The following is a 57,094-nucleotide window of genomic DNA, read 5'->3' on the forward strand; positions in this document are numbered from 1 at the left end:
TGACCGGTGCCGCCTTCTTGGCGGGAGCAGCCTTCTTGGCCGGAGCCTTGGTGGCGGCGGCCTTCTTGGCCGGAGCGGCCTTCTTCGCGGGGGCAGCCTTCTTGGCGGCGCCACGCTTGGCCGGAGCGGCGGTGGCACCGCGCTTCACGGCGGGGCCATCAGCCGAAAGACGCTGTGCGCCAGCGACAACGGCCTTGAACTGCGCGCCCGGACGGAATGCCGGAACCGACGTCGGCTTCACCTTGACGGTTTCGCCGGTGCGCGGGTTGCGCGCGACGCGTGCGGCGCGGCGACGCTGCTCGAAGACGCCGAAGCCGGTGATGGTGACGCTCTCACCCTTGTGCACGGCGCGCACGATGGTGTCCACGATGTGCTCGACGGCCGCGGTGGCCTGACGACGATCGGTGCCCAACTTTTCTGTCAGGGCATCGATGAGTTCTGCTTTGTTCATCCAAAACCTCCGATTCAGTGGCCCTGGCTGGACCGACTACTGGACACGGTAAACCCAGTACCCGCCGATTTCCAAGAGCCACGCCCAATTTCGGGCGTTGCTATGACGGATTTCGGCAATCTGGTTGGCCCACTTGGGAGGTGTTGGCGGGTTTTTTGAACCTGGTTGCGGGGGCAGGGATTCGAGCTGCGCCCGAGTGCCGAAATGGCTCCGCAGGCCCTCGGACAGGACCTGCGGAGCGACTCGGTCAGGCCGGCAGAGTCCGGGGTTTGTAGCTCGGCCGGCTCGCCTCGAATGCTTCGATCTCCGAGAGTTTCCGCAGCGTAAGGCCTATATCGTCAAGACCTTCGAGCAGCCGCCATGCGGTGTAATCGTCAATCTTGAAGGGCAGCACGACCGTTCCCGCGGTCAAATTCCGATCTTGAAGATTCACAGTGATTTCCAGCCCTGGATTCTGCTCGATGAGCTTCCAGAGCAGTTCGACATCGTCCTGCGCGACCTCCGCGGCGAGCAATCCGGCCTTGCCAGAATTACCGCGAAAAATATCTGCGAAGCGCGACGAAATGACGACCCGGAATCCGTAATCCATCAACGCCCACACCGCATGTTCGCGCGACGAGCCGGTGCCGAAGTCGGGGCCGGCGACCAGAACTGAGCCCCGGTCGAACGGCGGCAGGTTGAGGATGAACGACGGATCGGTGCGCCACCCGGCGAACAGTCCGTCCTCGAAACCCGTTCGGGTGACCCGCTTCAGGTACACCGCGGGGATGATCTGGTCGGTGTCGACATTCGACCGGCGCAGCGGAACGCCGATTCCGGTGTGGGTGTGGAAAGCCTCCATTACAGTGCGCTCCTAGCTCAGATCAGCGGGTGAGGACAGGGTTCCGCGCACCGCGGTGGCGGCGGCGACGGCGGGTGACACCAGGTGGGTGCGGCCGCCCTTGCCTTGGCGGCCTTCGAAATTCCGGTTGGATGTCGACGCGCTGCGCTCACCCGGAGCCAGCTGATCGGGGTTCATGCCCAGACACATCGAGCAGCCTGCCTGCCGCCATTCGGCGCCGGCGGCGGTGAAAACCTCTCCCAAACCCTCGGTTTCGGCCTGCGCACGCACTGCCATCGACCCGGGCACCACCAGCATCCGCACCCCGTCGGCGACCTTGCGGCCACGCAGTACGTCGGCCACCACGCGTAGATCTTCGATCCGGCCGTTGGTGCAGGAACCGACGAACACGGTGTCCACGGCGATGTCCCGCATCGGCATGTTGGCCTGAAGGTCCATGTAGGCCAACGCTTTTTCCGCGGCCTGCCGCTCGCCCTCATCGAACATTTGTTCTGGGTCAGGAACATTCGCCGACAGCGGCACGCCCTGTCCGGGGTTGGTGCCCCACGTGACGAACGGGCTCAAGGAGGCTGCGTCGAGGTGCACCTCGGTGTCGAATTCGGCACCCTCGTCAGTACGTAACGCTGTCCACGCCGCCACAGCCGCGTCCCAATCCGCGCCCGTCGGCGCGTGCGGACGGCCCTTGAGGAACTCGAACGTCGTCTCGTCGGGAGCCACCATGCCGGCGCGGGCGCCGGCTTCGATGCTCATGTTGCAGATCGTCATCCGGCCTTCCATCGACAGCGATTCGATGGCGCTGCCGCGGTATTCGATGACGTGGCCCTGACCGCCACCGGTGCCGATCTTGGCGATCACCGCAAGGATGATGTCCTTGGCGCTGACACCCGGCGGCAGCTCGCCGTCGACGTTGACCGCCATGGTCTTGAACGGCTTGAGCGCCAGCGTCTGCGTGGCCAGCACATGCTCGACCTCGGACGTGCCGATGCCCATTGCGATGGCACCGAAGGCGCCGTGCGTCGAAGTGTGGCTGTCACCACACACCACCGTCATGCCGGGCTGGGTCAGACCCAGCTGCGGGCCGATGATGTGCACGATGCCCTGCTGCGCGTCACCCATCGAGTGCAGACGGATGCCGAATTCCGCGCAGTTGCGCCGCAGCGTCTCAACCTGGGTGCGTGACACGGGATCCGCGATCGGCTTGTCGATGTCGATGGTCGGGACATTGTGGTCCTCGGTCGCGATCGTGAGATCCGGACGATGCACGGGCCGGCCGGCGAGGCGCAGACCGTCGAACGCCTGCGGGCTGGTGACCTCATGCACGAGATGCAGATCTATATAGATGAGATCGGGCTCGCGGGCGGCGTCAACACCTTTACCCTCGACCACCACATGGTCCGCCCAGACCTTCTCCGCCATGGTGCGTGGCTTGTTCGTCATGACTGTGCAGTTCCTTCCGCGATACCCGGGGAGGCTGACCTACCGTCTCACGATGCGGGACGCTAGTATCTCCCTGTGAGACAGGATAGCGGCATCGGCGTCCTCGACAAAGCGGTGGGTGTGCTGCATTCAGTGGCTGAGTCACCGTGTGGACTGGCCGAACTGTGCACCCGCACCGGGCTGCCCCGGGCGACGGCCCACCGGCTGGCCGCGGGCCTCGAGGTCCACCGACTTCTGGCCCGCGACAACGAAGGACGGTGGCGGCTCGGCCCGGCACTGACCGAGCTGGCAGGGCAGGTCAACGACCCGCTGCTCAGCGCGGCGGGCGCGGTGCTCCCCCGGCTGCGCGAGATCACCGGCGAGAGCGTGCAGCTCTATCGCAGGGAAGGCCTGGCCCGGGTGTGCGTCATGGCCCTCGAACCGCCGTCCGGCCTGCGCGACACCGTGCCCGTCGGCAGTCGGCTACCGATGACCGCCGGCTCCGGCGCCAAAGTGCTGCTGGCATACAGCGATCCCGCAACCCAGCAGGCGGTGCTGCCGACCGCGAAATTCACCGATCGGGTGCTGGCCGAAGTCCGCCGGCGCGGCTGGGCACAGAGCGCCGCCGAACGCGAACCCGGCGTGGCCAGCGTCTCGGCACCCGTACGGGACAGCCGCGGTGCGGTGATCGCGGCAGTGTCGGTGTCCGGGCCGATCGACCGGATGGGCCGCCGCCCCGGCGTCCGCTGGGCCAGCGATCTGCTGGCCGCGGCCGAAGCGCTCACCCGCCGGCTCTGACGCAAACCAGCAAACCTTTGAATCCGCTGCATACGGCGACGACGACGGTCCTGATCACCTAAGTTCCTTAATGGACCCGGCAGGGCTGGGACGTACCGCTGTTGGAAAGTAGGTTTCATCGTGTCGCAGCCACCACAGTGGCTGGCAACCGCACGGATGCTGCGCCGCACGGGCTTCGGAACCACCGGAGCCCAGGTCGACGCTGTGGTCAAACAGGACTGGTCGGCCTACCTCGACTGGGTGCTGAGCCTCGATCCGAACGCAGACCCGGGCGCCGTGGCGACCCCGATGCCGAAATCGCCCATCCCGCAGTACCCGCCGTCAGGCGCATCGGCCACCGAGATCGCCGCCTTCGGCCAGGAGCTCGTGGCGCGCATGCAGGTGCTGTCCGGCTGGTGGCTGCGCCGCATGGCCGCGGTGCAGCAGCCCATCCACGAGAAGCTGACGCTGTTGTGGCACAACCACTTTGCCACCTCTGCAGAGAAGGTCAACGCCGCGCAGCTGATGGGTGAGCAGAACGAGAAGCTGCGGACCCTCAAACTCGGCGACTTCGGCAGCCTCGCCTGGGCCATGCTGACGGACGGTGCGATGCTGCACTGGCTGGACGGTGACGTCAACACCGCGGCGGCCCCCAACGAGAACCTGTCCCGGGAGTTCATGGAGCTCTTCACCATGGGACATGCCAACGGCTACACCGAGATCGACGTGAAAGAGGGCGCCAAGGCCCTCACCGGACGGCACCTGCGGCCCGACGGCAGCACCGCCGTCTACGCCGAACATCACGACGAGTCGGTCAAGACCGTGCTCGGTGTCACCGGCGACCTCACCGATACCGACTTCTGCAACATCGTGCTGCGTCAGCCCGCCTCAGCCGCTTTCGTCGCCGGAACCCTGTGGCGCCTACTGGCTTCGGACCAGCCGGCCTCCCCCGACACCGTGACCCGCCTGGTCGCCGCCTACGGCCCGAACCGGGATCTCAAGGCACTCACCAAGGCAGTGGTGCTCGATCCCGAGTTCACCAAGGCCGCGGGCACTGTCGTCAGCACTCCGGTCGAATGGTTGATGGGCATCGTGCGGTCGCTGGCGGTACCGCTCGACGACGACCACGTCCTCGCCGACCTCGACCAGGTGCTCCGGGTGATGGGTCAGCGCCCCTTCTATCCGCCGGACGTCGGCGGCTGGCCGCGCGGACAGCTCTGGTTGTCGACGAATAGTGCGGCAGCACGGGTCTGGGCCGCGAACCGGCTCCTGGCGCTCAGCGACATCAGCGCGGTCGAAAAGATGGCATCCAGTGAACGGATCGACGGCGTGGGGTACCTGTTCGGCATCGGCGCCTGGTCGGATCGCTCGGCGGCCGCCCTCAAACCATTGGTCTCCGATCCACACCGGCTGGTGGCAGCGGCCGTCATCACCCCCGAATACGTGACGTCCTAAAGAGATCCGATGCCCGAGTTCAATCGCCGCAAGTTCTTGATCGCCAGCGCCGGGGTCGGCGCGGCCGGTCTGCTCGGCGGAGTCGCCGCGGTGACCCTGCCCGATCTGCTCCACGAAGCCCAAGACCGCCCGCTGCAGGCCAACCAGGGCATCCTGGTGATCGTCACGCTGTACGGCGGCAATGACGGCCTCAACACGGTTATCCCATACGCGGACAACGCCTATCACGATGCCCGCCCCGAGCTCGCCTACCAGCCGGAGGAAGTGCTCCGGCTCGACCCCGCGTTCGGGCTCAACCCCGCGCTCACCGGGATGTCGAAGCTGTGGCAGTCCAACAAGCTCGCGATCGTGCGCGGTGTCGGCTACCCGAAGCCGGACCGCAGCCATTTCCGCTCCATGGACATCTGGCAGACCGCCAATCCCGTCGACGCCGTCACCAGCGGCTGGATCGGCCGCTGGCTGGACACCACCGGCGACGATCCGATCCGGGCCGTCAACATCGGCACCGTCCTGCCGCCGCTGGCCGTCGGCCAAAAGCACGTCGCGGCATCGCTTTCCGACTTCGTCCCGGCCATCCCGCCCGACGTCGCGCGGACCTTGGCCGCGCTGAGCACCGACGACCCGAACGACACCACCGCCATGAGCCAGGTGTGCGAGTCCTATCGGGCCAATCACTCCACCAACACCCGCTTCGCACCGGTGATCAACGGCCGCCTGCAGACCATCGGCCAGGCCGACAACCAGTTGGCCAACGACCTCGAACTGGTGGCCCGCTGCATCCGGGCCGGCGTGCCCACGCAGGTGTACATGACGCAGCTGCTGGGTTTCGATACACATGCCGACGAACGCGCCCCTCAGCAGGCGTTGCTCAAGACTCTCGACGACGCCCTGACGCCCTTCTTCCACAAGCTGCAGGGCACGCCCTACGGCCGCAACGTCGTGGTGTTGATGTACTCAGAATTCGGGCGGCGGGTCGCCGCCAATGCCTCACAGGGCACCGACCACGGCACCTCGGGGCCGGTGTTCATCGCGGGCACTCCCGTCACGGGCGGGTTCTACGGCGACGAGCCGAGCCTGACCGACCTGACCGACGGCGACCTCAAGACGACCGTCGACTTCCGTGACGTTTATCACGAACTGCTGTCCCGCACCCTCGGCGCGGACCCGGAGCCGTCGGTCGGCCGCGGACGGCGGGACATCGGATTCCTGACCGGCGGTAGGTAATACCCCGGACAAGACAAAACGCCGGACCTGTTGTCAGGTCCGGCGTTCGTACGTACCCCCGATGGGATTCGAACCCACGCTACCGCCGTGAGAGGGCGGCGTCCTAGGCCGCTAGACGACGGGGGCTAGAACTTCCGGAGCGTCAGCTTAGCCTAAGTGAGCTTGCTGACCTAATCGCTCCGGCAGCTGGGGTACCAGGACTCGAACCTAGAATGAGGGAATCAGAATCCCTAGTGTTGCCAATTACACCATACCCCATTTGATGCCTATCACCGCAGGTCACAGGCATCTTCGGACCGAATCGCCGAGCGGATGTTCGCCGCTTTTGCTTTCCGGGCCGACGAGCAGACTACCAAATAGTTGGCGCTGAATTAAATCGCCCGCTCACAGCCCGTTCCGGGCCGCCTGCAGCCGCGCCAGACTGCGGTCACGGCCCAGCAGTTCCATCGACTCGAACAGTGGTGGGCTGATGGCCGCGCCTGTGACCGCCACGCGGATGGGGCCGAACGCCTTGCGCGGCTTGAGTTCCAGGCCGTCGAGCAGCGCGGTCTTGAGCGCGGCTTCGATGTTGGCGGTGTTCCATTCGGTGACGGCGTCCAAGGCGCTCAGCGTGGCGTCCAGGACCTCCGCAGCCTCGGGCTTGAGTTCCTTGGCCGCCGACTTCTCGTCGATCGCGTAGGCGTCGTCGTTGAAGAACTTCACGAGTTCCCATGCGTCGCCGAGCACGACGATGCGGGTCTGGATCAACTCGGCCGCCGCGGCGAAACCCTTGTCGTCCAACGCGGTGTCGTGACCATGCGCGTCGAGGTACGCCTTGAGCCGCGCACTGAAGTCCTCCGGGGCCAGCCGGCGGATGTGCTCGGCGTTGATGGCGTCGGCCTTCTTCTGGTCGAATCGCGCCGGGTTCGAGTTGACGTTGGCCACATCGAAGGCGGCCACCATCTCGTCGAGGCTGAAGATGTCGTTGTCGTCGGCGATGCCCCAGCCCAACAGCGCCAGGTAGTTCAGCAGGCCCTCGGGAATGAAGCCACGATCGCGGTGCAGGAACAGGTTGGACTGCGGGTCGCGCTTGGACAGCTTCTTGTTGCCGTCACCGAGAACGCTTGGCAGATGGGCGAACTGGGGCACCGCATCAGCGACGCCGATCCGGATCAGCGCCTGGTACAGCGCGATCTGCCGCGGCGTCGACGGCAGCAGATCCTCGCCACGCAGCACGTGGGTGATCTTCATCAATGCGTCGTCGACAGGATTGACCAAGGTGTACAACGGATCTCCGCTCGCGCGGGTGATCGCGAAGTCCGGGACCACACCGGCGGCGAAGGTCGTCTCACCACGCACCAGGTCGGTCCAGGTGATGTCCTCGTCGGGCATCTTCAGACGCAGCACCGGCTTTCGGCCGTCCGCCTCGAAAGCGGCCTTCTGCTCGGCGGTCAGGTCCCGGTCGTAGTTGTCGTAGCCCAGCTTCGGGTTGCGGCCGGCCGCGAGGTGCCGGGCCTCGACCTCCTCGGGCGTCGAGTAGGCCTCGTAAACCTCACCCGCGGCAAGCAGTTTCGCGATGACGTCCCGGTAGAGGTCGCTGCGCTGCGATTGCCGGTACGGCTCGTACGGGCCGCCGACCTCGGGACCCTCATCCCAGTTCAGCCCAAGCCAGCGCAGCGCGTCGAGGATGGCGTTGTAGCTCTCCTCGCTGTCGCGCGCGGCGTCGGTGTCCTCGATCCGGAACACGAAGTCGCCGCCGGTGTGTCGCGCGTACGCCCAGTTGAAGAGCGCGGTGCGGACCAGGCCGACGTGCGGGGTGCCGGTCGGCGACGGACAGAAGCGGACCCTGACAGGTGTAGTCACGTTATTTCCCTTTGCGTACAACAGGATTGGAGAGCGTGCCGATGCCGTCGACGGTGATGCTGACGGTGTCGCCGTCCTCGATCGGGCCGACGCCCTCGGGCGTTCCGGTGAGGATGATGTCGCCGGGCAGCAGCGTCATGACGGCCGAGACCCATTCGATGATGGCGCCGACGTCATGCAGCAGCAGCGCGGTGTTGCTGTCCTGACGCTTCTGCCCGTTCACCTCGGTCCGGATGTCCAGATCCGCCGGATCGACGGCCGTCTCGATCCACGGGCCGATCGGGCAGAACGTGTCGTGCCCCTTGGCCCGCATCCACTGGCCGTCCTTCTGCTGCTGGTCACGCGCCGAGACGTCGTTGGCGATGGTGTAGCCGAGGATGAAGTCCTTGGCCTTGGCGGCCGGGACGTCCTTGCAGGGGCGCTCGATGACGACCGCCAGTTCACCCTCGTGGTGCACCGGGTTGGCGTCGGCGGGCAGCTGGATCGGGATGTTCGGCCCGATGATCGCGGTGTTGGGCTTGAGGAAGATCACCGGATCCTCGGGCGGCTCGCTGCCCATCTCGCGGGCGTGTGCCGCGTAGTTCTTGCCCATGCAGACCACCTTGCTGGCCAGGATCGGCGCCAGCAGCCGGACGTCGGCCAACGGCCACGACCGCCCGGTGAAGGTGGGGTTGCGGGACAGGTACTGCTCAGCGATTTCTTTGCAGACCGCATCGGAGTTCGGGTCGCCCTCGATCACCACAAAAGCGACGCCGTCTGGACTGGCAATTCGACCTAGGCGCATCCGCCCAGCCTAATGAGGCCCGCTGGTCAGCCCGCGAACTGGGCTTGCAGGAACGGCGTGGAGTCCGCCATCGAGGTCAGCACGGTGCTGGAGTGGTCGTCCTCCGGGTAGATCTCGAGCGTCACGTCCTGGCCGTTGGCCTTGAGCTGATCAGCGAACTTCAGCGTCGACGACGGCGGCACGTCACGGTCCTTGAGGCCCACCCCGAGGAAGATCGGCCGGTCGTAGCCGGCGACCGGCGTGCCCATGAAGTCGGCCAGTGCCCCGCGCATGCCAGGTAGCGAGGCCAGCGGCGCGGAGAAGAACTGCGGCGGCGTCATACCGGTCACGGCCGCGCTCAGCGGTGCGGTGCACAGCGTTTCGGCCTTGTCGGCAGCGGCCAGACCAGCGGGGTTGAGCACGCTGTTGACGTCCGGACGGACCTCCCGGAACCCGGCGAGGATGTAGGCGGTGTAGGCCGACGCGATGGGCCCGAGCCCGGGCGGCAGCACCATGTCGGGACCGGCCGTGATGACGACGTCATCGATGTTCGCCGGCGTGCCGGTCGCCACGACGCCGCGGTAGTCCAGGCCCGTCCCCTTACTGAATTCGGTGGCCCACCGCGCGCTCGCCACCGCCGCCGCGCCGCCCTGCGACTGGCCCACCAGCGCCCACTTCGGGGACAGCGGCAGGTCCAGGTGATGCGCGGCGATCACCGAGTCGATGATGGCGTGCGCCGTGGCGACACTGTTGAGGTAGCTCATCAGGCCCGGGGTGCCGAGACCCGTGTAGTCGGAACCGACCACGACGTACCCCTGGTCAAGCCAATGGGACAGGTACTCGTTGTCACGCGCACTGCGGGGCTGCGCCGAGGGCGTGCAGTCGTCGCCGAGGCCGACGGTGCCATGCGCCCAGGCGATGACGGGCCACCCACCCTGCGGCGCTTGGCCTTTCGGGACAAATACCGCTCCGGTACTGACTGCCGGCGAATTGTGTTGGTCGGTGGTCGAATACAGGATTCGGTAGGCGCGTGCCGCACCGGCGACCGACAGCTCGGGATCGAGCGGCACGCTCTGGATGAGCGCACCCGGGGGCGGCACCGGAGCCGCGAATGCTCGGGCGTCCAAACCTGACCAACGTGGCGGGGCCGCCGACGCCGTGGGCATCGGTGCCGCGATGAGTACCACTGCGGCCGCCATGACCGCCATCAATCGTGAAAGGTTCGCTCGCAGAGCCATGTCCAGACCCTAGTCGGTCTCATATTTTGAGATATTGATTCATATTTTGAGAAGCACGGTGGCACCATGAAGCCATGGCCACCAACGTCTCAGCCGCCCGCCGCTGGTCGATGCTGGTGATCGCGCTCGGCTCGACGATGTGCGCCAACGTCTTCATCAACGGCGCCGCGTTCCTGATCCCGACGCTGCACGGCGAACGCGGGCTGGACCTGTCAGGCGCCGGACTGGTGTCTGCCATGCCGAGCTTCGGCATGGTGCTGACGTTGATCGCGTGGGGCTGGGTCGTCGACCGGGTCGGCGAGCGGTTTGTGCTCACGGTCGGCGCGCTGTTGACCTCGTTGGCGGCGTTCGCAGCGGCGTGGGCCGATTCCTTGGTGGCGGTCGGCGCGTTCCTATTGCTGGGTGGCATGGCGGCCGCCAGCTCCAACTCTGCGAGCGGTCGATTGGTCGTCGGCTGGTTCCCACCGGAGCAGCGCGGCCTGGTGATGGGCATCCGCCAGACTGCGCAACCGCTGGGAGTTGGGTTGGGCGCCTTGGTGATTCCGCGACTGGCCGAGTCGTCAGGTGTGTCCGCCGCGCTGTTGTTCCCGGCCATCGCGTGTCTGGTCGCGGCCGTGGTGACGGCCGTGGGCGTCATCGATCCGCCTCGTCCGCACCGATCCTCCGCCCCCGCAACCGATCTGGCCAACCCGTACCGCGGATCGTCGGTGTTGGCCCGTATCCACGCGGTGTCGGTCCTGCTGGTGGTTCCCCAATGTCTGGTCTGGACCTTCGCACTGGTGTGGCTGATGACGGCGCACGGCTGGTCAGCCGGCGCGGCGGGCTTAATGGTGACCGTGGCCCAATTGTGCGGGGCCGCAGGGCGAATCGCTGCGGGCCGGTGGTCGGACGTGGTCGGCTCACGGCTGGGACCGGTGCGGATCATCGCCGTCTTTGCCGGAATTTCGATGGGCCTACTGGCATTGACCGACTATTTGCACTGGCCGGTGGCGGTTTTCGTGATGGTGGTGGCGTCGGTGGTCACAGTGACCGATAACGGGTTGTCCTTCACCGCGATTGCCGAAATCGCCGGGCCGTTCTGGAGCGGACGCGCACTGGGTGTGCAGAACACGTCGCAGTTGTTGACCACCGGCATCGTGCCGCCGGCGTTCGGGGCCCTGATTGGTGTCTTCGGTTTCCCGGCCGCGTTCGCGGTGTGCGCGCTGTTCCCCCTGCTGGCCGTGCCACTTGTTCCGGTCGCAGCAGATCCGTTGCGCAACAAGCCAGTTCCTAACGCCGACTCCTACGCCGAGCGTGGGGCCTGACGAGACGACACGCCGACGGGAACCTCGGTATCCCACACTCTCGGTATAGATCCGGCGAATCTGGGCGCTGCCCGCGTGCCGCGAAAAAGTGTCCGGACGTGGACACCATTCGCTATAGGGTGGATTTGGCACCAATTCGGCGAAAGTAGACCAGCAACGTATGCCTGCGCATCTCGAACCCGACGAATGGGGCGACGACCACAGCGACCTCGACGCACTCGGCTATGCCGCGGACGACGAGCCGGATGACCCCGACACCGAACTCGACACACTGGACTACGGTCCCGGCCACCAACCCGAGAACCCGGACACCGACCTCGACGCTCTTGCCGCCGATCCCCCGGACGTCGACGACGACACGGTCACACCCGTGACGGCCGCCAGCAACCCGGCCAACACCATCACCGTCACCGCGTATCTCACCGGCGTGATCGCGCGCGTCGACCTCGACAGCCGCGTCACGACGCTGACCGAGTCACAACTCGCCCAGCAGATTCAGGCGGTCGCCGAGGTCGCGGTGAAGCGCGCCTCCGCGGTCGTGCACATCGCGATGGTCAAGGTCCTCATGGACACCGGGATGGATTTTCTGCAGGCGCGGGACTTCGCCGAGAACATGCTGCCGTTCACCACGCCCGCGCAGGCCGACGCCGCCGCAGCCGAACTCGCCACCCGCTTCGCCGACAGTGACCCCGACCATGCCTGACGCCGACGGACGGACACCCCCGAAGCGGCGGGTCCAAAAATCCGTGCTCGGTGCCGCCGTTGCCGTCTGCTTGATCTGGGCCGTCTACAGCGCATGGGCAGGCCGCTATGTGACCGCCGTTGTGGCACTGGGTCTAGCGGCGTGGTGGTTCAACGCGCTAAGAACCCCATTCGCCATGGCCACCGCTGCTGCGGGATGCACCTACGATGCGAACGGCACCGTACTACGTCCCGACCAGCGACTTGAGCGTGCCGGACGGATGACATACGTCTTGGGGATCCCGGCGTGCGCGGCGATGGGGCTCCTCGGTATCTACGACATGGTGCAGCAAGGTATTTCGCCGCTGCACATATCGGACGGTGACAGTCCGGTCGAGGGCATCGCGCGCCTGTACAAGCTCGTCTTCGGGGTGTGCGCATTCGTCTTGATTCCCTTCTGGCTCAGCCAGCGCAAGAACGGGATGGGCTGGATCCGCCTGAACGCTGACGGATATCAGTTTCTCGACGGTCTGAAGAGGGGCAGCGGACACTGGAGCGACCTCGCGGCGGTGACCGACCAATTGGACGGAGTAGAGGGGCGCTTCACCCCGCTGGCGTTCCGGTCGACCGACGGCAAGGTGACGTCAATCCAGTCCTCGGCCATGTATGCCGGGCCCGACGGCCGTCCGCTGTATGAACTGGTGCGGTACTACTGGCAGCATCCCGAATCTCGGGGCGAACTCACCAACGGGCAAGCGCTCGAACGATTTACCCGGTATCGCGGCGATGCCGCGTCATCGAAGGGAACAAGCTGATGGGGACGATGGTCGACCTCTACAACTCCGCGAACTATTGGTACAGCGGCTACCAGCACGTCACCGGAATGGGCGAGAGTCCAGCCTGGTCGGCGGGCGGCATCGCCGCGGACTTCGTCGGATTCATGCAGCCCATCGGCCAGGCAACCGCACGCGCCCTCGGGGCCACGAAACAGGCAGCGGCGCTGGAGACTCCGATCATCGAAGCGGCCCTCACTGCGATGAACGTCATGAACAATCTGTGCGGGTTCGGCGGGCCCGACAAGGGCGAACAGTTCGCGCATGGATCCGATGCCTTCAATGCGGTGAAAGACGAGCTGGGGTCCTGCCGTCCGCCGGAAAGCTGGCAGGGCAGCAGTTCGGAAGCCTACGAGGACCGCAACTTCGAGCATCAGCAGCGAGCGGCGACATTGGCAGAGATCGACCGCACGGTGCATGACGTCCTCAAGAACGAAGCCGAGCAGGTCGACTCGACCCGGACCACCATCGACCACAAGCAAACCTGGCTCACGGCGTGTATCCCGCCCGCAGTCGCCGCCATGGCCATCGAACTGCCGCCCGGCGCCGGAATAGCGCTATCCATGACGATCCAGACCGCCGGCGTCGCAGCGACGCTGCCCTTCTGCCTGGAAGCATTCGCCCAGCTCGGCATTGACGCTGCGCACAACGCCACACTGATTCGCCGCGCCGGAGCTTCGTACGACCAGATCGCATCGGTAGCGCAGGCCGCCAACCAGGTAGGGAGCAGTCATGAGCGGTGAGTTGAAGGTCACGCCAACAGATTTGACCGAGCTGGCCGGGAAGAATCGAGAGGCAGCCGAGCATCTGGGCACCGCAGGCGCCGCGACCGAGGGCGCAACGGGAAGTGTTGTCCTCACCCACGGTCTGGTGTGCAGCCTCACTTCGGCCGCGCTCGGCTCGGCGCAGTCGTCGCGCGACTTTGCGGTCCGGGAGATGCAAGCCACCTCCAACAGCTTGGCCGGCCGACTCGACACTGCCGCGAGCAAATACGCTGCTACCGATGCCCACGAGGGCGCGGCACTGGACCAGCAGATGCCGCCTCGCTGAGAGTCGCCATCACCGGATGCCGAAAGGCAAGCCATGCCGATCAGCATTCGACCGCTGCCACCCGATCTCCGAACTCACTGCGGCTGAACATGATTCAGCTCTGGTCCGACGTATTCGTCATCGACGACTGGCGGTAGCCGAAACCCGGCTGCGCGAACCGTGGAGCTCAGTCAGTGCTGAGCGCCCACGAAGAACAGCACGAGCGTCGCCGCCAAACCGAACAGCGCCGCGAAGTACGCGCCGCGAGCCACGTCGTCAAACCGGGGCCGCACCGTCGCGACCAGCACGGCGACCGCGGCGACGAGCAGCGCGCCCGCCGGCGCGAAGAGCCAGAAATAGATCACCGGCGCCAGCGACATCGCGACCAGCCCGAGTACATAACCACCGAGCAGATACCGTGGATCGACCGTCTGCTCGGTGCGCGGATCGAGTGCGCTTTCATGCTCGTAGGACATGCTTACCCCCTCCGCTGACCGGCGAGCCCTCGCTCACCGCCATGTCGCCACAATCGCAAAGGTCTGCATGTACAGCAGACCCACAACGAACCAACCGCTTGTCGGTGCGACCACCAGCGCGATAGCGATCGTGCGCAGTATCCCCACCTTGGGCAACACCACGGCAATTACCAGGCAGAGCAACGAAATACCCACCGCAACAGGTAAGTACGCCCCGTCGATCCGGCTCAAGTGCAAGTCGCCGCCGGACACACCTACCGCATCAACGGCCAACAGACCCCAGCCGATTCCCCCGAGTACCGCGCCGCCGAGCACGCCGCGGGTCCAGTCCGTACCAGTCAAACGTCCCCCCGATCCGGTGCGCTCATGTCCCCTGTTGCCGGCACACCTTCTGCCAACCCGTACTGCAGGTAGACGATTCCCGCAGGGCTGGACACTGGCGGCTCGAGCAGCGTCAGGTTCGACGGCACCGTGCCGCCGTCGAACACCTTCTTGCCGGCCCCCAGCACAATAGGATGCACCCAAAGGTCCATGCGATCAAACAGTTTTTCGCGCAACAGGGTCTGTACGAAATTCAAACTCCCGACCACCTTGACGTGGTCGTGGCGCTCCCGGATCTCACGCACTTCGGCCACCAAATCCGAGCCGATCTGCTTCGAGCCGGACCACGACAGATCGGGCTTGCCACGGGACGCGACGTACTTGGGGATGCGATTGAACATGTCAGCGAATTCGTCGTCCTGATGCGGCCAGTAGCCCGCGAAGATGTCGTACGTCCGCCGGCCGAGCAGCAGCGCATCGGTACCTTCGTATGCCGCGCCGACCTGCTCCCCTGACACGTCGTCGATCAGCGGTGCCTGCCAACCTTCGAACCGAAAACCACCGTCCGAGTCTTCTCCGGGACCGCCAGGCGCCTGCCCGACGAGGTCGAGGGTGGCGAACAACGCGAGGTGAATCTGGCCCATTTCTAGCTCCTGACGAGTCATTGGTGTCTGTCAGTGAGGTAGACCACCGGACCCGCCGAAACTCATCGGAGCGGCCGGCTACTTTCCGGACAACACCCGGTACTGCGCCGAAATCTGTTGGTCCACAGCGGTTTCATCATCGGCGAACACCTGGAACACGAATCTGTCGGTGCGCGCGATGCAGCTGTAGTGCCACCCCAGGATGCGCCACGTCACCGTTGCGTCCGGGCGCGCATAGTCCTGCAGGTGCTCGAAACACCGTGCGCCGGGGAACCCCGGCACCGCGCCGGCCAACTGCACATCCGAATTCTTCATCAGCGCGGCGGTGGTGAAGTCCAGCAGCTGTGCAGCCGAGTCGGGGTTGGGGGCCTGATACACCCGGCCCCACCGCTGGGTCACCCATTGGACGCCGGCACGCTCGAACTGGGTGGTCATGCTCACCGGATCGGATTCGAAGTGCAGCCACGCCCGCGGCCGCCAGGTCCCGATCAGCACCCCTTGCTGTCGATCAGGAGTGCTGATCGTCTTCGACAGCAATTGGTCGTCGCTCGGATCCTTGGGCAGATCAGCGAGTTTCGCCGGCTCTGTCGGCACAAAGCTCTTGATCAGCGCTTGCTGCCGACCGAGCAGGTCGGATGTCAGCAACTCAGCGCGCAGCGGCGCCCTGGTGGATTTGGTGGCCCTGGCGTTCACGAACTGGTACAGCACAAACCGCCCGTACGCGCTGTAGGCGGCGACGGCACTGACCCCGGTGCCGTAGTCGACGCCAATCGCCGGCACCGAACTGGCGCCGACCGAGATCTGGACGGGATATGTCGGGATCCGATCGACGACGACGGGTCCGAACTGCGCGCTGAATTCACCCGCGGCCGCCGCAGCTTGTGCCTCATCGGGGAACATCAGGACCGCGTTCTGGATTTCCAGATCCGTATCCCGGGCCCCGGCTGACCGCGATGACCCGAATCCGGCGACCAGCTTGTGCGCTCTGGCAATGCCCTGCATGACATTGTCTTTGGACACGCCGAGAATGACGTCGACACCGAATTCCGATGTCATGGTGCCTGTTCCGAGCGCTCCCTGCTTGGTCACCGACGAATCGATTTCCCAAGGCCCGACGACATATTCGGCCAAGCGGGTCGATTCGATGATCGACTGCGTGAGCGGATTTGGTCCGGCACTGAAGAAGGGGGTACTCGGCTTGATCTGGTAGTTACCGGTCCTGAGTTGGCTGACGTCGGGTTCAGGATCGCTCAGTGAGCCGCCGAACCGCGCAGTGCCCGTCGTGGTCGTCGAACATCCCGCGACCACACACACGCACGTAACCACGGCTAATGCCAACTTCCGGATCCCCACGATCCAACACTAACTGTGGCCGAGGCGTGCCAGCACTGATCGCACGCTCTCTGCCACCGCTTCGTTGAACGGCCCGGCGTCCCGCCGCAGGGTGCGCGTGCGGATCAGCACCGTGAGCATGACCCGCTCGCGTTTGGGTCCGATCAGCAAGCCGGCGTCGTTGGTCGACCCGTAGTCACCGCTGCCGGTCTTGTCCGCGCTGGTCCAGCCCTCGGGCAGACCTGCGCGAAAACGTCGGGTCGACGTCGTCGTCTCGGTCATCCACCGTTTCAGCTGGAATTGACCCGCACCGGACAACGCGTCGCCGACGAGAATGGCGCGGTATCCACCGCACAGGGCCCTCGGTGTGGTGGTGTCGCGCAGGTCGCCGGGCGCCGCGTCGTTGAGGTCCGGTTCCCAGCGATCCAGCCGCGTCTGCGAATCGCCGATCGAGCGGGCGAAAGCGGTGAGGGCGGACGGCCCACCGATGGTCCGCAGCATGATGTTGCCCGCGGCGTTGTCGCTCTGCGTCAGGGCCGCGGCGCAAATCTCCCGCAGCTCCATCCGGGTCCCCACGGCCGGGCTCAGCACCGGGGAGTTGACCACAATGTCCGCGGCGGTAATGGGCACCATGGCATCGAGATTCGCCTGACCGGCCTTGGCCATCTGCAAGATGCGTGCCGCCGCATAGGCTTTGAAGGTCGAGCAGATCGAGAACCGCTCGTCGGCACGGTGCTCGACCGTCGCCAATGACTCCAAATCCACTGCATAGACGCCGATTAGCGCCTGATAGCGGTCTTCCAGTTCTTCAAATCTGGTTGGCTCGACCGGTTTATCGGGCCGGCACCCAGCCAGCACACCGGTAGCGGCCAACCCGACGATGAAATTACGTCGGCTCAGCGATACCCCCACAGATCCCAGCCAATCATGGATCGGTGCGGGATGCCAACGCGGGGTATTCGCCCGGCACTCCGTAGCCATGCAGTGCGTTGGGCCCCAACGGATCCCAGCAGATCAGCGACGAAGGCGTCAGTCAACGTGCTTGTCGAACCAGTCGATGGCCGCCAGCGCAAGGACATCCGGGAATTCCTGACGTCCCGGCGCGCACGGATGACTCCCCAGCAGGCCGGCCTGCCCGACTACGGCGCCAAGCGGCGGGTTCCCGGCCTGCGCCGGGAAGAGCACCAGGATTCGGCCGAGCGTCCAGCAAATCCTCGACGCGATGGTGAGCGTGCCCGCCTGGGTCAGCAACGACCGCCTCGACATCCTGGCCACCAATGCCGTCAGCGCCGAGCTCTACCGCGACGCCATCGACGGAGCCGACGGCCAGGCCAACATCGCACGGTTCCTGTTCCTCGACCACCGAGCCCAAGACTTCTTCGTCGACTGGAACCAGCAGGCCGATAACGCCGTTGCCATCCTCCGCGGCGCCGCGGCCCGTGATCCGTATGACGACAGGCTCACCCAGCTGGTCGGTGAATTGAGCACGCGCAGTGACGAATTCCGGGTCAGGTGGGGCGCACACATCATCCGGGCACATCAGTCCGGCCCGAAAGCGCTCAAGCATCCTGACGTCGGCCAACTCGACCTGACCTTCGACGGGCTGGAACTGGCCGCCGACCCGGGACTGACCATCTATGTCATGACAGCGGAACCGAATTCGCCGACAGCGGACCGGTTGAAGTTATTGGGCAGCCTGGCGGCCACCAGACAATCAAGCCGCTGACCGGCGGGGCCGCACCATCAGGGCCGCGACCAGGAAGCACAATGCGCCGACGAAGGTCCCGAAGTTCGCCAGCCACTCGTCGACCGTCACGCCGGTCGTGCGGACGAACGCCGCCAGCGCCGACACCTCGAACGCGACGCAGCCCATCATGTTGATCCAAGATGCCTGCCAGTCAACGGATTTCGGCGCCCACAGACCGACGACCATGACTGCCAGCAGGCCACTGAGCAGGAAGGCCAGCGACCCGGCGGCGTCGGGCGCCCACACGTAGCGTCGCTCGGCGAGCACGGCGTGCGCCCACACCGATGCACCGGTGCTGACGTTGAACAGCACGGTGCCCATGAATTGGATTGCCGCCGACCACCATTGGATTCCCGGGGGCGCCAGCACATACTGCATGAGCGCCGCGGCGGTGAAGAACCATGACCCGATGAAGCACAGCAGGTTCGTCGCACCCGCCCCGGCCACCGAGGGAAACCCGGGAACCGTGGCGAGGGCGAAGAACGTCGAGCCGACGGCGAACAGCCAGCACTGCCTGGTGAGGGTGGCGATGCTGTTCACGGCACTACAGGAAGCTGCGAATCCGCTCGCCGGTCTCCGACGTCGACAGTTTGGCGTCGCCACGTGTCGAAAGATGCTCGGCCACAGCCTTGTCCACGCGGGCCGCGGCCTCGTTCTCACCGAGGTGAGTCAGCAGCAGCGCCACACTCATGATGGCCGCGGTCGGGTCGGCCAGACCCTTACCGGCGATGTCGGGCGCGCTGCCGTGCACCGGTTCGAACATCGACGGGTTGGTGCCCGTCGCGTCGATGTTGCCCGATGCCGCCAGACCGATACCGCCGGAGACGGCCGCGGCCAGGTCGGTGATGATGTCGCCGAACAGGTTGTCGGTGACGATCACATCGAAGCGGCCCGGATCGGTCACCATGTAGATGGTCGCCGCATCCACGTGCATGTAGGCGGTTTGGACGTCCGGGTACTCGGTGCCGATCTCGTCGACCGTGCGGGTCCACAACGAACCCGCGTAGGCCAGCACGTTGTTCTTGTGCACCAGCGTCAGGTGCTTACGCCGCGCGCGAGCTTTCTCGAAGGCATAGCGCACCACGCGCTCGACACCGAACCGCGTGTTGGTGGACACCTCGGTGGCCACCTCGTGCGGAGTGCCGACGCGGATGGCACCACCGGTGCCGGTGTACGGCCCCTCGGTGCCCTCGCGAACCACGACGAAGTCGATGTCCGGGTTGCCGGCCAGCGGGCTGTCGACGCCGGCGAACAGCCGCGACGGCCGCAGGTTCACGTGGTGATCCAGGGCGAACCGCATGGTCAGCAGCAGGCCACGCTCGAGCACGCCGCTGGGCACCGAAGGATCGCCGATGGCGCCCAACAGGATTGCGTCGTGCGTCTTGAGCTCGTCGACCATGCCCTCGGGCAGGGTCTCCCCGGTCTCGTGGTAGCGCTTGGCACCCACGTTGTATTCGGTGCGCTCGACACCCGGCCGCACGACATCGAGGACCTTCAGTGCCTCGCCGATGACCTCGGGGCCGATGCCGTCACCGGCGATGACGGCGAGCTTCACGACAGATCCACCAGTTCCAGCGTGGTCGCGCCGACGGCGTCGCCGATCGCGCTGAGCACGTCGGCCGGCACCTCACGGTCGAGCCGCAGCATGACCGTCGCGCCCGAACCGTCAGAGTCCTGCGACATCTGAGCGGCCAGGATGTTGACGTCGGCTCCACCGAGCAGGGTGCCGATCTTGCCCAGGGCACCCGGCTGGTCGCCGTAGTTGAGGATCAGGTTGACGCCCTCGGCACGCAGGTCCAGGTTGCGGCCGTTGATCTGGACGATCTTCTCGACCAACTGCGGACCGCTCAGGGTGCCCGACACGTTGAAGACCGAACCATCGGCGGCCACGGCGCGGACGTCGACGACGCTGCGGTGGTTGGGGCTCTCCGACTCGGTTCCCAGGGTGGCCTCGACGCCACGCTCGGCGGCCAGCGCCGGCGCGTTGACGAACGTCACCTGGTCCTCGATGACGGCCGAGAACAGCCCGCGCATCGCCGAAAGCTTCAGAATCTCAACGTCTTCCGACGCCAGCTCGCCCAGGACCTGCACATCCAGCGAGGACGGCAGCGCCGGCGACAGGGCACCGACCAGCAGGCCCAGCTTGCGCACCAGGTCGAGCCACGGCGCGACCTCTTCGCCGACGACACCGCCGCCGACGTTGACGGCGTCCGGCACGAACTCGCCGGCCAGCGCCAGCTTCACGCTCGCGGCGACGTCAGTGCCGGCGCGGTCCTGCGCCTCTTCGGTGGAGGCGCCCAGGTGCGGGGTGACGACGACCTGCGGCAGCTCGAACAGCGGGCTGTCGGTGCAGGGCTCGGTGGCGAAGACGTCGAGGCCGGCGCCACGGACGTGGCCGCTGATGATCGCGTCGGCCAGGGCCTGCTCATCGATGAGGCCACCGCGGGCCGCATTGACGATGATGACGCCCGGCTTGGTCTTGGCCAGCGCGTCCTTGTTGATCAGGCCGGCGGTTTCCTTGGTCTTGGGCAGGTGCACCGAGATGAAATCAGCGCGCCCCAAAAGCTCGTCGAGGGTCAGCAGCTCGATGCCCAGCTGCGCGGCACGGGCCTGCGAGACGTAGGGGTCGTAGGCGACGATGTGCGCGCCGAACGCGGCGAGGCGCTGCGCGACGAGCTGGCCGATGCGGCCCATGCCCACGACGCCGACGGTCTTGCCGAAGATTTCGGTGCCCGAGAACTTCGACCGCTTCCAGGTGTGCTCGCGCAGCGTGGCATCGGCGGCCGGAATCTGGCGGGCGGCCGACAGCAGCAGCGCCAGGGCGTGCTCGGCGGCACTGTGGATGTTCGAGGTCGGGGCGTTGACGACCAGCACACCGCGGGCGGTGGCGGCGTCGACGTCGACGTTGTCCAGGCCGACGCCCGCGCGGGCGACGATCTTGAGCTTGGGCGCCGCGGCCAGCACCTCGGCGTCCACCGTGGTGGCCGAGCGCACCAGCAGGGCGTCGGCGTCCGGCACGGCGGCCAGCAGCTTTTCGCGGTCGGGTCCGTCGACCCAACGGACCTCTACCTGGTCGCCGAGGGCGGCGACGGTCGATTCGGCGAGTTTGTCAGCGATGAGTACGACAGGAAGGCTCACGCGCACAGACTAGTGGGCGGCATGGCCGCGCTTCCAATCGCGGTTGCCTTGATCTGGGTTGTCCCGGCCCGTCACTACCATCAAGTGGTGGACGTCACCGTCGTCGGTAGTGGACCCAACGGACTGGCCGCGGCCGTCATCTGCGCCCGCGCCGGGCTGTCCGTCCGGGTCATCGAGGGCCAGCCGACCCCCGGCGGCGGTGCCCGCACCGCCCCCGACCCTGAATATCCAGGCGTTTTGCACGACGTCTGTTCGGCGGTGCATCCGCTGGGTGTGGCGTCGCCCTTCTTCGCGGAGTTCGACCTGGCCGCCCGCGGTGTGCGGATGGTCACCCCGGAGATCTCGTACGCCAATCCCCTGCCTGCCGGGGCGAGCGAAGCGACGGGAAAGGCCTCGGGCCGGGCCGCCATCGCGTACCGCTCCCTCGATCGCACCTGCGCGGAGCTCGAACACGGCTCGTCCTGGCGGCGGCTGCTGGGCCCGCTGGTCGAGCACGTCGACGGCGTCCTGGCCTTCTTCCTCGGCGACAAGCGTTCCCTGCCGCCCGACCTGCCGAGCACCGTGCGTGCCGGACTGCGGGTGCTGACCCAGGGCAGCCCGGCGTGGAGCCTGCTGCGCGGTGACGACGCCCAGGCCCTGTTCACCGGCGTCGGCGCGCACGCCATCCACCCCATGCCGTCGCCCGTCAACAGCGGCGCGGGCATCATGCTCAGCACCGTCGCCCACACGGCGGGCTGGCCGGTTCCGGTCGGCGGCACGCAGACGATCACCGATGCGCTGATCGCCGATCTGCGCGCACACGGCGGTGAGCTCGTCACCGGCTCCCCCGTGACGAATCCGCCCGCCGGAGTGGTCATCTACGACACCTCCCCGACCGCCCTGCTCGACATCTACGGGTCTGCCGTTCCGGACCGCTATGCAAAAGCACTGCGCCGCTACAAGTTCGGTCCCGGCGTCTGCAAGATCGACTTCGTGCTGTCCGGTGAGATCCCTTGGCGCGACCCGCGGATGGCATCGTCACCGACCGTCCACCTCGGCGGCACCCGGACCCAGATGGCGCATGCCGAACGGGAGATCTGGCAGGGGCGCCATGCCGAGCACCCGATGACGCTGGCCTCGCTGCCCCACCTCGCCGACCCGTCCCGCATCGACGCCCAGGGCCGACGGCCGCTGTGGACCTACTGTCACATGCCCGCGGGCTCGACCGTCGACCAGACCGAGACCGTCATCGGGTTGTTCGAGGACGCCGCACCGGGTTTCCGCGATCTGGTGCTCGCGGCCCGCGCGGTGCCGGCCGCCGAGATGTCGCAGCACAACGCCAATTACGTCGGCGGCGACATCATCGTCGGCGGCGCGACGCTCAAGGCCGCGATGATCGGGCCGACGCTGCGGGCCAACCCGTGGACCACGCCGATCCCCAAGGCATACCTGTGTTCGTCGGCCACCCCGCCGGGCACCGGCGTGCACGGCATGGCGGGTATGTATGCGGCCCGCACCGTGCTGCGTCGTGAATTCGGAGTGAAGACGCTGCCGTCGCTCGCGCCATAGTGTTGGCTTGGCTCATGGCCAAGCTTTCTGTGATCTTCTACTCCGCGACCGGGCACGGCACTTCCATGGCGCAGCGGGTCGCGAGCACCGCCGAATCGTTGGGCGCCGAGGTGCGGTTGCGGCCCGTCGCAGAGTCCGCGGACCCCGCGTCGTTTGCGCACAACCCGGCGTGGACCGCGAATTACGAAGCAACCAAAGACCTTCCGACCGCCACGGGCGACGACATCGTCTGGGCCGACGCCGTGATCTTCGGCTCTCCGACCCGCTTCGGTTCCGTCGCGTCACAGCTGCGGGCGTTCCTGGACTCGCTCGGCGGCCTGTGGTCGCAGGGTGCCCTGGCGGACAAGGTGTACGCGGGCTTCACCTCGACCAACACCGCGCACGGCGGCCAGGAGACCACACTGCTGTCGCTGTACATCACCCTGATGCACTGGGGCGGCATCATCGTCCCGCCCGGCTACACCGACCCGCTCAAGTTCGCCGACGGCAACCCGTACGGCGTGAGCCTGCTGGCCAACCACGACAACATCCGCCAGTTCGACGACAACACCTATGCGGCATTGGACCACCTGGCGCGGCGGGTCGTCTCGGTCGCTGACCGGCTGGGCGCACCCCTGTCACCCGCGAGCCGGCCGGCGTCGGGTACACCGTCTACCGAAACACCCTGAAATGCCGAAAGGCCAGTTATTGCACGCTTTTTCGTGAATCGCGTGCAACAACTGGCCAGTCGGCGGTTGGAGACTAGGCAGTCTCGGTGATCGGCCTGTCGACCCAGCTCATCAGGTCGCGCAGCTTCTTGCCGGTGACCTCGATCGGGTGCTCGGCGTTGGCCTGGCGCAGACCCTCGAGCTCCTTGTTGCCGCCCTCGACGTTGGCGACCAGGCGCTTGACGAAGGTGCCGTCCTGAATGTCCTTCAGGATGGCGCGCATGCGCTCCTTGGTGTCGGCGTCGATGACGCGCGGGCCGGACAGGTAGCCACCGAACTCAGCGGTGTCGGACACCGAGTAGTTCATGCGGGCGATGCCACCCTCGTACATCAGGTCGACGATGAGCTTGAGCTCGTGCAGCACCTCGAAGTAGGCCATCTCCGGGGCGTAGCCGGCCTCGACCATGACCTCGAAACCGGCCTTGACCAGTTCCTCGGTGCCACCACAGAGCACGGCCTGCTCACCGAACAGGTCGGTCTCGGTCTCTTCCTTGAAGTCGGTCTTGATGACGCCGGCGCGGGTGCCACCGATGCCCTTGGCGTAGGACAGCGCGAGCGCCTGGCCCTCACCCTTGGGGTCCTGGTGGACGGCGATCAGCGCGGGCACACCCTTGCCGTCGACGAACTGGCGACGCACCAGGTGGCCGGGGCCCTTGGGGGCGACCATGCCGATGGTGACGTTGGCCGGGGGCTTGATCAGGCCGAAGTGGATGTTGAGGCCGTGGCCGAAGAACAGCGCGTCGCCGTCCTTGAGGTTGGGCTCGATGTCATTGGTGAAGATCTCGGCCTGCGCGGTGTCCGGCGCCAGCAGCATGATGACGTCGGCCCACGCGGCGACGTTGGCCGGGGTGTCGACCTCGAGGCCCTGCTCGGTGACCTTCTCGCGGGACTTCGAGCCTTCCTTCAGGCCGACCTTGACCTGCACACCCGAGTCGCGCAGCGAAAGCGAATGCGCGTGCCCCTGGCTGCCGTAGCCGATGACGGCGACCTTGCGACCCTGGATGATCGACAGGTCCGCATCGTCGTCGTAGAACATCTCAACTGCCACTTGCTCTTCCTTACCCTTGTATCTGTTGTTGAAGCTCTGTTATTCGAAGTTTTGCTCGGGGGTCAGCGCTTACTTGGCCGCGCCGATGCCGCGCGGGCCGCGCGCCAACGAAACCACACCGGACTGCACCAGCTCGCGAATACCATACGGCTCCAGCACTCGCAGCAGTGCTTCGAGCTTCTCCTGGGTGCCGGTGGCCTCGATGGTCAGCGACTCGGTCGACACGTCGACGACCTTCGCCCGGAACAGGTTGACCGCCTCGATCACCTGACCACGGGTGGTGGCGTCGGCCCGCACCTTGATCAGCGCCAGCTCGCGGGAGACGGAGTTGTCCGGCTCCTGCTCGACGATCTTGATGACGTTGATCAGCTTGTTGAGCTGCTTGGTGATCTGTTCCAGCGGCAGCTGCTCTTCGACGCAGACCACGATGGTCATGCGGGACATGTTCTTCTGCTCAGTGGCGCCGACTGCCAGCGACTGGATGTTGAAGCCACGCCGCGAGAACAGCGCTGCCACGCGGGCGAGCACACCGGGAGTGTCCTCGACGAGAACCGACAGAGTGTGAGTAGTAGCCACTAGACCTGATCCTCGTTGTCGAACAGCGGACGGATATCGCGCGCCGCCATGATCTCGTCATTGCTGGTGCCGGCGGCGACCATCGGCCACACCTGGGCGTCGGCGCCGACGATGAAGTCGATGACGACGGGGCGGTCGTTGATCTCGCGGGCCTGCCGGATGACGTCCTCGACGTCTTCGGCGCGCTCGCAGCGCAGACCGACGCAACCGAGCGCCTCGGCCAGCATCACGAAGTCCGGGATGCGGTGCGAGTGCGTGGACAGGTTGGTCTGGCTGTAGCGCTCTTCGTAGAACAGCGTCTGCCACTGCCGCACCATGCCGAGGTTGCCGTTGTTGATCAGCGCAACCTTGATCGGCGCCCCTTCGAGGGCGCAGGTGGCCAGCTCCTGGTTGGTCATCTGGAAGCAGCCGTCACCGTCGATGGCCCACACCTCGGCCTCCGGGCGGGCGAACTTGGCGCCCATCGCGGCCGGGATGGAGAAGCCCATGGTGCCCAGACCGCCCGAGTTCAGCCAGGTCTTCGGGTTCTCGTACTTGATGAACTGCGCGGCCCACATCTGGTGCTGACCGACGCCCGCCACGTACAGCGCGTCCGGCCCGGCGATCTGGCCCAGCTTCTCGATGACGTACTCCGGCGAGAGGCTGCCGTCGCTCTGCGGGCCGTAGCTCAGCGGGAAGGTCTCCTTGATGCCGCTCAGGTAGGTCCACCAGTCGGCCAGGTCCAGCGTGTCGGCGGACACGCCGTCGCGGCGCAGCGCCGCGAGCAGGTCGACGATGACGTTCTTGATGTCACCGACGATCGGCACGTCGGCGTTCCGGTTCTTGCCGATCTCGGCCGGGTCGATGTCCGCGTGGATCACCTTGGCCTCGGGCGCGAACGACGACAGCTGACCGGTGACCCGGTCGTCGAAGCGGGTGCCGAGAGCGATCAGCAGGTCGCTCTTCTGCAGCGCCGCCACGGCCGACACCGTGCCGTGCATGCCCGGCATGCCCATGTGCTGCGGGTGGCTGTCGGGGAACGCGCCACGTGCCATCAGGGTGGTGACGACGGGGATGCCGGTCAGTTCGGCGAGCTCCAGCAGCTCCGCGGACGCCTCGCCGCGGATGACGCCGCCGCCGACGTACAGCACGGGCTTGTGCGAGGCGGCGATCAGCTTGGCTGCCTCGCGCACCTGGCGGCTGTGCGGCTTGGTGTTCGGCTTGTAGCCGGGCAGGTCGATGACCGGCGGCCAGCTGAACGTGCACTGCGCCTGCAGCACGTCCTTCGGGATGTCGACGAGGACGGCACCGGGACGGCCGGAGGACGCGATGTGGAACGCCTCGGCGATCACCTTGGCGATGTCGTCACCGTTGCGGACCAGGAAGTTGTGCTTCGTGATCGGCATGGTGATGCCGGAGATGTCGGCTTCCTGGAACGCGTCGGTGCCGATCAGCCCGCGGCCGACCTGACCGGTGATGGCGACGACCGGGATGGAGTCCATCTGGGCGTCGGCCAGCGGCGTGACCAGGTTGGTGGCGCCTGGGCCCGAGGTGGCCATCATCACGCCGACCTTGCCGGTCGCATGCGCGTAGCCCGACGCGGCGTGGCCGGCGCCCTGCTCGTGCCGGACCAGCACGTGGCGGACCTTCTTCGAGTCGAACAGCGGGTCGTAGACCGGCAGCACGGCACCGCCGGGGATGCCGAAGATGGTGTCGACGTCGAGTTCCTCGAGCGACCGGACGACAGCCTGGGCACCGGTCATCTGCTGCGGGGCAACGATTTTCGAATGACCGTTGACCGCGCCGCTGGGGCCGTCGGGCTGTTGCGTCGACTCTGGCGGTCGCGTGGTGGGTGCGCTCACTCTTGTCCTCTTGATCGTGTTGCGGTTGTGGCGTTCTCGGGCAAACAAAAAACCCCCGTCAGCGTGGGTGGCTGTACGAGGGTTGCGCGTCGATGCTTGTAGTCGGCTTAGTCAGCCTGGTCACGCACCAACGCGCCCAGTTACTACAAGCAATCCCGAGTTCTGCATAAGCAAGGACGGTAGTCCCCACGGCGCGCGCAGGTCAAATCAGTTCCGTAGCCGGATACACCCGGCAACCCGCCGACCCACCGCCTGGGAAGATAGATGGCGTGAGCCGCCGAACCTCTTCGACCGCAGCCCGACCCGTCGTGATCAAGATCCCGGGAGTCGCCCATCTGGCGGTGGGGTTCTTCGCCGTCGGGCTGCTGGCCCTGGTGTTCGCCGGGCCGGCCTGGTGCGCGGCGCTGCTCGTCATCCCGATCCTGTTGTCGGCGATGGTGATTCGCTACCGCACGGTGGCCGACAAGTTGGGCGTCACCGCGCGGTCGCTGCTCGGCAGCCGGACGGTGACGTGGCAGGACATCAAGGGCCTGCGCTTCGACGGCTCCAAGTGGGCCAAGGCCGAATTGACCGACGGCACCGACTTGCGACTGCCGGGTGTGACGTTCGCGTCACTGCCGGTGCTGACCGCGGCCAGCGGCGGCGTCGTGCCCAACCCGTACAACGAGTGAGCCGGCCCCGCTCAGCGCAGCGGGTTTGATCCGTTCAGCAGCATCCACACGCCGACGCCCACGCCGACACCGATCAGCAGGCACAGGAACGACCCGATGAAGGGGCGGCGGGCCCAACCGCGCCCGGCGTCGAAGCCGTAGAGGCCCGGCCCGGTCAGGGTCAGCGCCGCGGCCAGCACGATCATGGTCACCAGGTACTCGTGCCCTTCGGGCAGGAAGTACGGGAAGTAGCCGTGCACGGGTTGTGCAGCCACCTCCACTGCCAGGGCGTTGACGAGGTAACTCAGGGCGACCGCGGCGGCGACCGGAGTGAACAGCCCCAGCACCAGCAGGACACCGGCCCCGATCTGCGCCCCGGTGGCGAGATAGGTCAGTATCCCGGCGTGCTGGAAGCCGGCAGCGGCCAGCGCGTGTTCGTACCCGTTCAGCCCCTGGCCGCCCCACCAGCCGAACGCCTTCTGCAGCCCGTGGACCACCAGCCAGGCACCCAGGCCGACGCGCAAGACCAGGAGCCCAAGGTCCTGGGTGCCGCGGCGCTTGGCCACCCGCACCCGGGCATCGGTCTCGGGATCAGGTTCGATCTCGGCAGGCTCGGCGGGCTGCTGCGAGCCTCGTTCGCGGGGTTGCACGTACGGCAGCGGCTCGGGTTCGTGCATGAGATCGAACGCCATCGAGGACGGCGACGAGGACGATGCGGATGTCACCTCCGTGACATCGTCGGGCGATGCGGTGTCGAACCGCGGAATGGCCGTGGTTGCCGCGGTCTCGCCGCTATCGCCACGGTAGGTCGTGATGGGCAGGTCGTCTTCGGGATCGACCAGGCGTGCCGACGCGGGCTTGGCGGCCGACTCGTCGGGCCGTTGCCATGCACGCGACTCATGGGAAGTACTGGTCATAGTTGCCAGGGTAAGTGCAATTGCGCTGCTGACCGTGGATTTAAACGGTGGTTTGACGCGCTTGTTCACCGGATTTGCCCGGCCCGGCGCGCGGCCCCGACGTGGCGAGCACCGTCGAACAGTCCGTAACCTGGCGGGCATGACATTGCGGCGGTCGAGGCGGACTGCGCTGACGAGGCCCGAACGCCGGCCTGAGCGTGTTGGTGCTGCACCCGCTCGACGGGTGCTGGCGTTGTGCGCCATCGCTTTGCTGGCACTGCAGGGCTGTGCCCGTTTCGATTCGGCCGCATCTGAGCCGTTCACCATCGAGCCCGAGCTCGGTGGGGCGCCGAGCTCGACCCCGCCGCCTCCGCCGCCGTTGCCGCCGAACCCGTTCCCGAAGGCGTGCCCGGCACCGGCGGTGATGCAGGGCTGCCTGGAGAGCACCAGCGGCCTGATCATGGGCGGCGACAGCAAGTCGGCAATCGTGGCCGAACGCGTCACCGGCGCGGTCAAGAACATCGCCACGAACGCGGAACCCAAGGTCAAGATGGTGATCCCGGTCGACGCATCCGGCGACGGCGGCCTCATGGACATCGTGCTTTCGCCGAGCTACCAACAGGACCGGCTGATGTACGCGTACATCACCACGCCCACCGACAACCGGGTGGTCCGGATCGCCGACGGCGACGTCCCCAAGCCGATCCTGACCGGGATCCCCAAGGGCCCCACGGGCAACACCGGGGCGCTGATCTTCAGCAGTCCGACCACCCTCGTGGTGCTCACCGGAGACGCCGGCAACCCCGCCGCCGCGGCCGACCCGGCTTCGCTGGCGGGCAAGCTGCTGCGCATCGAGCAGCCGACAACAGTGGGACAGGCACCGCCGACCACCGCGCTGTCAGGCATGGGCTCCGGCGGCGGGCTGTGCATCGACGGGGCCAGCGGCTCGCTGTACGTCACCGACCGCACCCCCACCGGCGACCGGCTGCAGAAGATCACCAAGGACTCCAAGGTGTCCACGGTGTGGAGCTGGCCCGATCGTCCCGGTGTCGCCGGCTGTGTGGCGGTCGACAACACCGTCATGGTCAATCTGGTCAACACCAAGAAGACGGTGGCGCTCCGGCTGGCCAAGGAAACCGGCGCGGTCACGGGTGACCCCGAGGCCCTCCGCACGGACACCCACGGACACGTCTTCGCGCTGGAACTCTCCCCCGACGGCAACATCTGGGGCGCCACGGTGAACAAGACGGCCGGCGACGTGGAGAAGTTCGACGACGTCGTGTTCCCGCTGTTCCCGCAGGGCGGATTCCCGCGTAGCACCGACGACAAGACGTAATTGACGCCCGACATGAGGGTCGCTCGATGATGCGCGCGTGCCCGGCCGACTTCGCTCGGCTGGCCGGCTACCTGGGCTTCTCCTGCGATGACGATTCCTGGGTCAAACTGCGGAACCCCCTGGCCCTCACGCACTGGAGCATGCCGGTCGTCGAGCTGCTGATGCTGATCGGAGCAGGGCTGGCGCTGGCCTACGCGCTGCGGCGGGTCCGCCGCGACCCCACCGGGATCGCCATCTGGCTGGCATCGGTGGCCTACGCCCTGGTGACCGAACTACCCCGGCATCCACCGGACCTGTTCGCCGGCACCCGGCTCGGGGTCATGTTGGTGCACAACGTGTTCAGCGTCGATTTCGTCGACGGACGGCTGCCGCTGTACATCGTGGCGCTGTACCCGGCGACCATCACGCTGGCCTATGACATCGTCCGCGCCACCGGTGTGTTCGAACGGCGTGGCGCGCTCATCGGCGCCATCTGCGTCGGATTCGTGCACGGCTGCGTCTACGGCATCTTCGACCATCTCGGGCCGCAGCTGCGCTGGTGGGTCTGGAACACAGCGAACCCACTGAACCACCCCACGCTCGGCTGCGTGCCGGTGAGCAGTTGGGTCAGCCTGGCAGTGGTCGGGCCCGCGGCGATCGCGTTCCTGGTGCACGTGCTGATCGGGCGCCGCGTGGAGGCGGGCACACCGCCGGCCCGGCTGTCACTGGCCTGGCGCATACCGGTCATCAGCGTGCTGGCACCGGTCATCATGGGGTTGCTCAGCCTGCCGACGTTGCTCTCCGCGCGGCACAGCGCAATGCAGTACGCGGTGCTCGGCGTCGAGGTCGCGGTGTTCACCTTCGTGGCGATCCCGATCCTGGTGCAGGACTGGCGGATCACGCGCCGCGTCGGGACACAGCACCCCAGTCAGTACGTCCGGGTGTTCGGGGTGCTGTACCTGCTCACCTTCACGGTGCTCTGGCTGGCCGCACTGCCGGACTTCGCCGGTGCCATCGACGGCGTCACCGGTGCCGGTACGCCGACCGGCAATCTGCCCTGCGCCGCGGTGTGTTTCGTGATCGCGGGCTACTGCGTCGCGGGCGTGTCGTCACTGCGTCCGACGACGGCGCCCGCGCCGCAACAGCAGGTGCTGCACTAACTGCAGGCCGCGATGACGAGTTCGCGCACGCGCGCCGCGTCAGCCTGCCCCTTGGTCGCCTTCATCACCGCGCCGACGATCGCGCCGGCGGCTTGGACCTTGCCGCCGCGGATCTTGTCGGCGATGTCGGGCTGGGCGGCCAGCGCCTCGTCGATCGCGGCCTGGATGAGCGAATCGTCGCGCACCACAACAAGACCGCGTTCGTTCATGACCTGCTCGGGCTCGCCCTCACCGGCCAGCACGCCCTCGACGACCTGCCGGGCCAGCTTGTTGGACAGCTTGCCGTCGTCGACCAGCTTGACCACCGCGGCGACCTGGGCCGGGGTGATGGCCAGCTCGTCGAGGGTCACTTCACTCTCGTTGGCCTTCTGCGTCAGGAAGTTGCCCCACCAGGCGCGGGCCGCCTCGCTGGACGCGCCGTGCTCGACGGTCGCCGCCACCAGCTCGATCGCGCCGGCGTTGACGAGGTCACGCATCACCTCGTCGGAAATGCCCCAGTCGTCCTGAATCCGCTTGCGCACCAACCACGGCAGCTCGGGGATGGTGCCGCGCAGCCGCTCCACCAACTCATCCGACGGGGCGATCGGCTCGAGGTCCGGCTCCGGGAAGTAGCGGTAGTCCTCGGCGGTTTCCTTGCTCCGGCCAGACGTGGTGTGGCCGTCCTCGTGGAAGTGCCGGGTCTCCTGCGTGATGGTGCCGCCGGCCTGCAGCACAGCAGCCTGCCGGCGCATCTCGTAGCGGACCGCCACCTCGACGCTCTTGAGCGAGTTGACGTTCTTGGTCTCGGTGCGGGTGCCGAACTCCGCGGCACCCTTGAGCTTGAGCGAGACGTTGGAGTCACAGCGCATCGAACCCTGGTCCATGCGCACGTCGGAAACGCCCAAGCCGCGCAACAGATCCCGCAGCGCCGTCACGTAGGCACGGGCGATCTCCGGAGCACGTTCACCGGCACCCTCGATGGGCTTGCTGACGATCTCCACCAGCGGCACACCGGCCCGGTTGAAGTCGGCCAGCGAGGTGGTGGCGCCGGAGATCCGGCCGGTGTCGCTGCCCAGGTGCGTCAGCTTGCCGGTGTCCTCCTCCATGTGGGCGCGCTCGATATCGACACGCCAGATGCTGCCGTCCTCCAGCGGAACGTCGAGGTAGCCGTTCACGGCGATGGGCTCGTCGTATTGGCTGATCTGGTAGTTCTTCGGCTGATCCGGGTAGAAGTAGTTCTTCCGGGCGAACCGGCCCCACGGCGTGATGTCGCAGTTCAGTGCCAACCCGATCCGGATCGCGGATTCGACCGCGGACTCGTTGACCACCGGCAGCGCCCCGGGCAGGCCCAGGCACACCGGGCATACCAGCGTGTTCGGCTCGGCACCGAACCGGTTCGCACAGCCACAGAACATCTTGGTCTCGGTGGACAGTTCGACATGGACTTCCATGCCCATGACGGGCTCGTACGTCGCGAGGACGTCGTCGTAGTCGAGAAGGTCTGCGTCAGCCATGGGTTGAATCCTAGTTGCCGTTCACCGGCCATTTCCCCGGCCCGGTTAACCTCCGCGAATGCTCGCACGCATCGGCGCCCTGCTGACCACCTTCGCCCTGACTGCGGTGCCCATCGCCTCGGCCGCTCCCGACACTTTCGACCTGCAGGCACACCGCGGCGGACGGGGCGAGACCACAGAGGAATCGCTGCGCGCGTTCACCAAGGCCATCGAGCTCGGTGTCACCACGTTGGAGCTCGACATCGTCCTTTCCAAGGACGGTGCGCCCATGGTCTGGCACGACCCGACCATCCAGCCCGACAAATGCACCGACACCGGCCCCGCCGTCCCCGGTGACCCGCAGTACCCGTACGTCGGCAAGCTCGTGCACGACCTCACCCGAGCCCAGCTGCGCACCCTGAACTGCGGCAAGCTGCTCAGCGGATTCCCGGCCGCCGAAGTGGTGACCGGAAACAAGATCGCCACGCTCGACGAGGTCTTCGCGCTCGCCGACGCTCATCACGCCGGCGTGCGGTACAACATCGAGACCAAGATCGAAGCCGACAAGCCCGAAACATCCGCGGCACCACAACAATTCGTCGACGTCATCCTCGGCACCGTCCGGGCCGCGGGCAAGGTCGACAAGGTCGAGATCCAGAGTTTCGACTGGCGCACGCTGCCTCTGGTCCGCCAGCAGGAACCCGGCATCCCACTGGTGGCGCTGTGGGATGAGACGACGTGGGTGCCGAATTCGGCGTGGACGGCAGACGTGAATCCGGCGGTGGTCGGTGACCCGATCGCCGGGGCGGCGTCGGTCGGGGCGAACATCCTGTCCCCCGGCTACTCGGTCCCCTACGGGCTGACACCGAAGGACCCGGGGTTCGCGCTGATCGCCGACCGGGCATTCATCGACCGCGCACATGCCCTCGGCCTCAAGGTGATTCCGTGGACGATCAACGACGCCGACACCATGCGCGCGCAGATCGCCGCCGGCGCCGACGGCATCATCACCGACTACCCGGCCCGGCTCCGCGCGGTGGAGTCCGCACTCGGGATGCCGCTACCGGCGGCCTTCCGCTAGCCGAAGAATTCGGCGGCGTCGTCGTACCGGGTCTGCGGCACCAACTTGAGCTGACGCACCGCATCCGCGAGCGGCACCCGGCCGATCTCCTGACCCCGCAACGACACCATCATCCCGTACTCACCCGAGTGCGCGGCGTCGGCGGCGTTGACGCCGAACCGGGTGGCCAGCACCCGGTCGTGGGCCGTCGGGGTACCGCCGCGCTGCACGTGGCCCAGCACGGTGGTCCGGACTTCCTTCCGGATCCGCTTCTCGATCTCGATGGCCAGCTGCTGCGCGACACCGGTGAACTTCACATGCCCGAACTCGTCAATTCCGCCGTCGCGCAACTGCATTGAGCCCTCTGACGGCCGCGCCCCTTCCGCGACCACACAGATGAAGTGCGAATCACCGCGCACGAAGCGCTGTCTCACCAGCCGGCACACCTCTTCGATATCGAACGGCTGCTCGGGAATCAGCGTCATGTGCGCACCGGAGGCCATCCCCGCGCCCAGCGCGATCCAGCCCGCGTGCCGGCCCATCACCTCCACCAGCATCACCCGCTGATGCGACTCGGCGGTGCTGTGCAGCCGGTCGATGGCCTCGGTGGCGATCATCAGCGCGGTGTCGTGGCCGAAAGTGACGTCGGTGCAATCGATGTCGTTGTCGATGGTCTTGGGCACACCCACCACGGGGACGTTCTCCTCGGCCAGCCAGTGCGCGGCCGTCAAGGTGCCTTCGCCGCCGATCGGGATCAGCACGTCGATGCCGTTGTCCTCGAGCGTCTGCTTGATCTGATCGAGCCCGGCCCGGAGTTTGTCGGGGTTGACGCGCGCGGTGCCCAAGATGGTGCCGCCCTTGGCCAGCAGCCGGTCGTTGCGATCGTCATTCTTGAGCTGCTCACGACGATTCTCGAGCAGGCCGCGCCAGCCGTCCCGGAACCCGACGACCGTCGAGCCGTACCGGACGTCACAGGTACGGACCACCGCCCGGATCACCGCGTTCAAGCCAGGACAGTCACCACCACCGGTCAGCACGCCTATCCGCATGCCCCCATACTGCCCGCTCGCGGGTTTTGGTTCGCGTCGAATGTGCAGTCAGCTCGCCGGCTCCGCAGATCCGGCGAGCTGTGTGCACGCTCGTGGCTATACGGCGGTGGGCAGTGCGCCGCGGGCGGCTTCGTAGGCCGCACCGACGCGGTACAGCCGGTCGTCGGCCAGGGCCGGCGCCATGATCTGCAGACCCACCGGCAGGTTGTCGTCCGGCGACAGGCCCGACGGCACCGACATGCCGCAGTGCCCGGCCAGGTTCAGCGGCAACGTGCACAGGTCGAACAGGTACATCGCCAGCGGATCGTCGACCTTCTCCCCCAGCCCGAACGCGGTGGTCGGGGTGGTCGGGGTGACCAGCACGTCGACCTTCTCGTAGGCCTGGTCCAGATCACGGGCAATCAGGGTGCGCACCCGCTGGGCCTGGTTGTAGTAGGCGTCGTAGTAGCCCGAGGACAGGGCGTAGGTGCCGATCATGATGCGGCGCTTGACCTCCGGGCCGAAGCCGGCGGCGCGGGTCAGCGCCATCACTTCTTCGGCGCTGTGGGTGCCGTCGTCGCCGACCCGCAGGCCGTAGCGCATCGCGTCGAAGCGCGCGAGGTTCGAGGACACCTCGGACGGCAGGATCAGGTAGTAGGCCGCCAGCGAGTAGTCGAAGTGCGGGCAGTCGACCTCGGTGATCTCGGCGCCGAGGTCGGTCAGCTGGTCGACCGCGGTGTTGAACGACGACAGCACCCCGGGCTGGTAGCCCTCGCCGGTGTGCAGCTGCTTGACCACACCGATCCGGACGCCCTTCAGGTCGCCGGCGGCACCGGCCCTGGCTGCCCCGACCACGTCGGGCACCGGAGCGTCGACCGAGGTGGAATCGCGCGGGTCGTGGCCCGCGATCACCTGGTGCAGCAGCGCGGTGTCGAGCACCGTGCGGGCACACGGTCCGCCCTGGTCCAGCGACGACGCACAGGCGATCAGGCCGTACCGCGAGACCGTGCCGTACGTGGGCTTGACGCCGACGGTCGACGTCAGCGCGGCCGGCTGACGGATCGAGCCACCGGTGTCGGTGCCGATCGCCAGCGGCGCCTGGAAGGCCGCCAGCGCCGCGGCACTACCGCCGCCGGAACCGCCCGGCACGCGGTTGACGTCCCAGGGGTTGCGGGTCGGGCCATAGGCCGAGTTCTCGGTGGACGACCCCATGGCGAATTCGTCCATGTTGGTCTTGCCGAGGATCGGGATGCCGGCCGCACGCAGCCTGGCGGTGACGGTCGCGTCGTACGGCGACCGCCAGCCCTCCAGAATCTTCGATCCGGCCGTGGTCGGCGCGTCGGTGGTGGTGAAAACGTCCTTGAGCGCCAACGGAACTCCGGCGAGTGGCGAGGCCAGCGGCTCGCCCGCCGCCACCTGCTTGTCGACCGCGGCGGCCGCGGCCAGCGCCTCCTCGGCGCCCACGTGCAGGAAGGCGTGGTAGGTCTCGTCGGTGGCGGCGATCTGGTCCAGGTGAGCCCGGGTGACCTCGGTGGCCGACACGTCGCCGGCGGCGATCTTCTCGCCGAGCGTGGCCGCGTCAAAACGGATCAGGTCGCTCATTCTGCTTCTCCCAAAATGCGCGGCACGGCGAACCGGCCATCTTCGGCCCGCGGGGCCTCCGCCAGCGCCTGGTCCTGCGAGAGGCTCGCTGCCTCGACGTCGGGCCGGGTGATGTTGACCTCTTTGAGGGGATTGCCGGTCGCCTCGATACCCGTGACGTCGACGGCCTGAATCTTGCCGACGTGCGCCAGGATGGCATCGAGCTGGCCTGCGAAACTGTCCAGCTCACCATCGGTCAGGGCGAGCCGGGCCAGATTCGCCAGATGGGCGACATCGTCCCGGGAAATCTTCGACACGTCTAAACACCCTAGTGGGAGGCCGGGCGAGCGCAGCGACGGGGAATACATCCGTGACACGCACCGCACCCGCACGTCCTGCCGTCGCCACGACGCTGTGCCACAGTTGTGGCGTGTCCTCCTATCTGATGCGGGTCCAGCTCGAAGACCGCCCCGGTAGCCTCGGCTCGCTGGCGGTGGCTCTCGGCACGGTGGGCGCCGACATCCTGTCGCTCGACGTCGTCGAACGCGGCCCGGGCTACGCCGTCGACGACCTGGTGGTCGAGCTGCCGCTCGGGTCCATGCCCGACACCCTGATCACCGCGGCAGAGGCCCTCAAGGGCGTGTACGTGGACAGCATCCGGCCCCACACCGGGCTGCTCGAGGCCCATCGCGAACTGGAACTGATCGACCACGTGGCCGCCGCCAAGGGCAAGGCCGCCCGCCTCCAGGTGCTGGCCGACGAAGCCCCGCGCGTGCTCCGGGTCGGCTGGTGCGTCGTGGTGACCGGCGGCGCCGAACCTCGCCGCATCGCCGGCAGCCCGGGTGCGCCCGAGACACTCGCCGACTCGGCACCGTGGCTACCGCTGGAACACGCCGCCGCCCTGGACGCCACGGGCGACTGGGTGCCGCAGTTCTGGCGGGACATCGACACCACCCTGGCCGCGGCGCCGCTGGGTGACCCGTACACCGCGATCATGCTCGGCCGCCCGGGCGGCCCGGCCTTCCGTCCGTCGGAGGTCGCGCGGCTCGGATACCTCGCGGGCATCGTCGCGACCATCGTGCGCTAGGCGTTACCAGCGAATTCCCAGCCAATCTGGTGGTGCGCGAATGCCGTTGCGTCGCGGCGTCAACTGCTAGCGTTCTCGCCACATCTCGCTGGAGGCCTGCGTGAGCACATTTCTGATCGTCATCGGCGTGCTGCTACTGATCGCGGCGATCATCGTCGTGGTGCTCGCTTTCACCCGGGCGAAGAAGCCGGGAACCTCCGGCGCCCGCCAGGACCCGCTGAAGTCCGGCGAGATGCCGGTGTGCGGGCCGAAACAGCTGGGGCCCGGCGCGATCGTCAGCTACGGCGGCGTCGACTACGTGGTGCGCGGCTCGGTGACCTATCGCGAAGGCCCGTTCATCTGGTGGGAGCATCTGCTGGAAGGCGGTCAGGGAGAACCGATCTGGTTCAGCGTCGAAGAGGACGAGGGACGGCTGGAACTCGCGTTCTGGACCAAGCGACCAGACCTGGCTCTGCAGCCCATCGGCCCGCTCACCATCGAGGGCGTGCAGTACGACGAGGTCGAGACCGGCGACGCGCACTACACCTCCGAGGGCACCACCGGCCTGCCCGCACAAGGCCAGATGAACTACGTCGACTACGCCAGCGCCGGCCGTGCCGCCCTGCTCAGTTTTGAGCAGTGGTCGCCGAATTCTCCGTGGGAGGTGTCGACCGGCAAGGTCATGTCGCCCGGTGAGCTCACGGTGTACCCCGCTCCCCCGGCCGGCTCGTAGGTCGGTGCCATGACCCGGGGCAAGATGCTGATTCTCGCCGGGGTGCTGGCGATCGCGTCAGTGATCTGCCTGGCGATCGGGATCAGCACCGCCCGCACCGTCCAGTCGTACGTCAAGGACCACTACCAGAACGTCGGCAACAACACCTACCGATGCGACGGGGACCCGAGCGACGTGGCCGACGACCTCGCCGAGGCCCACGCGCCGCAGGCACGGGCGACCGACCAGGGCAATTACTACCTGCGGTACAGCGATTCCATCGTGATCGTGGGTCCAGGATCGGGGCAGTCGTGCTCCGTTCGGATGGAGAGCCTGAACTCGGGCTACAACCACGGCAGCTACTTCTTTCTCGGCCCGGGATTCAGCCCGGGATCGCCGTCGCACAGTTCCGGCGGCAGCTCGGGCGGACCGGGCGGCGTCAAGTGACCACACCAATTCCGAGGAGACTCCGATGAACCTGGCCGCCATCGACTTCGGCACCGTCCATACCGACGCACTCATCCAGAACGTGGTCAGCGCAGTCCTGTACTTCGTGGTCGGCGTGCTGGTGCTGGCCGCCGGCTTCGTCATGGTCGACGTGCTGACGCCCGGCAATCTGCGCCGCCAAGTGTTCGTCGAGCGGCGGCCCAACGCGGTGGCCGTCACTGCCGCCATGGATGTCTCACTGGCAGCCATCATCATCACCGCCATCCACTCGAGCTCCGATCGTCTCGGGCAGGGCCTGATCGACACGTTGATCTACGGGCTGATCGGCGTCGCCCTGCAGGGTCTGGCCCTGGTGGCCGTGGAGTTGTTGGCGCCCGGCCACTTCCGCAATGACATCCACTCCGAGGACTTCCACCCCGCCGCGGTCGCGGTGGCCGTGGTCCTGCTCGCCGTCGGCGGTATCAACGCCGCCGCCCTCACCTGATGGTGACAGAGGCCATCGGGGCGGCCCCGACGGCCCCCGAGCCGGTCATCGGAACCCGGTGGCGCGCCCTGCTTTTGGCGGCCGTGGCGGCGTGCGCCGCGTGCGGCATCGTCTATGAGCTTGCGCTGCTGACCCTTTCGACGAGCCTCAACGGTGGCGGCGTGGTGTCGACGTCGCTGATCGTCGCGGGCTACGTAGCGGCCCTTGGCGTCGGCGGGCTGCTGGCCAAAGCACTGCTCGGTCGTGCAGCCATCAGCTTCATCGCGGTGGAGACGGCGCTGGGTGTCGTGGGCGGCCTGTCGGCGACGGTGCTGTATGTGACCTTCGCGTACCTCGGTGACTCCGACTGGGTGCTGGGGGTGGCGACGGCGCTGATCGGCGGACTGGTCGGCGCGGAAGTGCCGCTGCTGATGACGCTGCTGCAACGGGGACGGGTGGCCGGGGCCACCGACGCCGGGCGGGTGCTGGCCAACCTCAATGCCGCCGACTATCTGGGCGCCCTGCTGGGCGGCCTGGCGTGGCCGTTCCTGGTCCTGCCGTACCTGGGCATGATTCGCGGCGCTGCCGCCACGGGGATGATCAACCTGGCTGCCGCAGCGGTGGTTTCGGTGTTCCTGCTGCGCCGCATCCTGAGCCGGCGCGAATTCATCGGCGCACTGGGCGCCCTCGTGCTGGCGTTCGCGGTGCTGGCCACGCTGATGGCGTCCGCCGACGGCATCGAGACCACGTCCCGGCAGCGGCTGTACGCCGACCCGATCGTCGCCTATCGGCATTCGGCCTATCAGGAGATCGTGGTGACCCGCCGCGGCGACGACACCCGGCTGTATCTCGATGGCGGACTGCAGTTCTCGACGCGCGACGAGTATCGGTACACCGAGTCGCTGGTGTACCCGGCGCTGGGTGCGGGCGCGCGCTCGGTGCTGGTGATCGGCGGCGGTGACGGCCTGGCGGCGCGGGAATTGTTGCGCCAGAAAGGTATCGACCGGATCGTCCAGGTCGAGTTGGATCCGGCGGTGGTCGCGGTGGCGCGGACCAAGCTGCGCGACGCCAACGCCGGCGCACTCGACGATCCGCGGCTCCAGCTGATTCTCGACGACGCCATGACCTGGCTGCGGGTCCCACACCCGGACGTGGTGCCGCCGGGCGGATTCGACGCGGTCATCGTCGACCTGCCCGACCCCGACAACCCCGTGCTCGGCCGGCTGTACTCCACGGAGTTCTACAGCCTGATTGCCCGGGCGCTGGCGCCGCAGGGATTGCTCGTGGTCCAGTCCGGCAGCCCCTACTCCACGCCGATCGCGTTCTGGCGCACGGTATCCACCATCGCCTCCGCGGGGTTGTCAGTGACGCCGTACCACGTCGAGGTGCCGACGTTCGGCGACTGGGGTTTCACCCTGGCCCGTCGCGGCCCGGTGCCACCGATGCCGGTGCTGCCGAAAGACGCTCCCCCGCTACGTTTTCTGAATCAGCAGGTGCTCGACGCCGCCACCGTCTTCGCGCCCGACACCGCGCCGCAGCACCTGCCGCCGTCGACGTTGGAGCATCCGCTGATCGTCGACGATATGCGCCACGGGTACCGCTGACCTTCCGCCACCTCAACCCCACCGACCAGTAGGGCCAAGTACGAGCCCGCTACGCGTCCCCCGAGGCTTCCCCCTCGGGGGATGCCTCCGTTTCGGGACCGACCTCCAACAGGCGCCGGAAGCCGTCCTCGTCGAGGATGGGCACCCCGAGCTCAACGGCCTTGTCGTACTTGGAACCTGGTGCGTCACCGGCCACCACATAGGCGGTCTTCTTCGACACCGAACCGGCCGCCTTGCCGCCGCGGACCAGGATCGCCTCCTTGGCCTCGTCGCGGGAGAAACCGGTCAGCGAACCGGTCACCACGATCGACAGACCCTCGAGGTTCCGCTCGATACCGGCGTCGCGCTCGTCGGCCATCCGGACGCCCGCGGCCCGCCACTTGTCGACGATGGCGCGGTGCCAGTCGACGGTGAACCAGTCGATCACCGCGGCGGCGATGGTCGGGCCGACGCCCTCGACCGCGGCCAGCTGTTCCTCCGACGCTTCGGTAATCGCTTGCAGATCACCGAATTCCGCGGCCAATGCCCGCGCCGCCGTCGGGCCGACGTGCCGGATGGACAGCGCCACCAGCACCCGCCACAGCGGCTGTTGCTTGGCCTTGCCGAGGTTGGCCAGGAGCCGGGCGCCGTTGGCGGACAGCTCGTTCTTCTGAGTGGTGAACAGGCTGGTGCGCAACAGCTGTTCCGCGGTGAGGTCGAAGACGTCGCCCTCATCGGTGATCACGTCGGCCGCCAGCAGCGCGGTCGCCGCCTCGTAGCCGAGGCCCTCGATGTCGAAGGCACCGCGGCCCGCGACGTGGAACACCCGCTCTCGCAGCTGCGCCGGGCAGGACCGCGTGTTGGGGCAGCGGATGTCAGCGTCGCCCTCCTTCGAGGGCGCCAGGGTGCTGCCACACTCGGGACACGTTGCAGGCATGACGAATTCGCGTTCGGTGCCGTCACGCAGATCGACGACGGGGCCGAGCACCTCGGGGATGACGTCGCCGGCCTTACGGATCACGACGGTGTCGCCGATCAGCACGCCCTTGCGCTTCACCTCGGTGGCGTTGTGCAGCGTCGCCAGCCCGACCGTCGACCCCGCGACGGTGACGGGCTCCATGTAGGCGAACGGCGTGACCCGACCAGTGCGCCCGACGCTGACCCGGATATCGAGCAGCTTGGTGGTGACTTCCTCGGGCGGGTACTTGTAGGCGATGGCCCAGCGCGGCGCCCGGCTGGTGGCGCCGAGGCGCCGCTGCAGCGTCCGGTCGTCCAATTTGACTACCAGACCGTCGATTTCGTGGTCAACGTCGTGGCGGTGCTCGCCCCAGTAGGCGACGCGATCGGCTACCGCGGCGATGCCAGTGACCCGGGTGGTGTGGTCGGACACCGGCAGACCCCAGGCCTGCAGCGCGCGATACGCGTCGTGCAGCGACGCCGGCTCGAAACCTTCGGTATAGCCCAGCCCGTGGCAGATCATGTGCAGCCGGCGGCGTGCGGTGACGGCCGGATTCTTCTGCCGCAACGACCCGGCGGCGCTGTTGCGCGGATTGGCGAACGGCGCTTTGCCTTCCTCCACGAGGCTGGCGTTCAGTGCGGCGAAATCCTCGACCCGGAAGTACACCTCGCCGCGCACCTCCAGCACGGCGGGCACCGGGAATTCGTCGGTGCCGGTCAGCTGCTCGGGGACGTCGGTGATGGTGCGGGCGTTGAGCGTGACGTCCTCACCGGCGCGGCCGTCGCCGCGGGTGGCGCCGCGAACCAGCTTGCCGTCGCGGTACACAAGGGCCAGCGCGACGCCGTCGACCTTGAGCTCGCAGAGGTATTCGAGGTCGCTACCCAGTTCGTTGGTGAGCCGCGCCGCCCATGCCGTCAGCTCGTCGGTGTTGAACGCGTTGTCCAGCGACAGCATCCGCTCCAGATGCTGTGCCTCGCCGAACTCGGTGGCAAATCCGGCGCCGCCGACCAACTGCGTCGGCGAATCCGGCGTCCGCAGTTCGGGGTACGTGTCCTCGAGCTGCTGCAACTGCCCCAGCAGCTTGTCGAACTCACCGTCGGAGACGATCGGCGCGTCCTTGACGTAGTAGCGGAACTGGTGACCGCGAACCTCTTCGGCCAGTTCCTGCCATTGCCGGCGCACGTCGGGATCGGGTGAGCTCACCCGGTAAGGCTAGCGAAGGCCACCGACAGGTCGCGCAGGCCCGATAGGGTGGGCGCGTGCCGCACCCGATCATGTTCGACGACGACGACCCCGGCCTGGCGGAGCTGCGAGCGGTGGCGCTGAGCTTCCCCGAAGCCTTCGAGAAGGTGTCCTGGGGCCGGCCGGTGTTCTGCGCACCCAAGATGTTCGCGATGTACGGCGGCAATTCGAAGGTGACCGGCGAGATGGTCGCCTACCCGTACTCCCTGTTGGTCAAGGTCGACGAGTCCGACCGCGCAGCGCTGGAACAGGATTCGCGCTTCTACTACCCCGCCTACATGGGACCGTTCGGTTGGCTCGGGCTGGATTTCACCGCGGCGAAGGTCGACTGGAACGAGGTCCGTGAGCTGCTGGACGCGTCATTCCGGCTGGTCGCGACAAAGCGGCTGGTCAAACTGCTCGACGCGCAATGAGATACGCCTGCGCGGTGGATTCGAGTCCGTCGTCCGGTTGCCGGACCAGTTCGGCATAGACGCGGAACCCGCTGTTCGACAAGAGATCCGCGACGGCCGTCGATTGGCGGCGAATGAACGTCAAGTTCACCGGCTCGCCGTCGAAGTCCGTCAGCACCCGCGGTTCGTCGCCGACCTGAAATGCCAGCAGCACCACGCCGCCAGGCGCCAGCACCCGGTGGAATTCGGCGAAGACGCGCGGCAGATGCGTGTCGGGCACATGGATGATCGAGTACCAGGCGCAGAGCCCGGTGACGCTGCCGTCCTCCGCATCGAGGTCGAGCATCGAGCCAACCCGAAACGCCAGGCCCGGGTTGTGCTGGCGTGCCTGCGCGATCATGTTGGGAGACAGATCGATTCCGGTCACATCCAAGCCGGCGGCCGCGAGTGCCACGGTCGCCACCCCGGTGCCGCAGCCGACGTCGAGCACCGGGCCTCGCGGTACCAGCTCAGCGAACGCGCCGATCATTGCGCGGTCCACCGGTCTGTCATCGAGATGGTGCCGGAAGCGCGCGACATAGTTCGCGGCCGCCCGGTCGTAGCCATCGCGTGTCGTGGCCAGAAAATCAGGCATCGGCCAACGGTACGCGGGTGTGCATGCCACGGGCTGGACGTGAGGCAGCCGCAGCGCGACGAAGTGCCGCGCCACCGGGCGCCGTTGGCGCCGGGTCAGGTTGCGGGACTGTCACTTTCGCCATCAGAGTCCTCACCCTCGGCCGGATACAGCGTCGGGTGGTGGTACTGATTCGTTCGTGGTTGGCCGACGTCGAGCAGTGGTGGTGGGGTCCAGTGGGTGCGTCCGTCGGAGCCCATGGCGGTGCTCCAACCGCCGGTGTCGGCGAGCCGGTTGTGGGGTCCGCAGGCCAACGCGAGATCGGTGATGTCGGTGCGGCCGCCGTGGTGCCAGTCGGCGACAGCGTGGTGGGCTTGGCAGCCGGCGGCGGGGATGGTGCAGTCGGGGTGGGTGCAGCCTTTGTCGCGGGCGAGCAGGGCCAGGCGCTGGCCGGTGGTGGCGGTGCGCCGCGCCCGACCCAGATACAGCGGTATCGGAGCATGATTGTCGAACACCGTCAGGTAGCAGGACGCCCCCGTACGCGCGGCGAGGTTGACCAGGTCCTTGACCGGGAGCTGGCTGCCGGTGTGGGTGTGCGCGACCCCGGCCCGGTCCTCTAACTGCTCCACGGTGCAGGTCGCGACAATGGTCACGGGGTAGCCGTTGTGCTCCCCCAAATCGGTGGACAACAGCAGGTGGCCCATCGCCTCCCAGGCATCATGCTGACGCTGCGCCAGCGTGCGGGTGTCCGCGTCGATCTGTTCCTGTGTCGGCGTCCCCGACATGCAGGGCTGCGCGTCGGCGGGGTTGCACATACCGGGAGCGGCATATTTGACCATCAGCGCTTCGTAGGCAGCACGCGCTGCCGGGGTCAAGACACCACGCAACTCTGACGTACCGTCCGGACGTTGCTTACCCAGGGTCAGTGCCCGGTCCCGGTCGGGTTCAGGGTCGCGGTCATCGGGTTCGGGACCGTCCTGATCCAACTCGTACAGTTTGCGTTTGACCACCGACCGCAACGCTTCCGGCGTCAGATTCCGCGCGGCGGCGACCAGGGCATTCTCGGCGTCATCGACAGCGGTCAGGCCCGCCCAGGTGGGCAGTTTCGCGAAGAACGACTCGATGACATCGACATGATCCGCATTGATCGCCCCCGCAGCGACGGCGGCAGCGACATACGGCCGCAGCGGCGGCAATAGCTCCCCGGTCAACGACCGCCGCGGGGCCAACAACTCGGCGTGCCGGACCCGCCGCCGGGCATCATCGCTGCCGAGGCGGTCCCGGATACGCAGCACCTCGGCCCAGTTTTTCGCCCCGATCTCCTTCAGGGTGGTCTGAGCTTGGGTGGCGGCCAGAATCGCGTGGTCCACGGCTTCGGCGGCGCACCGCATCTGTTCGCGGTGGGACTGCAACGCCAACAGTTCCGGCACGGACAGGGTCGTGTAATCCAGGGCGGCGACCCGCACCAACGCCGTGTCGAGGCCGGCGTAAGCCTCCTCAACAGCAGTGGGGTTGTCGACGTCCATATTCGAACACTAGTTCGAAGCACTGACAAATTTTCACAGTTTGGGACACCTGTGCCGAAAGTGACGAGTGAGGTCAAATATGTTGTCCAGCAGGGAGTTCCACCCGCCGCGATGACTCCGGAGTTACTGCGCCGAACTCGTCAGTCCTCGCGGAACCCGGGCACCCACTTGTCGACGATCTCGGCGTAGTTGATGGTCGCGTCCAGCTGCGCGGCGATCCCGAGCAGACCACCGAGCACCCGGAACATCATCAAGTAGTTGGGCGGCAGGTTCAGCTGACGGCTGGTCTTGAACGTCGCGGCGAACTGCTCGCTGCGGATGTCTGCCGCGGTGGCGGCGATGCCCTGCAGCCACCGGCGGCTGAAGTGGAAGCTCTTGTGCCGCAACGGTTCGATGTATGGCAGCAGGTAGGCGTTGATCTCCTCGTGAGAGACTGTGGCCCCGGCGGGGATGAAACCTTCCTCCCGTAGGTAGGTCGTCATCTCCTCCCACTTCTCGTCCCGCGCGAGCCGCAGGATGGGCCCGGTTGCCCGCGGCAGGCCGCCTTCGTGGACCGCGCAGGCGCCGAAGTCCATGACGCCGAACCGCCCGTCGTCCAGCAACATGAAGTTGCCCGGATGAGTATCGACGTGCAGCAGGCCGCAGCGGTACGGGGCGCTGATGGTGACCTCGAGCAGCATGTGCGCGCACCGGTTGCGCTCGTCTTCGGTGCCGCTGGTGATGATCTCGGAGAGCTTGCGGCCCTCCATCCACTCGGTGATGACCACCTTCGGGGACGACGCGACGACCGCCGGCACGTAGAACTGCGGATCGCCCGCAAAAGCCTTTGCGAAGGCGCGCTGATAGTCCGCTTCGATCCGGTAGTTCAGCTCTTCCTCGGTGCGCTCGATCAGTTCGTCGATGATGCTCTTGACGTCGGCGCCCGGAACCACCTGCTTGAACAGCGTGGTCAGCATCCGCAGGGTCTTGAGGTCGGCGCGCACGGCCTGGTCGGCGCCCGGGTACTGGACCTTCACCGCGACCCGGCGGCCGTCGCTCCACACCGCGCTGTGCACCTGACCGATGCTCGCGGAGGCGACGGGCTCGTCATCGAAGGACTGGAATCGCTCGCGCCACTTCGTGCCCAGCTGGCTGTCGAGCACGCGATGCACCTTGTCGGCCGGCAGCGGCGGGGCGTCGCTCTGCAACTTGGTCAGCGCTTCGCGATAGGGCTCCGCGAATGCCGGCGGGATGGCGGCCTCCATCACTGAAAGCGCTTGTCCGAGCTTCATTGCAGCGCCCTTGAGCTCTCCCAGCACCTGGAACAGCTGCTCAGCGGCCTTCTCGACCAACTCCGCGTTGACGTCGTCTTTCGATTTGCCGGCCATGCGCTTGCCGACGCCCAGGACGGCGCGGCCTGCGATCCCGGCAGGAAGGGTTGCCAGCTTGGCGGCACGTCCCGTGCGGCCACGGCGGATTTCAGCCATGGAGTTGATCTTGTCTTTCTTAGCCGATCTTGACAACAACCCCTAAGAAACTGGCACAACCACGAGTTCGTGCGGCTGGTTGTTCATGGACACGCAGCCGTCGTCCGTGACGACGACGATGTCCTCTATCCGCGCGCCCCACTGCCCCGCGAAATAGACCCCGGGCTCGACGCTGAACGCCATGCCAGGCTCCAGCGTCAACCCATTGCCCGCCACGATGTAGGGCTCTTCGTGGACCGACAGGCCGATGCCGTGGCCCGTGCGGTGGACGAACACCTCGGCAAGCCCTTCTGCGGCAAGCACGTCGCGGGCCGCCGCGTCGATCTGCTCGGCGGTCAGCCCTGGCCGGACCGCGGCCACCGCCGCGGCCTGCGCGCGTTGCAGCACCGAATACTGTTGCGCCACCACGGGATCGGGTTCACCGATGCTGTAGGTCCTGGTGCAGTCCGAGTTGTAGCCGGGCTCGACCGGACCGCCGATGTCGACGACGACGATGTCGCCGACCTGTAGTTCACGGTCGGAGCATTCGTGGTGCGGGTCCGCCCCGTTCGGCCCCGAGCCGACGATGATGAACGCCACCTCCGAATGCCCCTCGGCGACAATCGCTTCCGCGATGTCCGCGGACACGTCGGCCTCGGTGCGTCCCGGCACCAGGAACTCGGGCACCCGCGCGTGCACCCGGTCGATGGCCGCGCCGGCCTTCGCCAGAGCGTCGATCTCGCTGGGGTCCTTGATCATTCGCAACTGCCGCAGCACATCGGTGGCCAGCACCGGCACCGCGCCGAGGACCGATGCCAGCGGCAGCAGGTGCAGTGCGGGCATGGCGTCGGTGACCGCGACGGCACTGCCCGGCAACGCGGCCGCCACCAGCGCGTAGGGGTCATCGCCGTCGACCCAATCCTGAACCTCCAGGCTCAGTTCCACGATCGCCGACTCCTTGAGCGAGGCCAGTTCCAGCCGCGGCACCACGACCGTCGGTGTCGAACCGTCCGCCGGCACCACTAGCGCCGTCAGCCGCTCGAAGGTCTGCGCCCGTGACCCCACCAGATACCGGAGGTCGTACCCCGGGGTGATGACCAAACCGGCCAGGCCGGCGGCGTGGGCAGCAGCGGCGGCCGAGCGCAGACGCGCGGCATAGACGTCGGTGTTGAATCGGCCAACTGTCACATTCCCCGTCGCTTCGCTCGCCCGCATGCCAATAGGCTAGTGCGATGCCGATCGACATCCCCGTAACCTCCCCCGTCGCTTCGCTCGCCTCATGACCCAGCCGATCCTGCTCCTCGACGGCGCCAGCATGTGGTTCCGCTCGTTCTTCGGGGTGCCGTCCTCGATCACGGCGCCCGACGGCCGCCCCGTCAACGCGGTCCGCGGTTTCCTCGACAACATCGCGGCCCTGGTCACCCAGCACCGCCCCGGCCGCCTCGTGGTGTGCCTGGACCTGGATTGGCGGCCGCAGTGGCGAGTCGACCTGATCCCGTCCTACAAGGCGCACCGGGTGGTCGAAGAGGTGCCGGGCGACGACCCCGACATCGAAGAGGTGCCCGACGACCTCACGCCGCAGGTCGCCATGATCATGGAGTTGCTCGACGCGTTCGGCATCGCCACCGCGGGCGCACCGGGCTTCGAGGCCGACGACGTGCTCGGCACGCTGGCCACCCGGGAAGGGACCGACCCGGCGATCGTGGTCAGCGGCGACCGCGACCTGCTACAGCTCGCAAGCGATGACGCGCCAGGAATCAGGGTGTTCTATATCGGCCGCGGCCTGGCCAAGGCAGTGCTCTACGGGCCCGCCGAGGTTGCCGAGACCTACGGCGTCCCGCTGGATCGTGCCGGCGCCGCGTACGCCGAGCTGGCCCTGCTGCGCGGCGACGCGTCCGACGGGCTGCCGGGCGTCGCCGGGATCGGCGAGAAGACGGCGTCCACCCTGCTGCAGACCTATGGCTCACTCACGGCGATCGAGGCCGCCGCCCAGGACTCAGCCTCCAAAATGGCTGCGGCACAACGGAAGAAGCTGCTCGCCGCGACCGACTACATCGCTGCCGCGCTGCCCGTCGTCCGGGTGGCGACCGATGCGCCGGTGTCCATGTCGACCGATTCGGACGCCCTGCCGCTGGTCGCCCGCGACCCGCAGCGGGTGGCCGAGCTGGCCGGCACGTACGGCGTCACCAACTCGATCGCACGGCTCCAGAAGGCCCTGGACAAGCTGTAGCTCGCGAGCAGGCAAAAAAAATTGCCCCTTTTCGCTTGAAAAGGGGCAATTTTGTGTCTGTTCGCGAGAGACCTACTTCGGGCGGCCGACCTCGTAGGTGCCCTTGTCGTCCTTGAAGGTGACCTTGACGGTGCGCTTGGTGCCATCGATGTTCACGTCGCAGTCGAAGGTCTGGCCGGACTTGACCTCAGGGTCGGTGCCGTTGTTGCACTTGACGTCCTTGACGTTCTTGGCGCCGTAACCGGTGGACTCGTCGGTCAGGATCTTCTGCACGCCGGACTGCGCGGCGTTGATGTCGAGCTTGGTGGTGACGAAGAAGCCGGGCCACAGGAATCCGAGCACGCCGACGACCGCGACGATGACGGCGGCCACGACGCCACCGATGAGCAGCAGTGCCTTGTTGGACTTCTTGCCCGCCGGAGCACCGAACTGCTGGTCGAACTGCTGACCCGCGGCGCCCTCACCGAACTGCGGCTGACCGTACTGCCCCGGCTGGCCGTACTGTCCCGGCTGCCCGTACTGCGGTTGTCCGTACTGCGGCTGCCCGTAGGCACCGGCCTGCGGGTAGCCCTGCTGCGGATAACCCGGGTATTGCTGCTGCGGATAACCCGGCACCTGCTGCGCTCCAGGCTGCGCGGCACCAGGCTGACCCGCCGGGTACTGCTGCTGGTACTGCTCGGGGTTGTAGGCCGGCTGCTGACCCCACGCCGGGGCGGCAGTGGTCGGCTGCTCGGCGCCGGCCGCCGGCTGACCCCAAGCGGGCTGCTGACCTTGCCACTGCTGCGACGGGTCAGTTCCCTCTGGACCGCTCATCGTTTCTCCTCGGTGCTCTCCCCTACCCGGATGTCACTGACTCCGGGGTGCTGGTCAACCACACTACCGGTGCAACCGTTTGTGGATGACCTGCACAGTCTTCCGCGGCGCGCGTGTCTGGCCATCAGCTGGCGAACGCTCGGCCTTACTCTCGCGGTATGACGGACCAAATCCGGCTCGGCAATGCCACCTTGACCCGCGTCGCGGAAGCCCAGGTGCAGATCCCCACGTCACTGTGGCCGTCGACGCCGCCGGAGGCCTGGCACGCCGAGGCCGACCTGCTGGCCCCGCGGTTCTGGAACCCCGAGACCGACCTGTTCCGCATCGCCATTCAAAGCTGGGTACTGCAGGTCGACGGGCTGACCATCGTCATCGACACCGGCGCGGGCAACGACCGGCACCGGCCGCACATGCCGCCGCTCGATCACCTCAGCACGCCGTTCCTCGACAACATGCGGGCGGCCGGAATCGACCCGGGCGGCGTCGACGTCGTCCTCAACACACACCTGCACACCGACCATGTCGGCTGGAACACCCAACTGGTCGACGGCGCCTGGGCGCCGACGTTCCCGAACGCCCGCTACCTGATGCCCGAGGCGGACCACCGGTTCTTCGCGCCCGACAACCCCGACACCACCGACGAGATGCGAACGGTGTTCGAGGACAGCGTCATCCCCGTGGCCGACCAGACGGAGCTGTTCTCCGGTGACTACCAACTGAGCGATTCGGTATGGCTGCGCCCGGCGCCCGGCCACACGCCCGGGTCGTCGGTGCTGTGGCTGGATGCCGGCAAGCCGGCCGTGTTCGTCGGCGACCTGACACATTGCCCGATCCAGATTCCCCGGCCCGATGATCCGTGCGCCTACGACGTCAACGCGGCCGAGGCCACCGTCACCCGCAAGCGGGTGTTCACCGAGGCCTCGCGGCGGCGGGCGGCCGTGGTCCCGGCGCACTATGCGGGCCATGGCGGCGCCACCATCGTGGCGCGCGGTGACCGGTTCATGGTCGATGACTGGCTGGATCTGGGCCTGGCCTGACAGTCACCGGCGAAGTTACATGCTGTCGATCGCCACGACGCCGCGCCGTACCGCCCCGATGGCCCGCTTGGCAGTCACCCGCAGCTGCGGTGACGGCGCGGCGAGCCGCACCTGGTCCAGCAGATCCAGTACCTGACGGCACCAGCGCACGAAATCGCCTGCGGGCAAAGCATTTCCGTTGCCATTGTCGGACATCAGCAGCGCCGCGGTCAGATCGCCGTACGTCGCCCAGCTGTGCATGGCGGCCACGAAACCACCATCGGGTTCACGGCTGAACGGCAGCCGGTGCCGGCGTTCATCGCCGTGGATGTCGGTCCACAGCCGGCGGGTCTTGGCCAGCGCGCGGCGCACCTCGTCGGTGGCCTGCTCGGCGCCCGGCGGCACCGTGGGGCCGTCACCACGTGACTCGAAGAGCACCGACGACAGCACCGCGGCCAGTTCGGCCGGATTCAGACCGTCCCACACGCCGCCGCGCAGACACTCGGCGACCAGCAGGTCGCTCTCGCTGTAGATCCGGGCCAGCAGCCGGCCGTCGTCGGTCACCGCCGGTTCGCCGTCGGCGCCTTCGATGAAGCCACGCTCGCTGAGCAGCGACACGATCCGGTCGAAGGTGCGGGCCAGCGAGTTGGTGGCCGCGGCGACCTTCTGCTGGGTCTGGTCGTTGTCGCGTTCGATGCGTAGATAGCGTTCGGCCGCACGCACTTTCGCCTCGCGGTCGGGCAGCTGATGCGCGGGGTGACGGCGCATCTGCTCCCGCAGACCGGCGAGCTCCGGGTCGATGTCCGGTGTCTCGTCAGCAGAACCGCGACTGCGGCGCACCGATGGCACGTCCAGGGCGTCGGCCGCCCTCAGCAGCGCCGATGCCAGATCACGGCGCACCTTCGGTTGCCGGTGTTCCACCCGCTTGGGCAGGGACATGCTGCCCAGACGCTGCGACGTCCCGGCGTAGTCGGCAGCGGAAATCCTTCCCGCCCAACGATGTTCGGTCAGCACCAGCGGACGCGGATCGTCGGCGTCGAAAGCCTCCTCCAGCACCACGGCCAGGCCACTGCGGCGGCCGAGACCGATGGCGATGACGTCGCCACGCTTCAGCGCGGCCAATGCGTCGTTGATGCCCTTGCGCCGCGTCAAGCGGCCGGCTCGAGACTGCGCCCGTTCACGTTCGGTGATGGTCGCGCGCAGCCGGGCGTACTCGAGCACGGAGTTCCAATCGACACCCTGCGCTGAATCCGAACTCTCGCGTTGCTCGGCTGCAATCTCGGCGAGCATCCGCTCACCGCGCTTGATGCCGCGCACCAGCCCGGTCACCGACCGGTCCGCCTGGTACTGCGCGAAGGACTGCTCGAGCAGTCGGTGCGCCGCCGCCGGCGTCATGTGCTGAACCAGGTTGATGGTCATGTTGTAGGACGGCGCAAAGGAACTGCGCAGCGGGAACGTTCGGGTCGACGCCAGGCCGGCGACCTGGGCAGGATCGGCCATCTCGTCGGTGGCATGCCACAACACGACGGCGTGGCCCTCGATGTCGATGCCGCGGCGCCCGGCGCGTCCGGTCAGCTGGGTGTACTCCCCCGGCGTCAACGGGGCGTGCTGCTCGCCGTTGTACTTGACCAGCCGTTCCAGCACGACGGTGCGGGCCGGCATGTTGATGCCCAAAGCCAGTGTCTCCGTGGCGAAGACGGCTTTCACCAGACCTGCGGTGAACAACTCCTCGACGGTGTGCCGGAACACCGGCAACAGTCCGGCGTGGTGGGCGGCCAGGCCGCGCAGCAGGCCTTCGCGCCATTCGTGATAGTCGAGCACCACCAGATCGGACTCGGCCAGATCGGCACACCGGCGGTCGATGATCTCGGCGATGCGGTCGCGTTCGGCCTTGTTGGTCAGGCGCACCGCGGAACGCAGGCACTGCTTGACCGCGGCATCGCACCCGGCGCGGGAGAACACGAACGTGATGGCCGGCAGCAGCCCGGCCTGGTCCAGCGTGCCGATGACGTCGGGCCGGCTCGGTGGCCGGTACATCGCGGGCCGGCCGCCGGAACGTCCGCGCCCGTCTCCGCTGCGTCCCCGGGGCTGCCAGTCCATGAGCCGGTCCGCCTCGCGACGATGCGCGATGTGCCGCAACAACTCCGGATCGACGCGGGCCCTACCCTTGCCGCCACCCTTGCCTCCGTCGACGCCCTTGGACAGGTCGAACAGGTCGAAGAGCCGCTTGCCCACCAGCATGTGCTGCCACAGCGGCACCGGGCGGTGTTCATCGACGACGACGGTCGTGTCACCGCGAACAGTCTGAATCCAGCCGCCGAACTCCTCGGCGTTACTCACCGTCGCCGACAGGCTGACCAGCCGGACCTCGTCGGGCAAATGCAGGATCACTTCCTCCCACACCGCGCCGCGCATGCGGTCGGCCAGGAAGTGCACCTCGTCCATCACCACATAGGCCAGTCCGTGCAGTGCATGCGAATCGGCGTAGAGCATGTTGCGCAGCACTTCGGTGGTCATCACCACGATGTCCGCGTCACCGTTGATCGCCTGGTCGCCGGTGAGCAGGCCGATGCGTTCGGGTCCGTAGCGGGCCACCAGATCGTTGTGCTTCTGGTTGCTCAGCGCCTTGATCGGCGTGGTGTAGAAGCACTTCCGCCCGGCGGCCAACGCCAGATGCACCGCGAACTCGCCGACGACGGTCTTGCCGGCACCGGTCGGGGCACAGACCAGGACACCGCGACCGTTCTCGAGCGCGATGCAGGCGTTGGTCTGAAAGGGGTCAAGGGTGAACGACAGGCCCGCGGCGAAGTCGCGCAGCTGAGGACCCGGCTCGACGTCAGGCGCCGGTGTGGACTCTGGCGGCACCGCCGCCTGCGACTCAGGTGGCGTCGTCATCGATGGTCAGCCGGGTCGGAGTAGGCACGGCAGAAGGCGCATCGATGGGTTCGACCGACCCGATCGGGGCGGCCTCGTCGTCGGGAACAGCCTCGGCCTCGCGCCGGGCCTTGCGCCGGTCATGCCACCGGGCCACCTGGATCGACATTTCCAGCAGCACGGTCAACGCCAGCGACAGCGCCAGCATGGAGAACGGATCCGAGCCGGGTGTCACGAACGCGGCGAAGACGAACAGGCCGAAGATCAGCCCGCGGCGCCAGGCCTTGAGCTTCTCGTAGGTGAGCACCCCGACCATGTTCAGCATGATGATCAGCAGCGGGAACTCGAAGCTGATGCCGAACACGACCAGCAGGTTGATCAGGAAGCCGAAGTACTGGTCACCGGACAATGCGGTGATCTGCACGTCGCTGCCGACGGTCAGCAGGAACGACAACGCCGTCGACAGCACCACGTAGGCCAGGACCGAGCCCGACACGAACAGCAGCGCACCGACGCCCACGAACAGCGACGCGAAGCGCCGTTCCTTCTTGTACAGGCCAGGGGTGATGAACGCCCAGATCTGGTACAGCCAGACGGGGCAGGCCAGGATGATGCCCGCCGCCATGCCGACCTTGAGGCGCAGCATGAACTGATCGAACGGCGCGGTGGCCAGCAGTCGACACTCCCCGTCCGGGGCGATCGACGCGCGCGACGACGCCGGCAGCGAGCAGTACGGGCCGCGCAGCCAGTCACCGAGGCTGGGGAATCCGAAGAAGCCGTGCCCGTACCAGAGGAAGCCGACGACGGTCGTCAACAGGACCGCGATGACCGCGATCAGCAACCGTGTCCGCAGCTCCTCGAGGTGATCGACGAGCGACATGGTGCCGTCAGGATTGACCCGCGACCGTCGACGGCGCGGGTCAAGCTTTCGGAAGATTCCAGATGCTGGCACGTGAGTATGAGAGGAGCCGACCGCCGCGGGCGCTGGCCTGCGGCGGGATCACGGCAAAAGGTCAGGCCGGGTGCTTGTCCGCGGCATCCGGCGCTGCCTGCGGTGCAGGTGCCGGGTTCTCGACGCGTTCAGCAGTGATGGGACGCGGAGCCGCTGACTGCTCCGACGTGCTGTCCGACTGCATTTCCTTCAACTCGGACTTGAAGATGCGCATCGACTTGCCAAGCGAACGCGCGGCGTCCGGCAGCTTCTTCGCGCCGAAGAGCAGCACGAACACCGCGATGACGATCAACCAGTGCCACGGTTGCAAACCGCCCAATTTGGGTCACCTCCAGAAGTTGAGGCCGAGTCTACTCGCCAAGGCCGGGTTCATACGCCGCCAGCGCCGCCACCGCGGACTCGCGCACGCGGTCGGCGAGCGCGGGCGGGTCAAGGACTCGGACCGCCGAACCGAAACCGAGGACGAAACGGGCCATCCACTCGTCCGACGCGTAGGTCATGGTGGCTTCCCAGCTGCCGTCGGGAATCTCCCGCTGCACTGCCAGCGGGTAGTAGTCGAACATCCACGACGCGGACACGTCGATCAGCAGTGTCGCCACGGGCAGCGCCGGATCCGCGGTGTCGGCGGAGAACAGTGACGTGTCGGGCCCGGCCTGCACGGCGGGCGCCGGCGGTGCGGCCGGTTCGTCCAGGGCGGTGGCGTCGACGATGCGGTCGAAGCGGAACAGCCGCACGCCCTCGGCGGTGCGGCACCACGCCTCCAGGTAGCTGTGGTCGCCGATCAGGGCCACCCGGATCGGGTCGACGGTGCGCTGCGAGACGGTGTCATGCGAAGCCGAGTGGTACTCGAGGGACAACGCCCGCTTGTCCCGGACCGCGGCCCGCACCACCGCGGTGGCCTTGTTCTCGGCATCGCCGGTGATATCGGGGGCCGGCACCGACGCCGCGATCGCTCCGGCAGTGCCGGCGGCGGCCTCGATCTTGGCGATCACGCTGCGCGCCACGTCGGGGTCGACGACACCGGGCACGTCGACGAGCGCCCGCAGCGCCATCAGCACACCGGTGGCCTCCGGTGAGGTGAGGCGCAGCGCCCGGTCCATCCCGGCCGAGAAGATCACCTCGATGGTGTCGCCCTCGAAGTCCAGGTCGATCAGGTCGCCGGGGAGCCCGCCGGGCAGGCCGCACATCCACAGCTGGTTGAGATCGGCCAGCAGTTGCTTGCGGGTCACGCCCAGTTCGGCGGCCGCCTCGTCGTGGCTGATCTGCGGGTTCGCCTGGAAATACGGAACCATGTTCAAGAGCCGCACCAAGCGGTTCGACACGTTACTCATGCGCCCTCCCCCGCCTGCGCCCGCAGCCGGCCGATCACATTGTCCCGCAATGATTCCGGCTCCAGCACCACGGCGTCGGCGCCGTAACCGGCGACCTCGCGGGCCAGCCGGTCGACCATGCCGATGTCGACGACGACCTCGTCGCCGCCGCGCCCATTGCGCGCACTGGGTGTGGTGCTGACGGCCTGCCGGCGCAGTGCCGTCCCCCGGCCGTCGGCCACCCAGATCCGGGCCAGCTCACCGGCCGGCCATTCGGCGACCGCCCGGTGCACGATGTCGCGCAGGTTGACCCCGTCCGGCCGGGTGACGGCGCGGTCGGGTCCCACCGCACGGACACCGTCGCCGATGCGCGATACCCGGAAGGTGCGCGCCGCGTTGCGGTCCCGATCGTGCCCGACGACGTACCACCGGCCGCGGTAGGTGACCACGCCCCACGGCTCGAGAGTGCGGTCGATGTACGGCGCGCTCCGGTTGGGTCGATGCGCGAACTGCACAGCTCGTCCGGAGTCGATGGCGGACAACAGGATTCCCAGCGCCTCCTCCGAGCCCCGCAGGCCCGGGGCGGCTCCGGTGGTGATCGCGACGCCGGCGTCGGACGCGTCGACGTCCACCCCCGCGGCCCGCAGTTTGAGCAGCGCGCTCTGGGTGGCGGTCACCATCTCCTGCGACTCCCAGAGCTGCGTGGCGATGGCGACGACGGCTGCTTCATCACCGGTCAGCTCGACAGGCGGCAACTCGTACGCGGTGCGATTGATGCGGTAGCCGTCGTTGACGTCCATCATCGAGGCGCGGCCGGTCTCCAGCGGGATGCCGAGATCGCGCAGCTCGTTCTTGTCCCGTTCGAACATGCGGGAGAACGCTTCGTCGGTCGGCGGGTCCTGGTAGCCGGTGACGTTGGCCCGGATCTGCTCCGCGGACAGATAACTACGGGTGGACAGGAGCGCAATGACGAGGTTCATCAACCGCTCTACCTTGGACGTCGCCACGCCCAACAGACTAAGTGGTTGCTGTGGGCTGCCCTGTTATCGGCGCGCCCG

The 57,094-nt window shown here is 67.4% G+C and carries 55 protein-coding genes, 2 tRNA genes and 1 pseudogene; 23 read left to right on the forward strand and 35 right to left on the reverse strand.

The features are described 5' to 3' along the window. From TL10_RS17275 to leuC, 3 genes are all read right to left on the reverse strand, one after another. Window positions 1-451, reverse strand: a 451-nt coding sequence (locus TL10_RS17275) for an HU family DNA-binding protein (protein WP_043986573.1), incomplete at its 3' end; no start/stop codon positions are given. Between the two features lie 247 nt (window positions 452-698). Beyond that, window positions 699-1,292, reverse strand: a complete 594-nt coding sequence (gene leuD / locus TL10_RS17280; RefSeq protein WP_043393330.1) for a 3-isopropylmalate dehydratase small subunit — start codon at window positions 1,290-1,292, stop codon at window positions 699-701. A 12-nt stretch (window positions 1,293-1,304) separates the two neighbouring features. Then, entirely contained in the window at window positions 1,305-2,729 is a 1,425-nt protein-coding gene (leuC, locus tag TL10_RS17285) for a 3-isopropylmalate dehydratase large subunit (protein WP_043986577.1), read from the reverse strand. A gap of 75 nt (window positions 2,730-2,804) precedes the next feature. Here leuC and TL10_RS17290 point away from each other — a divergent pair, with 75 nt between their 5' ends. The 3 genes from TL10_RS17290 to TL10_RS17300 all read left to right on the forward strand — a co-directional run bounded on the left by TL10_RS17290 (window position 2,805) and on the right by TL10_RS17300 (window position 6,164). Then, window positions 2,805-3,506 carry an IclR family transcriptional regulator gene (locus tag TL10_RS17290; protein ID WP_043393323.1) on the forward strand — a complete coding sequence of 234 codons (702 nt, stop codon included), beginning with the start codon at window positions 2,805-2,807 and terminating at the stop codon, window positions 3,504-3,506. A 120-nt stretch (window positions 3,507-3,626) separates the two neighbouring features. After that, the gene (locus tag TL10_RS17295) at window positions 3,627-4,940 is read left to right on the forward strand and encodes a DUF1800 domain-containing protein (RefSeq protein WP_318259798.1); all 1,314 of its coding nucleotides are present in this window, start codon (window positions 3,627-3,629) and stop codon (window positions 4,938-4,940) included. A gap of 9 nt (window positions 4,941-4,949) precedes the next feature. Then, window positions 4,950-6,164: a DUF1501 domain-containing protein gene (locus TL10_RS17300; protein WP_043393317.1), complete on the forward strand. Its 1,215-nt coding sequence runs from the start codon at window positions 4,950-4,952 to the stop codon at window positions 6,162-6,164. 53 nt (window positions 6,165-6,217) lie between these two features. On the opposite strand, the gene TL10_RS17305 is transcribed toward TL10_RS17300, so the two are convergent. The 5 genes from TL10_RS17305 to TL10_RS17325 all read right to left on the reverse strand — a co-directional run bounded on the left by TL10_RS17305 (window position 6,218) and on the right by TL10_RS17325 (window position 9,968). Continuing rightward, window positions 6,218-6,290, reverse strand: a tRNA-Glu gene (locus TL10_RS17305). 60 nt (window positions 6,291-6,350) lie between these two features. Then, window positions 6,351-6,422 (reverse strand) — tRNA-Gln (locus TL10_RS17310). 126 nt (window positions 6,423-6,548) lie between these two features. Continuing rightward, complete coding sequence (gltX, locus tag TL10_RS17315; protein ID WP_043986579.1) at window positions 6,549-8,006, reverse strand: glutamate--tRNA ligase; 1,458 nt, start codon at window positions 8,004-8,006, stop codon at window positions 6,549-6,551. A gap of 1 nt (window position 8,007) precedes the next feature. Further along, window positions 8,008-8,790 (reverse strand): fumarylacetoacetate hydrolase family protein, encoded by a 783-nt coding sequence (locus TL10_RS17320; RefSeq protein WP_043393311.1) that lies wholly within the window; start codon window positions 8,788-8,790, stop codon window positions 8,008-8,010. A gap of 26 nt (window positions 8,791-8,816) precedes the next feature. After that, window positions 8,817-9,968 (reverse strand): alpha/beta hydrolase family protein, encoded by a 1,152-nt coding sequence (locus tag TL10_RS17325; protein ID WP_110789116.1) that lies wholly within the window; start codon window positions 9,966-9,968, stop codon window positions 8,817-8,819. A 113-nt stretch (window positions 9,969-10,081) separates the two neighbouring features. Here TL10_RS17325 and TL10_RS17330 point away from each other — a divergent pair, with 113 nt between their 5' ends. The 5 genes from TL10_RS17330 (at window position 10,082) to TL10_RS17350 (ending at window position 13,875) form a co-directional block, all read left to right on the forward strand. Beyond that, window positions 10,082-11,311 (forward strand): MFS transporter, encoded by a 1,230-nt coding sequence (locus TL10_RS17330; protein ID WP_043986580.1) that lies wholly within the window; start codon window positions 10,082-10,084, stop codon window positions 11,309-11,311. Window positions 11,312-11,471: 160 nt separating this feature from the next. Further along, window positions 11,472-12,014, forward strand: a complete 543-nt coding sequence (locus TL10_RS17335; RefSeq protein WP_052506449.1) for a hypothetical protein — start codon at window positions 11,472-11,474, stop codon at window positions 12,012-12,014. A 43-nt stretch (window positions 12,015-12,057) separates the two neighbouring features. Beyond that, window positions 12,058-12,807, forward strand: a complete 750-nt coding sequence (locus TL10_RS17340) for a hypothetical protein (protein ID WP_131630758.1) — start codon at window positions 12,058-12,060, stop codon at window positions 12,805-12,807. Then, on the forward strand, window positions 12,807-13,568 hold the full coding sequence (locus TL10_RS17345) for an EspA/EspE family type VII secretion system effector (protein WP_043986582.1): 762 nt from the start codon (window positions 12,807-12,809) through the stop codon (window positions 13,566-13,568). The genes TL10_RS17340 and TL10_RS17345 overlap by 1 nt, the downstream gene beginning before the upstream one ends. Beyond that, window positions 13,558-13,875: an ESX-1 secretion-associated protein gene (locus TL10_RS17350; protein WP_043986583.1), complete on the forward strand. Its 318-nt coding sequence runs from the start codon at window positions 13,558-13,560 to the stop codon at window positions 13,873-13,875. The genes TL10_RS17345 and TL10_RS17350 overlap by 11 nt, the downstream gene beginning before the upstream one ends. Window positions 13,876-14,045: 170 nt before the next feature. Here TL10_RS17350 and TL10_RS17355 read toward each other — a convergent pair whose 3' ends face one another. The 5 genes from TL10_RS17355 to bla form a co-directional block, all read right to left on the reverse strand. Next, complete coding sequence (locus TL10_RS17355; RefSeq protein WP_043986584.1) at window positions 14,046-14,330, reverse strand: hypothetical protein; 285 nt, start codon at window positions 14,328-14,330, stop codon at window positions 14,046-14,048. Window positions 14,331-14,363: 33 nt separating this feature from the next. Then, the gene (locus TL10_RS17360; protein ID WP_131630759.1) at window positions 14,364-14,672 is read right to left on the reverse strand and encodes a hypothetical protein; all 309 of its coding nucleotides are present in this window, start codon (window positions 14,670-14,672) and stop codon (window positions 14,364-14,366) included. Continuing rightward, window positions 14,669-15,295: a dihydrofolate reductase family protein gene (locus TL10_RS17365; protein ID WP_043393291.1), complete on the reverse strand. Its 627-nt coding sequence runs from the start codon at window positions 15,293-15,295 to the stop codon at window positions 14,669-14,671. The genes TL10_RS17360 and TL10_RS17365 overlap by 4 nt, the downstream gene beginning before the upstream one ends. A gap of 78 nt (window positions 15,296-15,373) precedes the next feature. Next, window positions 15,374-16,648 (reverse strand): DUF7373 family lipoprotein, encoded by a 1,275-nt coding sequence (locus TL10_RS17370; protein ID WP_131630760.1) that lies wholly within the window; start codon window positions 16,646-16,648, stop codon window positions 15,374-15,376. Window positions 16,649-16,657: 9 nt separating this feature from the next. Further along, window positions 16,658-17,539 (reverse strand): class A beta-lactamase, encoded by an 882-nt coding sequence (gene bla, locus TL10_RS17375; protein ID WP_043986586.1) that lies wholly within the window; start codon window positions 17,537-17,539, stop codon window positions 16,658-16,660. 198 nt (window positions 17,540-17,737) lie between these two features. Between bla and TL10_RS17380 the strand changes: the two are divergent. Continuing rightward, window positions 17,738-18,353, forward strand: a pseudogene (locus TL10_RS17380) (MmyB family transcriptional regulator). Here the strand turns inward: TL10_RS17380 and TL10_RS17385 are convergent. Genes TL10_RS17385 through serA form a run of 3 tightly spaced genes read right to left on the reverse strand, consistent with a single transcriptional unit; the run spans window position 18,342 to window position 21,512 of the window. Continuing rightward, window positions 18,342-18,914: a hypothetical protein gene (locus tag TL10_RS17385; RefSeq protein WP_110789117.1), complete on the reverse strand. Its 573-nt coding sequence runs from the start codon at window positions 18,912-18,914 to the stop codon at window positions 18,342-18,344. The pseudogene TL10_RS17380 and the gene TL10_RS17385 overlap by 12 nt on opposite strands. A gap of 4 nt (window positions 18,915-18,918) precedes the next feature. Then, window positions 18,919-19,929, reverse strand: a complete 1,011-nt coding sequence (locus tag TL10_RS17390; protein WP_043986587.1) for a 3-isopropylmalate dehydrogenase — start codon at window positions 19,927-19,929, stop codon at window positions 18,919-18,921. Continuing rightward, entirely contained in the window at window positions 19,926-21,512 is a 1,587-nt protein-coding gene (serA, locus tag TL10_RS17395; RefSeq protein WP_043986588.1) for a phosphoglycerate dehydrogenase, read from the reverse strand. The genes TL10_RS17390 and serA overlap by 4 nt, the downstream gene beginning before the upstream one ends. Window positions 21,513-21,599: 87 nt before the next feature. On the opposite strand from serA, the gene TL10_RS17400 reads away from it, so the two are divergent. Continuing rightward, on the forward strand, window positions 21,600-23,060 hold the full coding sequence (locus TL10_RS17400) for a phytoene desaturase family protein (protein WP_043986640.1): 1,461 nt from the start codon (window positions 21,600-21,602) through the stop codon (window positions 23,058-23,060). 14 nt (window positions 23,061-23,074) lie between these two features. Continuing rightward, entirely contained in the window at window positions 23,075-23,728 is a 654-nt protein-coding gene (gene wrbA / locus TL10_RS17405; RefSeq protein WP_043986642.1) for an NAD(P)H:quinone oxidoreductase, read from the forward strand. Between the two features lie 73 nt (window positions 23,729-23,801). Here the strand turns inward: wrbA and ilvC are convergent, their stop codons facing one another. The 3 genes from ilvC to TL10_RS17420 form a co-directional block, all read right to left on the reverse strand. After that, window positions 23,802-24,803: a ketol-acid reductoisomerase gene (gene ilvC / locus TL10_RS17410; protein ID WP_192830257.1), complete on the reverse strand. Its 1,002-nt coding sequence runs from the start codon at window positions 24,801-24,803 to the stop codon at window positions 23,802-23,804. An 81-nt stretch (window positions 24,804-24,884) separates the two neighbouring features. Then, entirely contained in the window at window positions 24,885-25,391 is a 507-nt protein-coding gene (gene ilvN / locus TL10_RS17415) for an acetolactate synthase small subunit (RefSeq protein WP_029105777.1), read from the reverse strand. Next, a complete protein-coding gene (locus TL10_RS17420) occupies window positions 25,391-27,232 on the reverse strand; it encodes an acetolactate synthase large subunit (protein ID WP_043393266.1) in 1,842 nt (613 codons plus the stop codon). The genes ilvN and TL10_RS17420 overlap by 1 nt, the downstream gene beginning before the upstream one ends. Window positions 27,233-27,492: 260 nt before the next feature. On the opposite strand from TL10_RS17420, the gene TL10_RS17425 reads away from it, so the two are divergent. After that, window positions 27,493-27,903, forward strand: a complete 411-nt coding sequence (locus TL10_RS17425; RefSeq protein WP_081936603.1) for a PH domain-containing protein — start codon at window positions 27,493-27,495, stop codon at window positions 27,901-27,903. 11 nt (window positions 27,904-27,914) lie between these two features. Here TL10_RS17425 and TL10_RS17430 read toward each other — a convergent pair whose 3' ends face one another. Then, the gene (locus TL10_RS17430) at window positions 27,915-28,799 is read right to left on the reverse strand and encodes a DoxX family protein (RefSeq protein WP_043393263.1); all 885 of its coding nucleotides are present in this window, start codon (window positions 28,797-28,799) and stop codon (window positions 27,915-27,917) included. Between the two features lie 139 nt (window positions 28,800-28,938). On the opposite strand from TL10_RS17430, the gene TL10_RS17435 reads away from it, so the two are divergent. Together TL10_RS17435 and TL10_RS17440 are read left to right on the forward strand one after the other, a co-directional pair. Then, window positions 28,939-30,114, forward strand: a complete 1,176-nt coding sequence (locus tag TL10_RS17435) for a PQQ-dependent sugar dehydrogenase (protein ID WP_082067984.1) — start codon at window positions 28,939-28,941, stop codon at window positions 30,112-30,114. Window positions 30,115-30,140: 26 nt separating this feature from the next. Further along, window positions 30,141-31,253, forward strand: coding sequence for a hypothetical protein (locus tag TL10_RS17440; RefSeq protein ID WP_043986589.1), 1,113 nt, complete (start codon window positions 30,141-30,143; stop codon window positions 31,251-31,253). Here TL10_RS17440 and gatB read toward each other — a convergent pair. After that, window positions 31,250-32,746 carry an Asp-tRNA(Asn)/Glu-tRNA(Gln) amidotransferase subunit GatB gene (gene gatB / locus TL10_RS17445; RefSeq protein WP_043986590.1) on the reverse strand — a complete coding sequence of 499 codons (1,497 nt, stop codon included), beginning with the start codon at window positions 32,744-32,746 and terminating at the stop codon, window positions 31,250-31,252. The two genes, TL10_RS17440 and gatB, sit on opposite strands and share 4 nt — an antisense overlap. Window positions 32,747-32,804: 58 nt before the next feature. On the opposite strand from gatB, the gene TL10_RS17450 reads away from it, so the two are divergent. Further along, the gene (locus TL10_RS17450) at window positions 32,805-33,806 is read left to right on the forward strand and encodes a glycerophosphodiester phosphodiesterase family protein (protein ID WP_043986591.1); all 1,002 of its coding nucleotides are present in this window, start codon (window positions 32,805-32,807) and stop codon (window positions 33,804-33,806) included. Here TL10_RS17450 and TL10_RS17455 read toward each other — a convergent pair. The 3 genes from TL10_RS17455 to gatC all read right to left on the reverse strand — a co-directional run bounded on the left by TL10_RS17455 (window position 33,803) and on the right by gatC (window position 36,711). Continuing rightward, window positions 33,803-34,834 (reverse strand): ATP-dependent 6-phosphofructokinase, encoded by a 1,032-nt coding sequence (locus TL10_RS17455; RefSeq protein ID WP_043393248.1) that lies wholly within the window; start codon window positions 34,832-34,834, stop codon window positions 33,803-33,805. The two genes, TL10_RS17450 and TL10_RS17455, sit on opposite strands and share 4 nt — an antisense overlap. Window positions 34,835-34,930: 96 nt before the next feature. Beyond that, window positions 34,931-36,415 carry an Asp-tRNA(Asn)/Glu-tRNA(Gln) amidotransferase subunit GatA gene (gatA, locus tag TL10_RS17460; protein ID WP_043393245.1) on the reverse strand — a complete coding sequence of 495 codons (1,485 nt, stop codon included), beginning with the start codon at window positions 36,413-36,415 and terminating at the stop codon, window positions 34,931-34,933. Then, window positions 36,412-36,711: an Asp-tRNA(Asn)/Glu-tRNA(Gln) amidotransferase subunit GatC gene (gatC, locus tag TL10_RS17465; protein WP_043393243.1), complete on the reverse strand. Its 300-nt coding sequence runs from the start codon at window positions 36,709-36,711 to the stop codon at window positions 36,412-36,414. Before gatC ends, gatA begins: the two co-directional genes overlap by 4 nt. A 113-nt stretch (window positions 36,712-36,824) precedes the next feature. On the opposite strand from gatC, the gene TL10_RS17470 reads away from it, so the two are divergent. The 5 genes from TL10_RS17470 to TL10_RS17490 all read left to right on the forward strand — a co-directional run bounded on the left by TL10_RS17470 (window position 36,825) and on the right by TL10_RS17490 (window position 40,686). Further along, window positions 36,825-37,481: an ACT domain-containing protein gene (locus TL10_RS17470; RefSeq protein ID WP_110789118.1), complete on the forward strand. Its 657-nt coding sequence runs from the start codon at window positions 36,825-36,827 to the stop codon at window positions 37,479-37,481. A 100-nt stretch (window positions 37,482-37,581) separates the two neighbouring features. Next, entirely contained in the window at window positions 37,582-38,193 is a 612-nt protein-coding gene (locus TL10_RS17475) for a DUF4178 domain-containing protein (RefSeq protein WP_043986593.1), read from the forward strand. A gap of 9 nt (window positions 38,194-38,202) precedes the next feature. Further along, window positions 38,203-38,619: a DUF4247 domain-containing protein gene (locus TL10_RS17480; RefSeq protein WP_043986594.1), complete on the forward strand. Its 417-nt coding sequence runs from the start codon at window positions 38,203-38,205 to the stop codon at window positions 38,617-38,619. Between the two features lie 25 nt (window positions 38,620-38,644). Further along, window positions 38,645-39,103 carry a DUF350 domain-containing protein gene (locus TL10_RS17485; RefSeq protein ID WP_043986596.1) on the forward strand — a complete coding sequence of 153 codons (459 nt, stop codon included), beginning with the start codon at window positions 38,645-38,647 and terminating at the stop codon, window positions 39,101-39,103. Further along, window positions 39,103-40,686, forward strand: coding sequence for a polyamine aminopropyltransferase (locus tag TL10_RS17490; protein WP_043986597.1), 1,584 nt, complete (start codon window positions 39,103-39,105; stop codon window positions 40,684-40,686). The genes TL10_RS17485 and TL10_RS17490 overlap by 1 nt, the downstream gene beginning before the upstream one ends. 49 nt (window positions 40,687-40,735) lie before the next feature. Here TL10_RS17490 and ligA read toward each other — a convergent pair whose 3' ends face one another. Then, window positions 40,736-42,826, reverse strand: coding sequence for an NAD-dependent DNA ligase LigA (ligA, locus tag TL10_RS17495; RefSeq protein WP_043986598.1), 2,091 nt, complete (start codon window positions 42,824-42,826; stop codon window positions 40,736-40,738). A 56-nt stretch (window positions 42,827-42,882) separates the two neighbouring features. On the opposite strand from ligA, the gene TL10_RS17500 reads away from it, so the two are divergent. Next, entirely contained in the window at window positions 42,883-43,278 is a 396-nt protein-coding gene (locus TL10_RS17500) for an MmcQ/YjbR family DNA-binding protein (RefSeq protein WP_043986599.1), read from the forward strand. Here TL10_RS17500 and TL10_RS17505 read toward each other — a convergent pair. The 4 genes from TL10_RS17505 to TL10_RS17520 form a co-directional block, all read right to left on the reverse strand. Continuing rightward, on the reverse strand, window positions 43,256-43,891 hold the full coding sequence (locus tag TL10_RS17505; protein ID WP_043986600.1) for a class I SAM-dependent DNA methyltransferase: 636 nt from the start codon (window positions 43,889-43,891) through the stop codon (window positions 43,256-43,258). The two genes, TL10_RS17500 and TL10_RS17505, sit on opposite strands and share 23 nt — an antisense overlap. 95 nt (window positions 43,892-43,986) lie before the next feature. Next, on the reverse strand, window positions 43,987-45,396 hold the full coding sequence (locus TL10_RS17510) for an HNH endonuclease signature motif containing protein (RefSeq protein WP_043986602.1): 1,410 nt from the start codon (window positions 45,394-45,396) through the stop codon (window positions 43,987-43,989). A 140-nt stretch (window positions 45,397-45,536) separates the two neighbouring features. Then, window positions 45,537-46,862: an ABC1 kinase family protein gene (locus TL10_RS17515; RefSeq protein WP_043986603.1), complete on the reverse strand. Its 1,326-nt coding sequence runs from the start codon at window positions 46,860-46,862 to the stop codon at window positions 45,537-45,539. A 42-nt stretch (window positions 46,863-46,904) separates the two neighbouring features. Then, complete coding sequence (locus tag TL10_RS17520) at window positions 46,905-48,029, reverse strand: M24 family metallopeptidase (protein WP_043986604.1); 1,125 nt, start codon at window positions 48,027-48,029, stop codon at window positions 46,905-46,907. Between the two features lie 91 nt (window positions 48,030-48,120). On the opposite strand from TL10_RS17520, the gene TL10_RS17525 reads away from it, so the two are divergent. Continuing rightward, window positions 48,121-49,071, forward strand: coding sequence for a 5'-3' exonuclease (locus TL10_RS17525; protein WP_043986605.1), 951 nt, complete (start codon window positions 48,121-48,123; stop codon window positions 49,069-49,071). Window positions 49,072-49,143: 72 nt separating this feature from the next. Here TL10_RS17525 and TL10_RS17530 read toward each other — a convergent pair whose 3' ends face one another. Then, on the reverse strand, window positions 49,144-49,884 hold the full coding sequence (locus TL10_RS17530) for a DUF4333 domain-containing protein (protein WP_043393222.1): 741 nt from the start codon (window positions 49,882-49,884) through the stop codon (window positions 49,144-49,146). A gap of 158 nt (window positions 49,885-50,042) precedes the next feature. Between TL10_RS17530 and TL10_RS17535 the strand changes: the two genes are divergently transcribed. After that, window positions 50,043-50,921, forward strand: coding sequence for an MBL fold metallo-hydrolase (locus TL10_RS17535; protein ID WP_043986607.1), 879 nt, complete (start codon window positions 50,043-50,045; stop codon window positions 50,919-50,921). A gap of 15 nt (window positions 50,922-50,936) precedes the next feature. On the opposite strand, the gene TL10_RS17540 is transcribed toward TL10_RS17535, so the two are convergent. The 5 genes from TL10_RS17540 to TL10_RS17560 form a co-directional block, all read right to left on the reverse strand. Beyond that, entirely contained in the window at window positions 50,937-53,795 is a 2,859-nt protein-coding gene (locus TL10_RS17540) for a DEAD/DEAH box helicase (RefSeq protein WP_082067985.1), read from the reverse strand. After that, window positions 53,779-54,726: a twin-arginine translocase subunit TatC gene (tatC, locus tag TL10_RS17545; RefSeq protein WP_043393216.1), complete on the reverse strand. Its 948-nt coding sequence runs from the start codon at window positions 54,724-54,726 to the stop codon at window positions 53,779-53,781. The genes TL10_RS17540 and tatC overlap by 17 nt, the downstream gene beginning before the upstream one ends. Window positions 54,727-54,787: 61 nt before the next feature. Continuing rightward, complete coding sequence (tatA, locus tag TL10_RS17550) at window positions 54,788-55,045, reverse strand: Sec-independent protein translocase subunit TatA (RefSeq protein ID WP_043393213.1); 258 nt, start codon at window positions 55,043-55,045, stop codon at window positions 54,788-54,790. Window positions 55,046-55,076: 31 nt separating this feature from the next. Next, on the reverse strand, window positions 55,077-56,057 hold the full coding sequence (locus TL10_RS17555) for a helix-turn-helix transcriptional regulator (RefSeq protein WP_043986610.1): 981 nt from the start codon (window positions 56,055-56,057) through the stop codon (window positions 55,077-55,079). Continuing rightward, window positions 56,054-57,043, reverse strand: coding sequence for a helix-turn-helix transcriptional regulator (locus TL10_RS17560; RefSeq protein WP_043986644.1), 990 nt, complete (start codon window positions 57,041-57,043; stop codon window positions 56,054-56,056). The genes TL10_RS17555 and TL10_RS17560 overlap by 4 nt, the downstream gene beginning before the upstream one ends. Window positions 57,044-57,094: the final 51 nt, after the last annotated feature.

The organism is Mycolicibacterium llatzerense (genome assembly GCF_000878195.1).
GTDB classification, from domain to species: domain Bacteria; phylum Actinomycetota; class Actinomycetes; order Mycobacteriales; family Mycobacteriaceae; genus Mycobacterium; species Mycobacterium llatzerense.

Bases quoted from the DNA above. Each gene is read 5' to 3' on its own strand.
- leuD (WP_043393330.1), bottom strand. From the start codon at position 1,292: ATGGAGGCTTTCCACACCCACACCGGAATCGGCGTTCCGCTGCGCCGG.
- leuC (WP_043986577.1), bottom strand. From the start codon at position 2,729: ATGACGAACAAGCCACGCACCATGGCGGAGAAGGTCTGGGCGGACCAT.
- TL10_RS17300 (WP_043393317.1), top strand. From the start codon at position 4,950: ATGCCCGAGTTCAATCGCCGCAAGTTCTTGATCGCCAGCGCCGGGGTC.
- TL10_RS17320 (WP_043393311.1), bottom strand. From the start codon at position 8,790: ATGCGCCTAGGTCGAATTGCCAGTCCAGACGGCGTCGCTTTTGTGGTG.
- TL10_RS17325 (WP_110789116.1), bottom strand. From the start codon at position 9,968: ATGGCGGCCGCAGTGGTACTCATCGCGGCACCGATGCCCACGGCGTCG.
- TL10_RS17330 (WP_043986580.1), top strand. From the start codon at position 10,082: ATGGCCACCAACGTCTCAGCCGCCCGCCGCTGGTCGATGCTGGTGATC.
- TL10_RS17335 (WP_052506449.1), top strand. From the start codon at position 11,472: ATGCCTGCGCATCTCGAACCCGACGAATGGGGCGACGACCACAGCGAC.
- TL10_RS17345 (WP_043986582.1), top strand. From the start codon at position 12,807: ATGGGGACGATGGTCGACCTCTACAACTCCGCGAACTATTGGTACAGC.
- TL10_RS17350 (WP_043986583.1), top strand. From the start codon at position 13,558: ATGAGCGGTGAGTTGAAGGTCACGCCAACAGATTTGACCGAGCTGGCC.
- TL10_RS17355 (WP_043986584.1), bottom strand. From the start codon at position 14,330: ATGTCCTACGAGCATGAAAGCGCACTCGATCCGCGCACCGAGCAGACG.
- TL10_RS17365 (WP_043393291.1), bottom strand. From the start codon at position 15,295: ATGGGCCAGATTCACCTCGCGTTGTTCGCCACCCTCGACCTCGTCGGG.
- wrbA (WP_043986642.1), top strand. From the start codon at position 23,075: ATGGCCAAGCTTTCTGTGATCTTCTACTCCGCGACCGGGCACGGCACT.
- ilvC (WP_192830257.1), bottom strand. From the start codon at position 24,803: ATGTTCTACGACGACGATGCGGACCTGTCGATCATCCAGGGTCGCAAG.
- TL10_RS17430 (WP_043393263.1), bottom strand. From the start codon at position 28,799: ATGACCAGTACTTCCCATGAGTCGCGTGCATGGCAACGGCCCGACGAG.
- TL10_RS17435 (WP_082067984.1), top strand. From the start codon at position 28,939: ATGACATTGCGGCGGTCGAGGCGGACTGCGCTGACGAGGCCCGAACGC.
- TL10_RS17440 (WP_043986589.1), top strand. From the start codon at position 30,141: ATGATGCGCGCGTGCCCGGCCGACTTCGCTCGGCTGGCCGGCTACCTG.
- gatB (WP_043986590.1), bottom strand. From the start codon at position 32,746: ATGGCTGACGCAGACCTTCTCGACTACGACGACGTCCTCGCGACGTAC.
- TL10_RS17450 (WP_043986591.1), top strand. From the start codon at position 32,805: ATGCTCGCACGCATCGGCGCCCTGCTGACCACCTTCGCCCTGACTGCG.
- TL10_RS17455 (WP_043393248.1), bottom strand. From the start codon at position 34,834: ATGCGGATAGGCGTGCTGACCGGTGGTGGTGACTGTCCTGGCTTGAAC.
- gatA (WP_043393245.1), bottom strand. From the start codon at position 36,415: ATGAGCGACCTGATCCGTTTTGACGCGGCCACGCTCGGCGAGAAGATC.
- TL10_RS17480 (WP_043986594.1), top strand. From the start codon at position 38,203: ATGACCCGGGGCAAGATGCTGATTCTCGCCGGGGTGCTGGCGATCGCG.
- TL10_RS17485 (WP_043986596.1), top strand. From the start codon at position 38,645: ATGAACCTGGCCGCCATCGACTTCGGCACCGTCCATACCGACGCACTC.
- TL10_RS17490 (WP_043986597.1), top strand. From the start codon at position 39,103: ATGGTGACAGAGGCCATCGGGGCGGCCCCGACGGCCCCCGAGCCGGTC.
- TL10_RS17505 (WP_043986600.1), bottom strand. From the start codon at position 43,891: ATGCCTGATTTTCTGGCCACGACACGCGATGGCTACGACCGGGCGGCC.
- TL10_RS17510 (WP_043986602.1), bottom strand. From the start codon at position 45,396: ATGGACGTCGACAACCCCACTGCTGTTGAGGAGGCTTACGCCGGCCTC.
- TL10_RS17515 (WP_043986603.1), bottom strand. From the start codon at position 46,862: ATGGCTGAAATCCGCCGTGGCCGCACGGGACGTGCCGCCAAGCTGGCA.
- TL10_RS17525 (WP_043986605.1), top strand. From the start codon at position 48,121: ATGACCCAGCCGATCCTGCTCCTCGACGGCGCCAGCATGTGGTTCCGC.
- TL10_RS17530 (WP_043393222.1), bottom strand. From the start codon at position 49,884: ATGAGCGGTCCAGAGGGAACTGACCCGTCGCAGCAGTGGCAAGGTCAG.
- TL10_RS17535 (WP_043986607.1), top strand. From the start codon at position 50,043: ATGACGGACCAAATCCGGCTCGGCAATGCCACCTTGACCCGCGTCGCG.
- TL10_RS17540 (WP_082067985.1), bottom strand. From the start codon at position 53,795: ATGACGACGCCACCTGAGTCGCAGGCGGCGGTGCCGCCAGAGTCCACA.
- TL10_RS17555 (WP_043986610.1), bottom strand. From the start codon at position 56,057: ATGAGTAACGTGTCGAACCGCTTGGTGCGGCTCTTGAACATGGTTCCG.